The sequence below is a fragment of the Arthrobacter sp. 147(2020) genome, from assembly GCF_013116715.1.
Lineage (GTDB): Bacteria > Actinomycetota > Actinomycetes > Actinomycetales > Micrococcaceae > Arthrobacter_D.
Map to the genome: position 1 here is coordinate 113,883 of NZ_JABFOM010000007.1, position 45,887 is coordinate 159,769.

General features: G+C 61.5%; 51 protein-coding genes and 1 pseudogene. 28 read left to right on the forward strand and 24 right to left on the reverse strand.

Translation table 11 applies throughout. The features are described from left to right. Positions 1-56 precede the first annotated feature (56 nt). Entirely contained in the window at positions 57-260 is a 204-nt protein-coding gene (locus tag HMI58_RS07430; protein WP_171618695.1) for a hypothetical protein, read from the reverse strand. A gap of 82 nt (positions 261-342) precedes the next feature. Here HMI58_RS07430 and HMI58_RS07435 point away from each other — a divergent pair, with 82 nt between their 5' ends. From HMI58_RS07435 to HMI58_RS07465, 7 genes are all read left to right on the forward strand, one after another. Continuing rightward, a complete protein-coding gene (locus HMI58_RS07435; protein WP_171618696.1) occupies positions 343-768 on the forward strand; it encodes a hypothetical protein in 426 nt (141 codons plus the stop codon). Continuing rightward, on the forward strand, positions 761-1,141 hold the full coding sequence (locus HMI58_RS07440; protein WP_171618697.1) for a hypothetical protein: 381 nt from the start codon (positions 761-763) through the stop codon (positions 1,139-1,141). The genes HMI58_RS07435 and HMI58_RS07440 overlap by 8 nt, the downstream gene beginning before the upstream one ends. 69 nt (positions 1,142-1,210) lie before the next feature. Continuing rightward, positions 1,211-2,137, forward strand: coding sequence for a hypothetical protein (locus tag HMI58_RS07445; RefSeq protein WP_171618698.1), 927 nt, complete (start codon positions 1,211-1,213; stop codon positions 2,135-2,137). Continuing rightward, the gene (locus HMI58_RS07450; RefSeq protein ID WP_171618699.1) at positions 2,134-2,436 is read left to right on the forward strand and encodes a hypothetical protein; all 303 of its coding nucleotides are present in this window, start codon (positions 2,134-2,136) and stop codon (positions 2,434-2,436) included. Before HMI58_RS07445 ends, HMI58_RS07450 begins: the two co-directional genes overlap by 4 nt. A gap of 198 nt (positions 2,437-2,634) precedes the next feature. Continuing rightward, complete coding sequence (locus tag HMI58_RS07455; protein WP_171618700.1) at positions 2,635-3,219, forward strand: hypothetical protein; 585 nt, start codon at positions 2,635-2,637, stop codon at positions 3,217-3,219. A gap of 391 nt (positions 3,220-3,610) precedes the next feature. Further along, positions 3,611-4,129: a hypothetical protein gene (locus tag HMI58_RS07460; protein WP_171618701.1), complete on the forward strand. Its 519-nt coding sequence runs from the start codon at positions 3,611-3,613 to the stop codon at positions 4,127-4,129. Between the two features lie 91 nt (positions 4,130-4,220). Then, complete coding sequence (locus tag HMI58_RS07465) at positions 4,221-4,511, forward strand: hypothetical protein (RefSeq protein WP_171618702.1); 291 nt, start codon at positions 4,221-4,223, stop codon at positions 4,509-4,511. Between the two features lie 273 nt (positions 4,512-4,784). On the opposite strand, the gene HMI58_RS07470 is transcribed toward HMI58_RS07465, so the two are convergent. Further along, on the reverse strand, positions 4,785-5,243 hold the full coding sequence (locus tag HMI58_RS07470; RefSeq protein ID WP_171618703.1) for a helix-turn-helix domain-containing protein: 459 nt from the start codon (positions 5,241-5,243) through the stop codon (positions 4,785-4,787). 613 nt (positions 5,244-5,856) lie between these two features. Here HMI58_RS07470 and HMI58_RS07480 point away from each other — a divergent pair. Beyond that, on the forward strand, positions 5,857-6,069 hold the full coding sequence (locus HMI58_RS07480; RefSeq protein WP_205207990.1) for a helix-turn-helix domain-containing protein: 213 nt from the start codon (positions 5,857-5,859) through the stop codon (positions 6,067-6,069). 152 nt (positions 6,070-6,221) lie between these two features. Here the strand turns inward: HMI58_RS07480 and HMI58_RS07485 are convergent, their stop codons facing one another. From HMI58_RS07485 to HMI58_RS07505, 5 genes are all read right to left on the reverse strand, one after another. Then, positions 6,222-6,473, reverse strand: coding sequence for a hypothetical protein (locus HMI58_RS07485; RefSeq protein WP_171618705.1), 252 nt, complete (start codon positions 6,471-6,473; stop codon positions 6,222-6,224). A gap of 432 nt (positions 6,474-6,905) precedes the next feature. After that, positions 6,906-7,109 carry an AsnC family protein gene (locus tag HMI58_RS07490; RefSeq protein WP_225667978.1) on the reverse strand — a complete coding sequence of 68 codons (204 nt, stop codon included), beginning with the start codon at positions 7,107-7,109 and terminating at the stop codon, positions 6,906-6,908. A gap of 200 nt (positions 7,110-7,309) precedes the next feature. Then, on the reverse strand, positions 7,310-10,321 hold the full coding sequence (locus HMI58_RS07495) for a bifunctional [glutamine synthetase] adenylyltransferase/[glutamine synthetase]-adenylyl-L-tyrosine phosphorylase (RefSeq protein WP_171618707.1): 3,012 nt from the start codon (positions 10,319-10,321) through the stop codon (positions 7,310-7,312). A 13-nt stretch (positions 10,322-10,334) separates the two neighbouring features. Then, positions 10,335-11,675, reverse strand: a complete 1,341-nt coding sequence (glnA, locus tag HMI58_RS07500; RefSeq protein WP_171585368.1) for a type I glutamate--ammonia ligase — start codon at positions 11,673-11,675, stop codon at positions 10,335-10,337. Positions 11,676-11,799: 124 nt separating this feature from the next. Further along, entirely contained in the window at positions 11,800-13,410 is a 1,611-nt protein-coding gene (locus tag HMI58_RS07505) for an SLC13 family permease (protein WP_171618708.1), read from the reverse strand. A 109-nt stretch (positions 13,411-13,519) separates the two neighbouring features. On the opposite strand from HMI58_RS07505, the gene panB reads away from it, so the two are divergent. Beyond that, complete coding sequence (gene panB / locus HMI58_RS07510; RefSeq protein WP_171618709.1) at positions 13,520-14,404, forward strand: 3-methyl-2-oxobutanoate hydroxymethyltransferase; 885 nt, start codon at positions 13,520-13,522, stop codon at positions 14,402-14,404. A 1-nt stretch (position 14,405) separates the two neighbouring features. On the opposite strand, the gene HMI58_RS07515 is transcribed toward panB, so the two are convergent. Further along, positions 14,406-14,570: an SPOR domain-containing protein gene (locus tag HMI58_RS07515; RefSeq protein WP_019481305.1), complete on the reverse strand. Its 165-nt coding sequence runs from the start codon at positions 14,568-14,570 to the stop codon at positions 14,406-14,408. 60 nt (positions 14,571-14,630) lie between these two features. Here HMI58_RS07515 and map point away from each other — a divergent pair, with 60 nt between their 5' ends. The 3 genes from map (at position 14,631) to HMI58_RS07530 (ending at position 17,172) form a co-directional block, all read left to right on the forward strand. Continuing rightward, complete coding sequence (gene map / locus HMI58_RS07520; protein WP_171585371.1) at positions 14,631-15,509, forward strand: type I methionyl aminopeptidase; 879 nt, start codon at positions 14,631-14,633, stop codon at positions 15,507-15,509. A gap of 62 nt (positions 15,510-15,571) precedes the next feature. Further along, positions 15,572-16,411 carry a polyphosphate--glucose phosphotransferase gene (locus HMI58_RS07525; RefSeq protein WP_171585372.1) on the forward strand — a complete coding sequence of 280 codons (840 nt, stop codon included), beginning with the start codon at positions 15,572-15,574 and terminating at the stop codon, positions 16,409-16,411. Positions 16,412-16,416: 5 nt separating this feature from the next. Continuing rightward, a complete protein-coding gene (locus HMI58_RS07530; protein ID WP_171585373.1) occupies positions 16,417-17,172 on the forward strand; it encodes an SDR family oxidoreductase in 756 nt (251 codons plus the stop codon). A gap of 99 nt (positions 17,173-17,271) precedes the next feature. Here HMI58_RS07530 and nrdR read toward each other — a convergent pair whose 3' ends face one another. The 6 genes from nrdR to HMI58_RS07560 form a co-directional block, all read right to left on the reverse strand. Beyond that, positions 17,272-17,769, reverse strand: coding sequence for a transcriptional regulator NrdR (gene nrdR / locus HMI58_RS07535; protein WP_171585374.1), 498 nt, complete (start codon positions 17,767-17,769; stop codon positions 17,272-17,274). 111 nt (positions 17,770-17,880) lie between these two features. Further along, positions 17,881-19,242, reverse strand: a complete 1,362-nt coding sequence (gene hisD / locus HMI58_RS07540) for a histidinol dehydrogenase (RefSeq protein ID WP_318779167.1) — start codon at positions 19,240-19,242, stop codon at positions 17,881-17,883. Positions 19,243-19,436: 194 nt separating this feature from the next. Next, complete coding sequence (locus tag HMI58_RS07545) at positions 19,437-19,760, reverse strand: hypothetical protein (RefSeq protein WP_171618710.1); 324 nt, start codon at positions 19,758-19,760, stop codon at positions 19,437-19,439. A 42-nt stretch (positions 19,761-19,802) separates the two neighbouring features. Next, complete coding sequence (locus HMI58_RS07550; protein ID WP_171618711.1) at positions 19,803-20,192, reverse strand: hypothetical protein; 390 nt, start codon at positions 20,190-20,192, stop codon at positions 19,803-19,805. Then, positions 20,185-20,766 (reverse strand): Asp23/Gls24 family envelope stress response protein, encoded by a 582-nt coding sequence (locus HMI58_RS07555; protein ID WP_171618712.1) that lies wholly within the window; start codon positions 20,764-20,766, stop codon positions 20,185-20,187. The genes HMI58_RS07550 and HMI58_RS07555 overlap by 8 nt, the downstream gene beginning before the upstream one ends. Continuing rightward, a complete protein-coding gene (locus tag HMI58_RS07560) occupies positions 20,757-21,476 on the reverse strand; it encodes an RNA polymerase sigma factor (RefSeq protein WP_205207991.1) in 720 nt (239 codons plus the stop codon). Before HMI58_RS07560 ends, HMI58_RS07555 begins: the two co-directional genes overlap by 10 nt. A gap of 329 nt (positions 21,477-21,805) precedes the next feature. Between HMI58_RS07560 and HMI58_RS07565 the strand changes: the two genes are divergently transcribed. The 5 genes from HMI58_RS07565 (at position 21,806) to HMI58_RS07585 (ending at position 24,331) form a co-directional block, all read left to right on the forward strand. Further along, positions 21,806-22,321 (forward strand): Asp23/Gls24 family envelope stress response protein, encoded by a 516-nt coding sequence (locus HMI58_RS07565; protein WP_171585378.1) that lies wholly within the window; start codon positions 21,806-21,808, stop codon positions 22,319-22,321. A gap of 143 nt (positions 22,322-22,464) precedes the next feature. Beyond that, positions 22,465-22,647, forward strand: a complete 183-nt coding sequence (locus HMI58_RS07570; protein ID WP_171618713.1) for a hypothetical protein — start codon at positions 22,465-22,467, stop codon at positions 22,645-22,647. After that, complete coding sequence (locus HMI58_RS07575) at positions 22,644-23,054, forward strand: Asp23/Gls24 family envelope stress response protein (RefSeq protein WP_171618714.1); 411 nt, start codon at positions 22,644-22,646, stop codon at positions 23,052-23,054. Before HMI58_RS07570 ends, HMI58_RS07575 begins: the two co-directional genes overlap by 4 nt. After that, the gene (locus tag HMI58_RS07580; protein ID WP_171618715.1) at positions 23,051-23,614 is read left to right on the forward strand and encodes a DUF6286 domain-containing protein; all 564 of its coding nucleotides are present in this window, start codon (positions 23,051-23,053) and stop codon (positions 23,612-23,614) included. Before HMI58_RS07575 ends, HMI58_RS07580 begins: the two co-directional genes overlap by 4 nt. Positions 23,615-23,710: 96 nt before the next feature. Then, entirely contained in the window at positions 23,711-24,331 is a 621-nt protein-coding gene (locus tag HMI58_RS07585) for a hypothetical protein (protein ID WP_171618716.1), read from the forward strand. A gap of 255 nt (positions 24,332-24,586) precedes the next feature. Here HMI58_RS07585 and HMI58_RS07590 read toward each other — a convergent pair whose 3' ends face one another. Next, positions 24,587-25,687 (reverse strand): D-TA family PLP-dependent enzyme, encoded by a 1,101-nt coding sequence (locus tag HMI58_RS07590; protein ID WP_171618717.1) that lies wholly within the window; start codon positions 25,685-25,687, stop codon positions 24,587-24,589. 223 nt (positions 25,688-25,910) lie between these two features. On the opposite strand from HMI58_RS07590, the gene HMI58_RS07595 reads away from it, so the two are divergent. Continuing rightward, positions 25,911-26,573, forward strand: a complete 663-nt coding sequence (locus HMI58_RS07595) for a dihydrofolate reductase family protein (RefSeq protein WP_171618718.1) — start codon at positions 25,911-25,913, stop codon at positions 26,571-26,573. A gap of 248 nt (positions 26,574-26,821) precedes the next feature. On the opposite strand, the gene HMI58_RS07600 is transcribed toward HMI58_RS07595, so the two are convergent. Further along, complete coding sequence (locus tag HMI58_RS07600) at positions 26,822-27,076, reverse strand: hypothetical protein (protein WP_171618719.1); 255 nt, start codon at positions 27,074-27,076, stop codon at positions 26,822-26,824. Positions 27,077-27,562: 486 nt separating this feature from the next. Here HMI58_RS07600 and HMI58_RS07605 point away from each other — a divergent pair, with 486 nt between their 5' ends. The 6 genes from HMI58_RS07605 to HMI58_RS07630 all read left to right on the forward strand — a co-directional run bounded on the left by HMI58_RS07605 (position 27,563) and on the right by HMI58_RS07630 (position 32,678). Beyond that, positions 27,563-27,925: a DUF1801 domain-containing protein gene (locus tag HMI58_RS07605; RefSeq protein WP_171618720.1), complete on the forward strand. Its 363-nt coding sequence runs from the start codon at positions 27,563-27,565 to the stop codon at positions 27,923-27,925. A gap of 625 nt (positions 27,926-28,550) precedes the next feature. Further along, the gene (locus HMI58_RS07610; protein WP_171618721.1) at positions 28,551-29,192 is read left to right on the forward strand and encodes a hypothetical protein; all 642 of its coding nucleotides are present in this window, start codon (positions 28,551-28,553) and stop codon (positions 29,190-29,192) included. Further along, complete coding sequence (locus tag HMI58_RS07615) at positions 29,189-29,542, forward strand: GntR family transcriptional regulator (protein ID WP_171618723.1); 354 nt, start codon at positions 29,189-29,191, stop codon at positions 29,540-29,542. Before HMI58_RS07610 ends, HMI58_RS07615 begins: the two co-directional genes overlap by 4 nt. Before the next feature lie 1,347 nt (positions 29,543-30,889). Next, positions 30,890-31,741 (forward strand): polyphosphate kinase 2, encoded by an 852-nt coding sequence (gene ppk2, locus HMI58_RS07620; protein WP_171618725.1) that lies wholly within the window; start codon positions 30,890-30,892, stop codon positions 31,739-31,741. A 21-nt stretch (positions 31,742-31,762) separates the two neighbouring features. Continuing rightward, entirely contained in the window at positions 31,763-32,242 is a 480-nt protein-coding gene (locus tag HMI58_RS07625) for a hypothetical protein (protein WP_171618727.1), read from the forward strand. Between the two features lie 136 nt (positions 32,243-32,378). Continuing rightward, positions 32,379-32,678 (forward strand): hypothetical protein, encoded by a 300-nt coding sequence (locus tag HMI58_RS07630; RefSeq protein ID WP_171618729.1) that lies wholly within the window; start codon positions 32,379-32,381, stop codon positions 32,676-32,678. 306 nt (positions 32,679-32,984) lie between these two features. On the opposite strand, the gene HMI58_RS07635 is transcribed toward HMI58_RS07630, so the two are convergent. The 3 genes and pseudogenes from HMI58_RS07635 to HMI58_RS07645 all read right to left on the reverse strand — a co-directional run bounded on the left by HMI58_RS07635 (position 32,985) and on the right by HMI58_RS07645 (position 35,362). Then, positions 32,985-33,584 (reverse strand): hypothetical protein, encoded by a 600-nt coding sequence (locus HMI58_RS07635; protein WP_171618731.1) that lies wholly within the window; start codon positions 33,582-33,584, stop codon positions 32,985-32,987. A 375-nt stretch (positions 33,585-33,959) separates the two neighbouring features. Then, positions 33,960-34,943 (reverse strand): annotated as a pseudogene (locus tag HMI58_RS07640) (ISL3-like element ISPfr2 family transposase); the annotation flags it as partial. A 107-nt stretch (positions 34,944-35,050) separates the two neighbouring features. Further along, positions 35,051-35,362 (reverse strand): antibiotic biosynthesis monooxygenase, encoded by a 312-nt coding sequence (locus tag HMI58_RS07645; protein ID WP_006247389.1) that lies wholly within the window; start codon positions 35,360-35,362, stop codon positions 35,051-35,053. A 107-nt stretch (positions 35,363-35,469) separates the two neighbouring features. Here HMI58_RS07645 and HMI58_RS07650 point away from each other — a divergent pair, with 107 nt between their 5' ends. Continuing rightward, the gene (locus tag HMI58_RS07650) at positions 35,470-36,411 is read left to right on the forward strand and encodes a helix-turn-helix domain-containing protein (protein ID WP_006247388.1); all 942 of its coding nucleotides are present in this window, start codon (positions 35,470-35,472) and stop codon (positions 36,409-36,411) included. Between the two features lie 640 nt (positions 36,412-37,051). On the opposite strand, the gene HMI58_RS07655 is transcribed toward HMI58_RS07650, so the two are convergent. The 3 genes from HMI58_RS07655 to HMI58_RS07665 form a co-directional block, all read right to left on the reverse strand. Then, on the reverse strand, positions 37,052-37,480 hold the full coding sequence (locus tag HMI58_RS07655; RefSeq protein WP_171618733.1) for a hypothetical protein: 429 nt from the start codon (positions 37,478-37,480) through the stop codon (positions 37,052-37,054). Between the two features lie 942 nt (positions 37,481-38,422). Further along, positions 38,423-38,881, reverse strand: coding sequence for a hypothetical protein (locus HMI58_RS07660; RefSeq protein WP_171618735.1), 459 nt, complete (start codon positions 38,879-38,881; stop codon positions 38,423-38,425). Positions 38,882-39,229: 348 nt separating this feature from the next. Beyond that, a complete protein-coding gene (locus HMI58_RS07665; RefSeq protein ID WP_171618737.1) occupies positions 39,230-39,391 on the reverse strand; it encodes a hypothetical protein in 162 nt (53 codons plus the stop codon). A 1,395-nt stretch (positions 39,392-40,786) separates the two neighbouring features. Between HMI58_RS07665 and HMI58_RS07670 the strand changes: the two genes are divergently transcribed. Genes HMI58_RS07670 through HMI58_RS07680 form a run of 3 tightly spaced genes read left to right on the forward strand, consistent with a single transcriptional unit; the run spans position 40,787 to position 44,585 of the window. Further along, positions 40,787-42,475 (forward strand): Mu transposase C-terminal domain-containing protein, encoded by a 1,689-nt coding sequence (locus tag HMI58_RS07670; protein WP_139030513.1) that lies wholly within the window; start codon positions 40,787-40,789, stop codon positions 42,473-42,475. Positions 42,476-42,477: 2 nt separating this feature from the next. Then, on the forward strand, positions 42,478-43,386 hold the full coding sequence (locus tag HMI58_RS07675) for a TniB family NTP-binding protein (RefSeq protein ID WP_171618739.1): 909 nt from the start codon (positions 42,478-42,480) through the stop codon (positions 43,384-43,386). Continuing rightward, positions 43,383-44,585 (forward strand): TniQ family protein, encoded by a 1,203-nt coding sequence (locus tag HMI58_RS07680; RefSeq protein ID WP_139030515.1) that lies wholly within the window; start codon positions 43,383-43,385, stop codon positions 44,583-44,585. Before HMI58_RS07675 ends, HMI58_RS07680 begins: the two co-directional genes overlap by 4 nt. 153 nt (positions 44,586-44,738) lie before the next feature. Here HMI58_RS07680 and HMI58_RS07685 read toward each other — a convergent pair whose 3' ends face one another. Both HMI58_RS07685 and HMI58_RS07690 read right to left on the reverse strand, forming a co-directional pair. Further along, entirely contained in the window at positions 44,739-45,338 is a 600-nt protein-coding gene (locus HMI58_RS07685) for a cadmium resistance transporter (RefSeq protein WP_024476698.1), read from the reverse strand. Beyond that, entirely contained in the window at positions 45,335-45,694 is a 360-nt protein-coding gene (locus HMI58_RS07690) for a metalloregulator ArsR/SmtB family transcription factor (protein WP_024476697.1), read from the reverse strand. Before HMI58_RS07690 ends, HMI58_RS07685 begins: the two co-directional genes overlap by 4 nt. Positions 45,695-45,887: the final 193 nt, after the last annotated feature.

Genomic DNA, 45,887 nt, shown 5'->3' on the forward strand with positions numbered 1-45,887 from the left:
GAACCAAAGTTGCAGTGGTTTGCGGCGCACTTCACCGGAGTGCGCCCTGACCTGGCTTACGCCTGCATCTCGTCTTCGCTAGCTCGCTGCACGATTGGCGGGATAGTCTCTTCTCCACTTTGTGCGTCAACGTTGCGCAAAGCTTGCCCAAACTCGTCAGCAATTTCATCCAGGCCGCGTCCGCTGCCCTCCGGCACGTGACGCGCTTTTTGCTGAACATACTCGCTGATCAATTCCAAAATCTGACGCTCTCTATTCATCGACCAACCATACCCGCATAAATGGGTGGTCACCGGTTTGCGCCAAATAACCACCACCCACCCACGACCGCAAGGAGGGCCTATGCGCCTGAAACCATACGGCCCGCGAGGGGTGGCGATGCTGTTCCTCGCAGCGCTGGCCCTGACGCGAGCCTTCGCTTACCTGCAGCCGAGCTCGCCGGCGTTCACCCCCTCGATCCTCACGGAGTGGATTGTCCCGATCTGGGTGTGGGGAATTCTGTGGCTCGGCACGGCCATCCACCTCTCGGTCACCGCCTGCAGGATGAACCACGCCCTGGCTCTGGCGGCCATCCAATCGATGTCCCTGCTGTGGGCGATCGTCTACATCATCGCCGCCTGGAACCGGGCGACAGTCGATGGCCTGTTCATGGCGTCAGGGACCATCATCACCGCGGTGGTCTATATCTGCTTCGCCGGACTCATCTACTACCTCTCCAAAATGGTGAACCTCTCCCGCAAAGACTTCGAGGTGAGAGCCCATGGATAACTGGGGAACAATCATCACCGGGATCCTCGCGCTGATCGGGGTCGCCCTCGGCACATGGGCCACCTACAAGCGGGGCAAGCAATCCGACAAGGTCACTGCAACCGTGTCGAGGGAAGCGAACGCGATCACATGGTCGGGTCAGCTCCTTGAACGCTTGGAGAACGTCGAGAACGAGGTCAAGAACCTCAGGGCCGACTTGAACAAAGTGACCCGAATTTCGACCACGGCGATCAACTTCATCGAACGCGTTCTCTTGTGGGCGATAGACGGATGCAACGGACCAATGCCCCTCATCCCCAAATCTCTGATCGAGCACCTCGACGCGGACCTCGTGGATGAGCACGTGAGGCAGCAAGCCAACCCAAAAGCCTGAGAGGTCCCAGCAGGCAAGTCCCAGCCCCGCATTGTCGGGGCTTTTCTTATGCCCACTGAAAGGCACGACATGTCCTCTGGATACCTACTAGTCGATACCCCGAACCGGGTGACGCCACAGGGTGGGCTCCCCCGCCGCGCTGGCGGGAAGCTCTCCGGCACGATCATTGTCCACACCTCCGAAGGGCCATGGACGAACGGGGTGGACGCGCTAACCAGCTTCCTCCTCACCCGTAGCGACTACGGCTCATACCACCGTGCGTGCGACTGGGCCGACATCGCCGTGTACTTCCCCTGGGAGTGGGAGGCGTGGCAAGACTCAGAGACCAACGTCTGGGCTGTCGGAATCGCAGCGGCCTGCCGTGCCGCTGACTGGCGGATCATGCCAGCCGACATCCGCGAAGGCTACTACCGCAACATGGCAGTGATGGCCGCCGACTTCGTGAAGTACATGGATGAGCAGTACGGCATCACCGTCCCCCTTAAGCGCATCACCGGGGCACAAGCACGGGCACGAGTCCCCGGATTCGCTGCACACGGAGATAGTGGCATCCACCGCACCGATCCCGGAGCCGACTTCGACTGGGCCTACTTCTTCAAATGCACCGCCCAGCTACTCAACGCAGTATCACCCGAAACACCCGTAGTGAAACCCAAACCGAAAGAGTGGGACGAAATGGCAACGAAAACAGAAGTAGAAGCCGCAGCAAAGAGTGGCGCACTGGCCGCACTCGACCAGGCAGCAATCCCCCTTTATGGGCGGTTCAAGGGTAAGACGAGCGTCAACCGCACCCTCGGCTGGGCCGCTGAGCATGCAGAGCGGAATCACGCCAACAGCGCCGCAACCCACGCCAAGCTCGACGCACTGCTGGAACTGGTGGCAGCTGACCGGAACGCCTCCAAAGAAGAGATCGCGGAGATGTTGGACAACTCCATCCAGGCAACCCTCGGAGACTACCGCCTGAACCTCGAACGGGTAGAAGGTGAGCCAGCATGAGCAACACCCAGACAGAGCATCCGTGGCGGGCAACAGCTCGAACCATTTTTGCCGCGGTAGTTGCCGGCGCAGCACTCGGCCCCGCGATCTTCGAAGCCGTCGCGATGGGCAACCCTGAAGGCGGTACAGGGTACGCGGCACTCGCACTGGCGATCTGCGGTGGTATCACCCGTGTCATGGCACTCCCGGGGGTGAATGACTTCATCGAGCGTTTCCTGCCATTCCTGGCGGCCACTCCGAAGCCCTTGGAGATCCCTGACGGCGACGGTAAGTACCGCCTCGAACAACCCGACACCTAACCCATGGTCGCCACCGCGGCAGGGTCCCAGCAGGGAAAAAGGCTGCCATGACCGCCATGGGAGCCTGGCCCCACTAACGTTCAACAAATCGAGCCCTTTTTTTAAACGTCCTCACGACGTGTGAAGCAAACCTACATGACGAGCCCCCGCTGTCCTACGGATGGCGGGGGCCATTTGCGTTTTGCGTATACTTCGCCAATGCAACCAAACGCCAAACGCGTCATGATCGAATGTCCCGAGCACGGCCCTCAATCGGTTACCGGCGTGGTTGAAGGTGAGGGTATCGCCTCTGTCGAAATTACAGGTGGGAGCTGGCCTTGCCCTAAGTGCAGAAGAATTGTGCCGATCATTGATGGAAAGTACACCTTCTTCGCGACTGGCACCAGAGCGGACCTACGCTTGACTCCCCAGCAGATTATGCGGATCGACACTGCAATTGAGTGGGCGCTCAAGGCATCAGAGAAGCCCGGTGCTGACCACGAGAAGATTGAGCGAAAGATTCGCAAAACTCTTCAGAAAGAAGCACCGGGTATCACATCAATGGTGGATAAGGCGCTCGGCGCTAAGGGAGCAGGGCTTGCGGCATGGATCGCCATAATGCTTGCGGTAATCGGTATGTTCCAAGATGCCAGCCGGGCGGAAATAACTCCGGAGCTGATCGAGAAGATTATTGAAGAAGTAGCCGGCGACCAAGAATCATCTGATATGAGGCCCAAAGAGTCCCCAGAAATGCCCACGACCCCACAATCGCGAGAAGAACCTGAATCACGTCTGAGGACGTAGCCATGATGCCGAGGAGGCATACAGCCGACGTCACTGACCAGAGTGTCAAAAGGTTCACTGTCTCAGATTAACACCCACACTCCAGCTATGTGCGGGTCGGAATGTGATTTTTGCCCGTCACCTTTCGGGAGTATTTTGTCGTTGCCTAGGAGTACTCTATGCAACGCATTTGACCGGGTGCATACTTATCCGCGAGGGGGTAGCCGTCTGAATGTGAGCCTGTCCCTTCTGGGTCCGGTGCGCGTCCACCGGTCCACTGGGCGGGGCCGGGAAAGTCCCCCATCGACTCGGCTCCGTCCAGCTAACTCGGAGTTACCCACGGGCAACAACGCCAATCACCGGCCATCCTGACTCTCGAGGTTATCAGGCCCCGATACGGCAAGATGGGCTAATGGAATTATCAGAAAAGATAGCCTTGGTTGCTGTCGGTGTAGCAATCTTGGCCGTCATAGTTTCCACATGGGTGCAACGTGCGGAGGCATCAAAGCAGCGACAGGCTATGGCGTTGGCGGACTTGTCCCGTGCTGCCTATAACCAACTTCGCCATAGCTACCAGGACCGCGCAAAGTTTAGGGACCACAACTCGGAAACCACAATTGCGACTAACGCGTGGGTCGTTGAGCTTCCCAGCTGGAACAAGGGCTTCAAACGGGAATTGAAGACTTGGCGGTGGAAGCTGGGAGACGAGTGTCACGATTTAAGCCGTCGGGAGTGGGACAGCGACGAGGAGAAGGATGCCAGAATCGAGAGAGTGAAGCAGATGAACGACGAGTTCGTCAGACTAATCAACCAGTGGCTGAATCAGAACACCAGATTTCTGTTCGCAACATGGTGGGGTAAGTCGGATATAACCCAACAGCTCGAGAACAAACGTCACGAGTACTGGCCGGGATCTCCAACGCTCAATTAGTAATTGCCCCATGTGCGCACCCGAGCGCCCGATAACGACTCAATAGCTTGCAGAAGCCATTTCGTCATTGCCCGGAAGTAGCCTTCTGGTCATGGTGCACGGATTCCACGGAGACGCTTGGGGTATGGCCCCCGGCGCCCGGAACTGGCGGCCTCCCCTACAGGTCGAAGCCCCCGATCCGGCCGACTTTCGGACCTCGGATAAATCCATACCCCTATGGGCTGACCTCACCGACCCAGACGGATCCACCCGGACGGTCAAAGCCTTCGCCCTCGGGTGGACAGGCGCCGCCGTCCGCATCCAATGGGTGGAGCACAGCCTCGCCCGGTACGCCTGGGTGGCCGCCGGCCAAGTTCGGCGGAGAATATTAAGTGGACGGTAAGCTAACACTTCATGAGCCGATCTCTTTCAACTGAAGAACTCGCCCAACGTTGGGGCCGGCGACACGCCTGGATTACCGGCGATGCCCGCCGAGGCGGAATCCCTGGAGCATGGAAACTCGGTCACCTGTGGCGGTTTTCTCTTCCAGAAATTGAAGCATTCGAAGTAGGGCAGCAAACGCCGAGCATCTTCGCTCTCAGTAAAGGTGCAGCGGCACGGCGACGGTAGGCGCCGATCTTCGCAAGCTTCGGATAAGGAATCTGCCGGTATATTTTCAGGATGGGTCGGTCGCGAAGTGGTCTAATCCTTCGGCTTCTCCTGCGGCGGCGGCGCGAAGCCTGAGGTGGTCGCGGATGGCCTCCACATCCTCCTGCGTGAGGGTGATCCTATTTCGCTCTAGTCGTGTGCAGATCTCAGTTTCGCGGCACAAACGGCGGAGAGTGGTGGCCTTCAATCCCAATTCTGGTGCGACATCTTCGGGTGTGCGAAACACTTTTCCGGCCACCGAAGTCTCTCTGGACGTCCCGATAGTTGTACCGCCGCGATGCCCTATTTCGAGTGTTTTAGGAAGTTTCAGCAACCAGTCTTCCAGGTCATGGTGAAGGATGATCCGCTCTTCGCAAACGTAGCGTGCTGTTAGGATCCCGTCACTCACTTGCTGGTCGATAGTGCGGACACTGCAACCACACGCCTGTGCGGCTTCCTCCAAGGTATAAGCGAGCTTAGATGCCATGGCTGAAATATTAGGACGGAAACGTACAAGAGGCGACGAGGTGGTTGGAGTTCTGACACAGACCAGTAATGCTCAGGCACAGCGGGCCTACCGGTCCTGTGGCGACTCACTGGGCAGAGAGTCGAACCAAGCTTTGAGTTCATCCGCCCCAATGACTGGTCTGCTGGTTGGGTATCTGGCCACGAGATTTCCGGCCTTGATATGCGCTCGGATTACGTTGTGACTCACCCCGTAAGCCGCTGCAGCTTCGGGGATCGTGTAGGCGAGTTTCGATGTCATATCGACAACCCTAAAGCGACCCGAAGCGGTGCAGGCAGGGGTAGGCTCACTGAACATGACTTCACCTTCAGCCAACCTCACCGCAGCAGACATCGCCGAGAGATTGAATGTGGACGTGGACACAGTCCGGCGTATGTGCCGGTCAGGTAAGTGGCCATCAACTAGGATCGGCAGACTTTACCGCTTCACGGAAGATCAGTACCTCAGCATCATCGCCCCTCCGCCAGTGCCAGAGCCAGCATCGCAAAGACAGCGCACAGAGCAACGCAAGAACATAGGCCGGCTGTTCCGCAACCTATAACCGTCCGGCGTCCTCGGCTTTAGGATCGACGGTATGAGCGAAGAATTGATGCGCGAGCGAAGCGACAAGATTGCGTACAACATCCAAGAAGCGGCGGCCGCGGTCGGCTGCAGCACTGATACCCTCCGAGCCCACATCAAAGCTGGCTACCTCATCGCCCGTTACCCGACATCGCGCCCGGTCATTGTTCGCGAGGAGCTGATCGCTTGGCTGAACTCCCTGCCGTCTGAGCCCAAAGACGGCTAGGGCGCCGTCGACCCCCGCTGTTCTGGCTAACTACCCGTGGGACGCGCAACACTCTGAATCAAACTGAACCAGTCCAGACAAGATAAAAACAACAGCCCACCTTTTCAGATCGAGTCTGTAACTTCCTGCATTTGTCCGGTTGAGTTTGCGACTTACCTAGACCCCGTGGATTCGGAAAGGTACGGGTCGACAATCTTGCCGTCCATGATGTTCACTCGCTGCTCAAGGAGACCGACAGCCTTTATCAACTGACGATTCTGGTTCATAAGGATATCGACGAACCCTTGCAAATCTTTCTCGGGGGACGAACTGTACGCCGTATTCATCTCGTCGATGTTCTTCGCAGCTTCGAACGCAATCGGCGTCATATCCTTCGTAATCATGCCTTCATAAATAGTTGACATGGGTGTCGCTCCTGTCGGTCGTCGTTGGGCCCAGATGTAGGACGTTACGCGCCAAGCCTAGCTCGCGTTGTCGGCTGATTCATGGAGCTAAGCATCGAGTCGCACGGCTTGGTCAACCCAGGTACCACGGCGACTGCTTGTAGCCCTGTCCGGTGACGTTGCAACGTGTGCCAGGTGAGCGTGCCACCTCTGGATCCGAATTGGGAAACTGGGCGTCAGTCCGCAGAAAGTCCGCAAGAGGACCAAAACAGGGCTGTTCTCTACAATCATGGACAACACCAAAAACCCCTAGAACAAGCGGATCACAGCACCCTTCAACACCATGCAGTTACCCCTGTCGAGTTCGAGCTCTACTACGGCGTCTAGTCTCTAGATGTGAGGAGGCCCGCACGGTGTTCCGTGCGGGCCTCCTTTTTGCCCAGAACCCGGGTTCTACCGTTTGCCGTACCTCTTGTGGACTGCCTGCCGGGTCACGCCGAGGGCCTGCGCGATAGCCTCCCAGGACAGACCCGCCTGACGGGCCTGACGCACCGCTGTGGTCTCCGCGCGGCCAAGTTCCTTGCGTAGCTCGTTGACAGCCTGCAACCGGTTGACCGGTCCGCCGTCGTCGTCGAGCGATCCAACGAGTGTTTTCATGCGCTCCACCTCCATGACGTCAACTTTAGTTGACGAATGGGGTGGTGGGCAAGGAACACGGGGCATGCATTGGCTCAGAGTGGTTCAACTATCCCAACGAACCCTAACCATCAATGGGATTGTCTAGACAGTCCCATTGATCGGGGCCGATGGGTGGGGAACTACGACGCCAGCGCACCAGGACCGGTGCGAAACCGGACTCAGTACCCGTAGAAGGCGCGCTCGAAGATGGACCGGGCACGGCGGGTCAGCCGCAGGTAGTCCTCCTCCATCCGGGCGCCCATTCCGGGGCCGTAGCCGCACCAGCGGGCCACCGCCTCCAGATCCCGGCGCGACGATGGCAACAGGTCCGATGCCTTGCCGCTCCAGATCACGTTCGCCGCCCGCACCCGGCTCGACAGGCACCAGCTTTGCCGCAGGGTGGCCACGTCCGCTGCGGGGAGCAGCTCGGCAGCCTCGATGGCGTCCATCGCCGTGAGGGTGGAGGTGGTCTTGAGGGCGTCGTTCCCTTGGGCGTGCTGTAACTGGAGCAGCTGCACCAGCCATTCGACGTCGCTCAGCCCTCCCCTGCCCAGTTTGAGGTGGCGAGACGGATCGGCTCCGCGGGGAAGCCGCTCCGATTCCATCCGTGCCTTCAGCCGGCGGATCTCCCGCAGGCTCTGGCTCGAGATGGTTTCCGGATACCGGATCGGGTTGATCAGTTCGGTGAATGCTGCGGCCAGGTCGTCGCTCCCGGCGACAGGCAACGCACGCAGCAGTGCCTGCGATTCCCAGACCAGCGACCAGCGCCGGTAATACTCGCGGAACGACTCCAGCGACCGCACCATGGGGCCCTGCTTGCCCTCGGGCCGCAGGTCGGCGTCGATCTCCAGCACTCGCTCCGCCTGGATGGCCGGGGTGCAGGGCTGCTGCAGCAGCGCGGACAGCTGGCTGACAATCCGTTCGGCCTGGCCCTGCGCGGCTGCCTCGTTGGCGCCGGGATGGGCCCGGTGCACGTACATCACGTCAGCGTCCGAACCGTAGGTGATCTCCCGTCCGCCCTGCCGTCCCATCGCGACGACGACGACGTCGGTCAGCGGGGCTTCGTTAGCGAACACCGCGCCCTCGGCCACGTGCAGTGCGCCGAGGATGGCTGCCCGGTCAGTGGCGGACAGCGCCGCACCCACCTCGGCCTGATCCAGCAGACCGGAGCTATCGGCAATCGCGATCCGCAACAGTTCCCGACGGCGGATCAACCGGATCAGCCGCATCGCCTCCCGTGGCTCCGGATGACGTGACATCTTCGACTGGATCTCGCCCCACTGGGCCTCGAACTCGACCGGGATGAGATCCTTGTCATTGCCCAGCCACTTGGTCGACTCGGGTGAGACCTCCAGCAGGTCAGCGATAAAGCGGCTGCTGGAGAGGATATGACAGAGCCGCTCGGCGGCTGCCTTCGAGTCGCGGAGCATGCCCAGATACCAGTGGGTCTGCCCGAGTCCCTCACTGAGTCGCCGGAAACCGAGCAGGCCGGCGTCGGGATCCACGCCGTCAGCCAGCCAGCCGAGTAGCACCGGCAGCAGTTGCCGCTGCAGGGCAGAGCGCCGGCTGATCCCGGAGGTAAGCGCCTCGATATGCCGCATAGCCACCTTCGGGTCCAGGTAACCCAGGGCGGCGAGGCGGGCCCGGGCCGCCTCCGGCGTGAGCTTGACCTCGTCAACACTGAGATTCGCGGCGGTGTTGAGCAGCGGACGGTAGAAGATGCTCTCGTGCAGTCCACGCACCAGCCGCTTGGTCTGCTGCCATTGCTCCAGCAGGACGGCGGCAGCGGGCCGGGTGGTGACCTGCGCACCCTGGGAGGACATGGCGAGGGCACGGCGTGAGGCGTCGTCCTCGGGCATCAGGTGGGTGCGGCGCATGTTGACCAGCTGGATCCGGTGCTCCAGAACGCGCAGGTACCGGTAGGACTCGTCGAATGCCTTCGCGTCGGAGCGGCCAATATAGCCTGCATCGCTCAGTGCGGCGATCGCCGATGTGGTGTCACGGATCCTGATCGACTCGTCCGCCTTGCCGTGCACCAGTTGGAGGAGCTGGACGGTGAATTCGACGTCGCGCAGGCCACCCGGGCCAAGCTTCAGCTGGCGTTCCGCCTCGTGGGAGGGAATGTTGTCGGTGACCCGGCGGCGCATCGCCTGAACCGAGTCGACAAACCCCTCACGCTCCGACGAGTTCCAGACGAGGGGTGCCACGGACTCCTCATACCGGCGACCCAGATCAGCGTCGCCAGCGATGGTGCGCGCCTTCAACAGTGCCTGGAACTCCCAGCTCTGGGCCCACCGCGCGTAATAGGACAGATGGGAGTCGAGGGTCCTGACGAGTGGACCGTCGCGGCCCTCGGGACGCAAATTGGCGTCCACCTCCCAGAGGCCCGGTTCGATACCACTGGACGTGATGGCTCGGGAAATTCCGGTGGCGAGCGACGTCCCGATCTTCACCGCCAGGTCCTCGGCGAGATCCGGTGCGTCGATCACGTAGATGACGTCGACGTCGGAAATGTAGTTCAGCTCGCCGGCGCCGCACTTGCCCATCCCCATCACCGCGAGACGGACCGACGCTATATCGGTAACCGAGAAGCTGCTCGCCAGTTCGGCACGGGAGACGGCCAGCGCTGCCTCGACCGCCGCCGCCGCCAGGTCGGCGAGTTCCTGGCCGACGGTTGGCAGGTAGTCGACTGGCGACGCCGAACACAGGTCGCGTACGGCAAGCTCCACCAGGTGGCGGCGGTAGCGGGTGCGTAGCAGGGCGTAGGCTTCCTTCCCGCCGTCCCCCGCCACAGGCGTGCCCGACGACGGGTCGGCGCCGACCGCCTCCAGCAGGGAAGACCGGAGGTGCTCAGCGGAAACCCCGCCGGGGGCCCTGCTGGGGCTGACCTTGATGGTGTCGAGGTGCTCGGGCCGGCGCATCAGGAACTCGGCCAGGGCCTCCGACGCCCCGAGCAGGCGGAACAGCGGTTCGCTGCTGGCGCCGCCGTCGGCCACCACTGACGCCAACCCGGGTTCGACCGCCAGGAGGCGGACCAGGGACTGCAGGGCAAGATCGGGGTTGGCCGAGCGCGCCAGTCCATCAAACAGGGCCCGCTCCGGGATGTCCTTCAGCTCAGGTGCATCCAGGAACCGGGTGCTTTTCTCCAGATCAGTGAAGCCCCTGCTGATGAGTTGGCGGTTCAGGCTCATGGTGGGCGCCAGCTTAGAGAATCCCGAGGTTGCGACGCAGTTCGTAGGGCGTGACCTGGATACGGTAGTCGTGCCATTCGGCGCGCTTGTTCCGCAGGAAGTTCTCGTAGACCTGCTCGCCGAGAATCCCGGCGACCAGCTCCGAATCTTCCATCACCCGGATGGCGTCATGGAGGCTCGCGGGCAGCGGGTCATGGCCCATGGCGCGGCGCTCGGTGGCCGTCAGGCTCCACACGTCGTCCTCGGCGCCCGGCGGCAGCTCGTAGCCTTCCTCGATACCCTTGAGCCCGGCGCCGAGCAGCACTGAGTAGGCGAGGTAGGGGTTGCTGGCCGAGTCGATGCCACGGTACTCGATGCGGGCCGACTGGCCCTTGTTCGGCTTGTAGAGGGGGACGCGGACCAGTGCCGACCGGTTGTTGTGGCCCCAGGACAGGTAGCTGGGTGCTTCTCCCCCACCCCAGAGGCGCTTGTAGGAGTTGACGAACTGGTTGGTGACCGCAGTGAACTCGGGGGCGTGCTTGAGGATCCCGGCGATGAACTGGCGCGCCGTCTTGGACAGCTGGAACTCGGCGCCGGCCTCGTAGAACGCGTTGGCGTCACCCTCAAAGAGGGAAAAGTGGGTGTGCATGCCGGAGCCGGGGTGGTCGGAGAACGGCTTGGGCATGAAGGTGGCGTAGCTGTTCTGGGTGAGCGCCACCTCTTTGATGATGGTCCTGAAGGTCATGATGTTGTCAGCGGTCTGCAGCGCGTCGGCGTAGCGCAGATCGATCTCGTTCTGACCAGGTCCGGCCTCGTGGTGGCTGAACTCCACCGAGATTCCCACCGATTCCAGCATGGCGACGGCGGTGCGCCGGAAGTCCTGCGCCACGCCGCCCGGCACGTGGTCGAAGTAGCCCGCCTGGTCCACCGGGACAGGCTGCCCGTCCGGTCCCAGCTCGTCGGACTTGAGCAGATAGAACTCGATCTCCGGGTGCGTGTAGCAGGTGAACCCCATGTCGGCGGCTTTCGCCAGGGTCCGCTTCAGCACCCCGCGGGGGTCAGCCGTGGAGGGCATCCCGTCAGGTGTGAGGATATCGCAGAACATCCTCGACGTCGGTTCCTTCTCACCGCGCCAGGGCAGGATCTGGAAGGTGGACGGGTCGGGCTGCGCCAGCATGTCCGATTCGAACACGCGCGCCAGGCCCTCGATGGAGGAACCGTCAAAGCCCAGCCCCTCCTCGAAGGCGCCTTCCACCTCCGCCGGGGCAAGTGCCACCGACTTCAGTGAACCGACGACGTCGGTGAACCACAGGCGCACAAACCGCACATCGCGTTCCTCGATGGTACGGAGTACAAATTCCTGCTGGCGGTCCATTGCTACCCTCTTTCATGCAGTTGATTGGTGCCCGCGCATCATGACGAGTTCGGGCCACCAGTTCACTCTACTGGGCGGGGTCACTAACGGCAGGATTGCTGCAATTATGCCGGGAGGGCTGGCGCTACAGCACCAGCCCCAGGGCGAAAGGACCAATCATGACCGTGAAGATCGTAATGAGGATGACGCCCACAATATTAAGGACAATACCGCCGCGCACCATCTCGGAGATCTTGACGTTCCCGGTCGCGTAGACAATCGCGTTGGGAGGAGTACCGACCGGGAGCATGAACGCGCAGGTGGCCGCCAGGGCAGCAGGGATCAGCAGCGTCTGCGGGTCAATCCCGATGCCGATGGCAACACCGCCCAGGATCGGGATGAAGGTTGCCGCTGTCGCCGTGTTGCTGGTGATTTCGGTCAGCAACAGCACGATCGTCACCACAGCCGCCAGCAGCAGAACGATCGGCAGGGCGCCGAGTCCACTGACCTGCTCGCCGAACCAGGCATCGAGCCCGGTCCGTGCAACAGCTCCGGCGAGAGAGAGACCGCCGCCGAACAACAGCAGGACGCCCCAGGGCAGACCCTCTTCGGCGTCTTTCCAGACCAGGGTCATGTTGCCCTGCTTGTCGGCGGGGATCATGAACAATGCGATGCCTGCGGCGATAGCGATCGCCGTGTCATCGAGGGTTCCCAGCCACGGCATGGCCGACTCGATGGCTCCGATGTTCGACAGCAGTCCGGGGAAAATCCAGAGGAAAGCGGCGCTGGCGAAGACGGCGAGGACGGTCTTCTCGCCCTGGCTCATGGTGCCCAGCTTGCTGATCTCAGAGTCGATCAGTTCCTTGCCGCCCGGGATCTCCTTCAGGGAGAACTTGAAAATGACGCGGGTGATAAGCAGCCAGGCGATCCCGATGAAGACGATGACAATCGGGACACCGAGCATCATCCACTGGACGAATCCAACGTCCTCACCAAGTTCGGTGCTGATGTATCCGGCAACGATCGCGTTGGGAGGGCTTCCAAGAAGGGTACCCAGACCACCGATGGTGGCTGCCCAGGCGATCGAAAGGATGAGGGCCACACCGAAGATGCGGACCTCCTTGTCACTGACGACGTCGCTGATGGACTTACCGGCGTCCAGGTCCTTGGCGGTCTGGCCGGTCGGCGTCTTGGACCCGTGGCTGTTCTCGACGACGAGGGTCAGGATACTGAGCGCGATCGGGAGCATCATCAGGGTGGTCGCCGTATTGGAGACCCACATCGAGAGGAAAGCAGTGGAGATCATCAGGCCGAGGATGATCCGGCGTGGATGGGTGCCGACGCGTCGCAGGGTCAGCAACGCGATCCGGCGGTGCAGGTTCCATTTCTGCATCGCGATGGCGATGAGGAAGCCGCCCAGGAACAGGAACACGATCGGGTTGGCGTAGGGTGCCGTGGACTCTGCCACCGTCGCTCCGGAGAGCATCGGCAACAGGACGATCGGCAGCAGCGACGTTACTGACAGCGGAAGAGCCTCAGTCATCCACCAGACGGCCATCAGGCCGGCGATGGCCGCAACGGCGCGGGCCTCGTTGGGAAGATCTGAACCCCCCAGGGCGAAGTAAATCACCAGGGCAATGACAACCCCGAGACCCCGTACCATCCAGAGGCGACCTGCCGACCGGGTCGGCTCGCCCCCGTCGGTTGCGGCGCCCGCCGTCGCTTCGCTCGTAGTTGATTCCGCCTGATGACTCATAAGTGCAGCTCCCTCACGCCGTCGTGTTGTCCATCACAACCTAACATCGTTTCGCCAGCGGATCCTGCCGGCCTACAGGCGAGCAGGGGGTCTGAAGTAGGCTCGGGGTATGACTTCAGCAGAGATTCCAGCACCCTACGGCACGGGCGCCCGGGACGCCGACGCCGGTGCGCCAGCCGCTGACGCCACGCCCCGGACACCCGCCCGAATCCGTACCCATCACCTGCAGCAGGCCAAGGCCGAGGGGCGGCGCTTCGCCATGCTCACCGCCTACGACCAGTACGCCGCAGAGATCTTTGACGATGCCGGCATCGAGGTTCTCCTCGTCGGCGATTCGGCCGCCAACAACGTCCTCGGCTACAAGACCACGCTGCCGATCACCGTGGACGAAATGATTATCTTCTCCCGCGCCGTCACGAACGGCGCGCACCGCGCGCTCGTGGTGTGCGACCTGCCGTTCGGGAGCTATGAGGTCTCCCCCGCCCAGGCCGTCGAGTCGTCGGTCCGCCTGATGAAGGAGGGCGGGGTGCACGCGGTGAAGATGGAGGGCGGACGGCACTACGCTGACACCGTCCGGGCCCTATCCGCTGCCGGAATCCCGGTGATGGCCCACATCGGCTTCACCCCACAGAGCGAGCACGCCCTGGGCGGGTACCGGGTCCAGGGCCGCGGTGACGCCGCCCAGGAACTCATTGACGACGCCGTTGCCCTCGCCGATGCCGGGGCGTTCTGTGTCCTGATGGAGATGGTCCCCGCAGAGGTGGCCGCCGCCGTCGACCGGGCCGTCGGCGTACCCACCATCGGGATCGGCGCCGGTAATGCCACCACCGGGCAGGTACTGGTCTGGCAGGACATGGCAGGGGTCCGCACCGGGCGTCAGCCGAAATTCGTCAAGCAGTTCGCTGATGTGCGGTCAGTCCTGGCGCAGGCCGCAACCACATACGGCGAGGAAGTCCGTAACGGTACCTTCCCCGGACCGGAACACAGCTTCTGAGTTACTGCTCGTCCTCGGCGTCCCACGCCTGGTTGCGCTGCGCCACCTTTTCCAGGGCGCGCTCGGCCTCCGCCCGGGTGGGGTAGGGCCCGATCAGTTTCCGCCAGTCTGACTGTGCGTCCTCTTCGATCTCGTGGGTCTGTACGTTGTACCAGAACTCGGCCATGGGTGTCCTCCTCGATCGTGACTTTCGGCGGGACGCCGTACCGCCTATAAGATCAAGAGTATGCCTCAGCAATCCGTCAGCGCACCCGTTGGAACGCTCGTTCCGGGGACCGTCAGCCCTCAGCTGCCGGTTCCGGCCAGCATTCCCCGCCCCGAGTATGTCGGCCGCAGCGGACCGGCCCCCTTCACGGGGTCCGAGGTCAAGACTCCAGAAACCATCGAAAAGATCCGCCGGGCCAGCCGTCTGGCCGCCCAGGCCATCGTCGAGGTGGGACGCCACATTGAGCCAGGCGTCACCACCGACCAGCTGGACCGGGTGGGCCACCAGTTCCTCGTGGAGAACGGCGCGTACCCCTCCACCCTGGGCTACCGCGGGTTCCCGAAGTCCATCTGTTCCTCGCTGAACGAGGTGATCTGCCACGGCATCCCCGACACCACGGTGGTCAACGACGGCGACATCATCAACATCGACATCACCGCGTACCTGGACGGGGTCCACGGGGATACCAACCACACCTTCCTGGTGGGCGACGTCGACGACGAGTCGCGCCTCCTGGTGGAGCGCACGAAGGAATCCCTGAACCGGGCCATCAAGGCGGTAGCCCCAGGCCGGGAGATCAACGTCATTGGGCGGGCCATCGAGTCTTACGCCCGACGGTTCGGATACGGGGTGGTGCGCGACTTCACCGGGCACGGCGTCGGTGAGGCGTTCCACACCGGCCTCATCATCCCCCACTACGACGCCGCGCCGGCCTACAACCGGATCATCGAACCGGGGATGACGTTCACCATCGAGCCGATGCTCACCCTTGGAACCATCGAGTGGGACATGTGGCCGGATGAATGGACCGTGGTCACCAAGGATCGCCGGCGCACCGCACAGTTTGAGCACACCCTGCTGGTGACCGACAGCGGCGCCGAAGTTCTGACAGTCCCTTAGCCATCGGGTTCCGGCGGCACCCTGCTGCGTCGGCAACCCATGACCTACCCCTGGAGATAAACGTGGGCAAAAGTACCGAGAAGAAGCAGGGTAAGCACCTGCCCAACACCGTCATCGGGATCGACATCGGTGGGACCGGCATCAAGGGCGGCATTGTTGACCTGGTGGCCGGGGAGATTGTGGGTGAGCGATACCGTGTCCCCACCCCACAGCCGTCCACCCCGGAGGCGGTCGCCGAGGTAGTTGCGCAGATCGTCGCGGAACTCTCCACCCGGCCCAACGCACCGGCGGCGGACGTCCCGATCGGTGTCACCTTCCCGGCGATCATCCAGCACGGCATCGCCCGGTCGGCGGCCAACGTTGACCAGAGCTGGGTGAACACCGACGTCGACGGCCTGTTCAGCAAGGTCCTGGGTCGCGACGTTCACGTCATAAACGACGCCGACGCCGCCGGCCTCGCCGAAGTGCGGTACGGCGCAGGCAAGGGAGTCGACGGCACGGTCCTGGTCATCACCCTGGGCACCGGGATCGGCTCCGCGTTCATCTTCGATGGGAAGCTGGTGCCCAACGCTGAACTCGGCCACCTTGAGATTGACGGGTACGACGCCGAGACACGGGCTTCTGCGGTTGCCCGCGAACGCGACGGCATCGATTGGGACGAGTACGCCGTCCGTCTTCAGCGGTACTTCTCCCACGTCGAATTCCTGTTCTCGCCGGAACTGTTCATCGTGGGCGGCGGCATTTCCAAGCGCAGCCAGGAATACCTGCCCGGGCTCAACCTGCGCACCCGCATCATTCCGGCGCAGCTGAAGAACCAGGCCGGCATAGTGGGCGCCGCCCTGCAGGCTGCCCTGCATTTCAAACGTCTCGCGAAGCTGGCAGCGGCCGTCCCCGAGGCCTGATCCCCATGTCTGATCACCGTGGCGTGATCCTGGTGACCGGTGCCAGCCGGGGAATCGGGGCCGCGATCGCGCGGCGCTGCGCCCAAGACGGATACGCGGTTGCCGTGAACTATGCGTCGGACAGTGAAGGCGCGCGACAGACGGTTGCCGCCATTGTTGACGCAGGCGGGACCGCTGAGGCCATCGACGCGGACGTGAGCCTCGCGTCCGACGTCGTCAGGCTGTTCGACCGCGCCGCCGAGCTGGGAATGCTTGCCGCCGTCGTCAATAACGCGGGTATCACCGGCAACCTGATCGGCCCCCTGGCCGAGGTGCCGTCCGAGATCCTCCAGCGGGTGGCCGACGTCAACGTGGTGGGTCCCCTGCTGGTCTGCGGTGAGGCGGTCCGCCGGCTGTCGACCCGGCTCGGCGGCACCGGAGGGCAGATCATCAACATCTCCTCCACGGCGGTGAAGGCGGGCTCCCCCGGCACCTGGGTGCACTATGCGGCGACCAAGGGTGCTGTGGATGTACTGACCGTCGGCCTGGCGTCCGAGGTGGGGCCGGAGGGCGTTCGGGTGAACTGTGTAGCACCGGGGAGTACCCATACCGGCCTGCACGCGGCCGCCGGGATGCCGGACCGCACCGCCAGGCTGAGCCCTGGCATTCCTCTGGGGCGGGCTGCCGAGCCGGAGGAGGTGGCCGCCGCTGTCTCCTGGCTGCTCTCCCCCGAGGCGTCCTACATCACCGGGGCGATCCTGCCGGTGAGCGGCGGGCGCTGACCTGACGTACCAAGCGCAGGACGCCCGGGTCTCTGGGTGAGGAAGTGGTGCCGGTGGCGGCGTCGGCTTCCCCTCCGCAGCCACCACCGGAGCTCTGTGTTACTGCGCGGTCAGCGGCCTCTGGGTGCCGGTGGGGCCCGAGGGGCCCTCGCTGGCCTCGCGGCGCAGTTTCGCGATGGCTGACTCGAAGTCCTCGAGTGAGTCGAATCCCTGGTACACACTGGCAAACCGAAGGTAGGCTACCTGGTCAAGCTTCTGCAGCGGACCGAGGATGGCCAGCCCTACCTCATGGGCGTCGATTTCTGCTGCGCCGCTGGCCCGGATGGATTCCTCGACCTCCTGCGCCAGGAGTGCCAGGTCGTCTTCGGTGACCGGCCTGCCCTGACAGGCTTTTCGGGCACCGTTAATGACCTTGCTGCGGCTGAAAGGTTCACCGACTCCTGAGCGTTTGATTACGCTCAGGCTGGTGGTCTCGACGGTGGTGAACCGCCGGCCACACTCCGGGCACTGGCGGCGGCGCCTGATGGCTGAACCGTCGTCGGCCAACCGGCTGTCGACCACCCGCGAATCGGCGTTACGGCAAAAGGGACAAAACATGCCGCGCCTTTCAATCGGTGATGATCGGTAGCGGGGCCACCGTGTGGAACACCACCATTCTAGAACTAGATATGGGAAAACTACAACAGTGTCATTACTACATGTAGTGGTTTAGGTGAACCGAATGGAGACGGCATCGCCGTGGGCGGGGAGGTCCTCGGCGCCAGCGAGGCTGGTGATGTGCTGGCTGACTTCCGCCAGAGCCGCCCTGTCGTAATTGATCACCTGGACCGCTTTGAGGAAGGTGGTCACATTGAGCCCGGAAGCGAACGTCGCGGTCCCCCCGGTCGGCAGGACGTGGTTGGACCCGGCGCAGTAGTCGCCCAAGCTGACCGGGCTGTACTCGCCCACGAAGACAGCTCCGGCGTTCCGGATCCGCGCTGCGACCGCTGCAGCATCAGCCGTCTGGATTTCCAGGTGTTCGGCCGCATAAGCGTCGCAGACGGCGATCCCGTGTTCGACGTCGTCGACCAGAATGGTGCCGGACTGTCGGCCAGCCAGCGCCTCCCGTACCCGATCGGCATGTTTGGTGGTCGCGATCTGCGCGGCCAGTTGGACGCGGACCCGGGACGCGAGTTCTTCGGAATCGGTGATCAGCACCGACGCGGCCTGCGGATCGTGTTCGGCCTGGCTGATGAGGTCGGCGGCGATCAACCGGGGATCGGCGTCGGCGTCGGCCAGGACGGCAATCTCGGTGGTGCCAGCCTCAGCGTCAATACCGACAGTCCCCTTCAGGAGACGTTTGGCGGTCGCCACAAAAATGTTGCCCGGACCGGTAACCACATCAACGCGTTCCAAGGCGTCCTCTGCGGTGTCACCGTCCACCCCATAGGCGAACGCGGCCACGGCCTGAGCTCCGCCGATCGCGTACACCTCGGCGATGCCGAGCATCTCCGCGGCAGCGAGGATCACCGGGTGCGGGAGCCCACCGAACTCCTTCTGGGGCGGAGAAGCGATAGCGATCGACTGCACTCCTGCAGCCTGCGCAGGCACCACATTCATCACCACCGAGGACGGGTAGACGGCCAAACCGCCCGGAACATAAAGGCCCACGCGGCGGACAGCTACCCACTTGTGAGTCACGACGGCGCCTGGCGAGATCTCCACCTCGACGTCGCCCGGGACCTGCGCGGCAGCGAAACGGCGAGCGCGGTCGATGGATTCGGCGAGCGCCAGCCGGACGTCCGGGTCAAGGTCGGCGAGGGCACGGGTCAGCGCCTCCCGGGGAACCCGCGGGGTGGTCTGCTCAACGCCGTCGAACTTCAACGCCAACTCCCGCAGCGCGGCCAGGCCACGCTCCCGGACATCGGCGAGAATCGCAGCGACGGGGCCTTCCACCCCGGAGCCACCCACCTCAGGGCGTGGCATTACCTCGCTGAGGGCCGCGCCGGTGAGGGCACTGCCACGCAGATCGATGGTCCGGAAGTCGGTAAAGGAGCCAGTCGGAGACTGTTGAGCGAGCGAATTGTTCACGCTTCGAGTCTACCGGGCGGTGCCAGCGGAGACCCCAACGAACCATGGATGTGCTTCAGGCCATGCGCTCCCGCCATGGGTCAGGGAGCCGCTGGCTCGCTTGTCTCGGTGTCCCACCCGCTGGCGCTGTAGTCCACCAGGGGGCGGACCTCGATGCTTCCATAGAGCGGCATGCTCCGTGCGATGGCCACAGCCTAGGCGAGATCCGGCACGTCGACGAGATAAAAGCCGCTGATGTGCAGCGTGCCAGCGGTGGGGTCGGGCTGCTCTCGAGGAGCGGGGCCGGCAAGAGTCGGTGCGACCATGACTGCCGAGCGCGCTGGCTCAAGTTCCCCGCTGTCGAGGTAGGCACCGCTTTCGCGCACCCGAGCCTCGAAATCCATCCACGCCTGATAATCGGCGTCGCCGCCGAATCCCTCGGCGTAGTCCTGCCCTTCGGGCACGTCCTGGGTCCACAACAGCAGCAGGTATTTCACTCTACGGAGCCGAGGGGCAGGAATCGGCTCAACCTCCCTCATCGCATTAGACCACAGCCTGCATGACCTCGGAAGTACTACTACCTACTGGCCCTCGATCGCGAGGATCGTAATATCGATCTCTCCAGGGGTCAGTCCACTGTCCTGGATTCTCCAGGCGATCAGGGCTTGAAGCTGCTCGGCAAGGCCCAGGGCCCGGTGCTCGACATCCGTCGCAATATCGGCGCTGACGTGGACACGGTCATCGGCGACTGAGAGAACCAGTCCATCCCGGGTGACGGTCGACGGTGCGCTGGCAGCGGCGCGGGATCCCGACTGGGTGGGAGCCACTAGGCCCACCTTGAACTTCCGGATCATACTTTTCACGGTTGGCTCAAGGCGAAGGAGGCCCGGCTGCTCCATCAACTCTGAGGTGAGTGAGTCGGCAAGCGCATCGAGGTCTGCGACCTGGGCCACTAGAGGCTGATTAGACATCGTAAAGATCCTCCACAACAATATCGATCTGTTTCATGATGATTGACGTTTGGGCTTCGACCACTGTCCCCACTCGCTCGCGTACCAGCGCCAGCGTTTCCGGGATCTTGACGGTCGAGGACAGCGCAACCGTTAGGGCGATGCTTACTTCCGTCGGGGTGGGACTGTCCAAGACTGGCCCCCGATTGTCGGCTTCGATCTCGCAGCGACGGGCACGGACGCCAGGCAGGGTCGACGCGGCGAACCGAATCAGTGCCACCAGGGCCTGCTCACTGATCTCGATTGCTCCGAGTGAGGTTCTCTTCAGCGGCGTCTTCTTACCCCGACGGATTTCGGCCCGCGCGACGAGCATGATCGCTTCCTTGACCCGGCTTCCAGGCTGCAGTTCCGGGTCTATTTTGTCCCGTTCCCTCATGGACTCTGTGACGGCCGCCAGGTGATACAGCGAGTTTCTTGCGCTCTGACAGTCAGCGCACGATTGTTCATGTGCGGTCGGGGGGTCATCGATGGATGCCCAGAACTCGTCGAGTTCACGGCCGCATCCCAGGCGGGAATGGTCATTGTTCATCGCCATGGTTCCATCCCTTCTGCTAAGAATCGTTTCGCCCGGGCTATCCGTCCCCGGACTGTGCTTTCAGGCAGTTGAACGATCGCTGCAATGTCGCGGTAGGAAAACTCGTGAACTTCTTTCAGTAGCCAACACGCCCGCGGTCCCGGGGGTACTGTCTGGAGCAGATCGGACAACGCCCGCATCTGCGCCTGGTTCTCATATTCGCTGGCAGGATCCGCCAGTGGACCCTTACCGATACTAGTCCTGGACTCAGCAGACTCCTGGCCGCTGTCGTTTTCGTCGTGCGGTTGTTCGGGCCTCCGCTTGCGGGTACGGAGCAGGTCGAGGCACTTGTTGGTCGCAGTTCGATACAGCCAGGGGATGAATGCCTGGGGAACTTTCAGGTCGGGCAGCGCCCGCCAGGCACTGATGAAGGTTTCCTGAACCAGGTCTTCAGCCTCTGACCGGTCGTTGAGCATCCGCAGGCATAGCCGGTACAGCCCACCCTGGTACTCGGAAATGAGCCATTCAAAAGCCTCAACATCCCCGTCCTGCGCACGATTGATGATCGTGACTTCATCGATCTCATCCAGGGGCATCCACACCGGAGCATCGGGGTCGCCGTCCTGCTGGAACCCGCCCTGAGAATCACCCATCCCCGGGAACGATTCGTCCCCGGCATCCTGCCCGGGCTGAGGGGGTTGCTCCCGTCCGGGAGCTTTCGTCTCATCCATCTTCACTCTTCCTCGACCACACTATCCATCAACCTCGTCCGAGATTCCATCCTGCCCGGGGCGAGAACCCGTCGAGATAGACACCAGCATAAGGTAAGCAGCCTGCTGGTCCGGGCACTGGGTTCTGCCCCTGCAGGAAGCACCTTCCGTCGCCACTGGTCTATCTTCTTTCCTGCTGTGTGGGGTCCAACTCGATGAAGACGACGCGTGATTCCTTGGCTGATCGCTGAATAAAGAAAGTTTCAAATCTCGCGTGAGGAATCACGAGTTGCTGCGTCTTACCTATGTAAACCACGAATGATTTGCGCCTTTGAGGAGATTAGATTCACATGTCAGACGAACAGAATTCACGTCGCACCGCCGTTGTCCCAGCGACTGGCGAGGAGCAGCAGCGCCGGGCGGACCAGAAGTCGAAGGACGCCGACAGGAAAGAGAACGTTGGGCCTCTCCAGACCGACATGGGCAACACCACCATCACCGAAACCGTGGTTCAGAAGATTGCTGGCATCGCTACCCGCGAAGTACCGGGCGTCTACGCGATGGGCAGCGCTGGCCGCCGGGCGTTCAGCAATTTGACCGAACGCATCCCCGGCTCACAGACCAACGTCAGCGGCGGCGTCAGCGTTGAAAAGGGCGAACGGCAGGCCGCGATTGACCTGACCATCGTCGTCGAGCACGACGCTTCGATTGTCGAGATCAGCCAGATGATCCGGCGGAATGTCATCTCATCGGTCGAGGACGCTACCGGACTGGAAGTGATCGAGGTCAACATCAACGTTGCTGATGTTCACCTCCCCGAGGATGACCAGGACCAGGACAACTCGAACCACAAAGACCTCCAGTAGGTCCCACAGACGCTGACCGGCGCACCCCCTAGCGTCGGTCAGCTGAGAAGGTGCTGCGCGGAACATCCCCCTCATCGGATCCGCGCAGCATCTTCCCACCACCTTCATCGCACGGCTCCATCGCATCAGAAAAGGCAACCACCATGAACACGACAGCCCTTGGCCTCCTCGCAGGTCTCTTCCTGGGACTCGCAGCAGCATTCGGAGGATTCTCTGAATTCCTGATTGTCGCCGCTTTCGGTGCCCTTGGCCTACTAGTAGCCAGGGTGATCGACGGAAAGCTTGACCTCGGCGCACTCACCGGCCGATCGAGCTCCCGCAAATGACCGCAACCCAGCACCAACGCGGGATAGCGGACGGTGAACACCGAAACTCCGACGCCCGCGGAACGCTGACCATCTCGGAGAAAGCCATCGAGAAGATCGCGGGGCAGGCCGCAGCTGAGGTTCCGGGTATCCACGGAACGTCCGGCGGATTCCTGGGTCTTGGATCCCACAGTGACGAAGATGCCCGGCCGAGGGTGAAAGTGCAGCTCAGCGGCCGTGTTGCTGCCCTGCACATTAGTGCAGGCGTTAAATACCCGGCACCCCTGCGGGTCACAACTGATCGTCTTCGCCGGGCGGTCAAGGACAAAGTGAACGCCTCCTGCGGAATCGAAGTCCGTCAGATTGATATCGAAATCCAGACACTTGTCAGCGCCGCCACAACCCAGGGAAGAAGAGACCTGCTATGAGTAAGAAACCCGTCTCCCAGTCGTTGCGGCGGAGATCCAGCAGGGCGCTCCCCGCTACGGTTGCGGCGCTGGTGCTCCTTGCCGCCGCAGTGGTCGCAGTCTGGGGATCCGTTGGCTATCTGACCACCGGTAGGTGGCCGGCATTCCTGTCAGGACCCAGCGATCTGGCAGCCTCCCTTACCTGGAACGCTCCCCTTATCTGGGTGGCATCAGGGGTGGCTCTTGTCCTCGGGGTGGTCCTGCTCCTCGCGTCCCTCCTTCCCGGCAAGCACACGGCCATCCGGATTGGGGGCACCCAGGACAACAATGACCTGTCTGAATCAGTGATCAGTCGTCAGGGCCTGGCCAGATTGACCGGCGCTCTCGTGGATCAGACGGACGGCATCAGATCGAGTTCCGTTGGGGCGACGGCCCGGGTGGTGAAGGTCGATGCAAAAAGCACCCTTCATGATACGGGGAGTTCGTCGACTGAGCTGAAGGCGATGCTGACGCAGGAGTTTCAGTCAATGGGTCTCACCCCGGTTCCCCGGGTCCGCGTTAACGTCCGACCCTCCGCCTAACCACCGACCAGCACTATCCCATTCGGAGACCGATTAATCGGACTCCGGCACCTCGTGCTCAGTCACGGTGCCGCACTACAGAGACAAGGAACCAATATGAGGGAAACAGCCGGCAAGCTCAACAGGACCTGGTTGGCCATCATTGCACTGCTGATGATTCTCGCGGGGATGGTGGGGATACTGCTTTCGAGTGGCCTCGCCGGTTCGCTTGCAGAGTCCTTAGGGCTCGGAATTTCACCGGTTGACCCCAACGGGCAGGTCTTTCCCGTTGCGCCGGGCGAGGCACTGAACACGCCCCTGGCGGCCATCATTGTCGCGGTAGGAGCTGTACTGGTAGGTCTTTTGGCCTTGGCGTGGCTCAGCGCGCAGGTGCCCAAGCGCCATCAGGGAGACACCTTCCGGCTCCACGGGAAGCAAGGATCGGATGGTTACACCCTGTGCGAACCCAGGGTGCTCGCCTCAGCCATTGAATCTGAGACCGAAGCGCTTCTGGGCGTTGCCTCGGCGTCTGCGATCCTTCGGGGCAGTGCCAACGAACCGGAGCTGAACCTCGATATCAAGATGGATGACCGGGCGAAAGTACAGGATGTGATCGAGAGCGTCCACCGTCAGATTGCGCCGAATCTGGAAACCGCTCTCGAGGTTCCGTTGCGAAAGGTAGCAATCCTTTTGAACGTCACCCGTCGTCCATCGAGCGATAAAACTGCAGTGATCTGACAAATACCAAAAGGGGTATGACAGGCCGTTGGACCGGATTGTTGTGCCCAAACTTCACAGTCTGACTGAAGGGTGATGTATCAATATGAGGAACAAACTACTGACCGTCCTGCTTACTGCCATTGCTGGCTGGATCAAGGGTCGGTCCTCCCGCCCCACCAAATCCAGTCGATCAAAAAGACGGTAACACCAAACCCGCTGGTCTCGGGCGAAAGCTCGGGCCAGCGTGTTGGGCGGGCGTCCCCCGGACAATGGCTAGTTGTTCTTGCCGCGGGCGTCGACGCGCCATCGGGCAATAACTGCGTCACCACTGACAACAGTGGCCTCATCGACAAGGTTCATGGTCAGGCACACGTGGTTTGGGATCACCCGGAGGCGTGCCCCCAGGGCTGGGAGCTCACTGCCATCTGGCCAGATCACAGTGGCATGATGCTCTGATAACGCGCTGATGCGGGCTTCAGGGTAATCCATGAGACGCCCAAACCCGCTCGCCCAGGCCGGACGGTCGCTGCCAATGATCTTGCTTCCGGCATCCAGAACACAGCGGCGGGGCGTTGAACCCGCACCCTGATGGCGGCTCACAACGGTCGCCGCGATAGTCAGCGCGATCTCGTCGAGGGTGCAACGCCCAAGTTCCAACTGCTGAGCATCGCCGAAAACATAGACACCCGGCCGAACCTCGTTCGCCGATGACTGCACGGCGAGAGCTGCCGTGGGGGTGGATCCTCCACTGATTCGGGAAATATCGAACCCTGCACTGCGAAGAAGGCTGGCCGCCTCCTCAAGAGCGAAATGTTCCTGCTCTGCTGCTTTTACCGGCATTCCCGGAGCGTAGCTGTGACCGGGGAAGGTGAAGACCCCTGACACCCGGAGACCTGCAGCAGCAGCCGACTCGGCCACCTCAACAGCGTGCGATGGGCTGACACCGCTGCGATGGTGACCACTGTCGATTTCCACCAGGACCTCTATCCTGTCAGTTGCGTCCGAAAGCGCCGCGCCCATTGCCTGTGCGGCCTCCACCGAATCGGTGCCGACGGCGACACGGGCCAGGGATCCGAGTTCCGCGAGTCTGCGAGCATGATGCGGTGTGACCCACAGGGGGTAGGCGATAAAGACGTCCCTGGCGCCATGCTGCACGAAGACCTCAGCCTCCCCAATGGTCGCCACCGTCAGTCCGACCGCTCCTGCCGCTAGCTGCCGCGAGGCGATCTCCGGCATCTTGTGTGTTTTCACATGTGGTCGTAGATCGATTCCCTTGGCCCGCACTGCGGTCGCCATTCGGTCGATGTTTCGCTCCAGGATGTCCCGGTCAATCAGGACCTCAGGGGTCTCAATGCCAGCTGGCACAGCACTCATTGTTCCTCTTCCGTTGTTCCTTTTTCTGGGACCCGGTTCATTCGGTCTCGATCGTAGCGGTCCCTGGGTCGTGCACCCACTGATGCAGTCTCCTCCGTACCGATTCGACCTGCTTGCGGCATTTCGGCGGACTGCGCTAACCTCGGCGCAACAATTCCCGCGTGCCGGTCGGGCTGACCGCAGTCCCGGTTTAGCGCCGACCGCCTTCGGACCAGGAGCAACCATGTCACTCGTTCGCGTCCATAATTTCTCCATTTCACTCGATGGATTCGGCACCGGGGACGGACAGCAGCTCGACGCTCCGTTCGGACACGCTGGAACGCGCTTGCTTGAGTGGGCTTTCCCTACCCGCACCTTTCAGGGGCTGGGCTTCCACGGTAAGGAGGAGGGGTCTAACGGGATCGACGAAGCTTTCGCCAGCAACTGGGCCTCGGGAATTGGCGTGGAGGTGATGGGCCGCAACAAGTTCGCGCCGCTGCGCGGCCCTTGGACCGACGAGGAGTGGAAGGGATGGTGGGGTGACGACCCGCCATTCCACACCCCGGTGATCGTACTCACCCATCACCCGCGCCCCGAGCTGACCATGAACGGCGGCACCACTTTCCACTTCATGGACGCCGAACCCGCCGAAGTGTTGGAACGGGCGCGAGCCCTCGCGGGTGATCAGGACGTGCGCATTGGTGGCGGGGTGTCCACTGTCCGTCAGTTCCTTAAAGCGGACCTGATCGATCACATGCACCTCGTTGTGGTCCCGATTGTGCTTGGCCGTGGCGAGCGACTGTGGGACGGCCTGGAAGGCGTCGAAGAGCGCTTCAGTATCGAAGCCGCTCCCTCCCCCAGCGGGGTGACTCATCTGACCTTTAATCGACGGGAGCGTGCCGAATAAATGCACTAGGACGATAACCCTCGTGCCGAGCTACTGCTAGCCTCGTAGACACACGGCCAGATATATAGGCAAATGATGGGGGTATCGGATGATGTATGCGGGGATAATCGGAATTCTCTACATCCTGGTAGTGGCAATAATCGCAATCCTGGCGATCTATGCCTTGGTGCTGGTGATAATCTTTCTCCGTCTTCGTATCGACGAAATCAGGGCCGGGCGGAGCGCCGGGCCAATCAATTGATTGGCCCTTAAAGCTTCTGCAATCGGTCCTGCAAGACCATAAAGGTGAACCAGGTTTCGACGTCGCGACACGTGTCCGGGATATCGATCTCATTCGACGGCAGATCTCCTCCTCCAAGCATCAGTGTCGCGCCGGCGGGGTAGGCTATCCCGTCGAACGTCAGTTGGCCATTTGCCCAAACCGGTTCAGACTCGGCACGAAACAGTGGCAGCACCTCTTGCCCACCCGGGAGGCGAATCAGGAGGCACCCGTCCTCTTCCACTAGTTCTCCTGTCGTTGCGCCCGCGGGTCCAGACGCCTCCGGGGAGCTGAATGTGATGACAGTTGCCTGCCCGGGCCCGGTCTCCCCCGCAGGGACTCCCGTTGCCGATGTTTCATCGGGGGCCGCGGGAATCGTCGTCGGATTCGCTACCGCTCCGGTCTGCGGATTCGATGGTGTCGGTGCGGCTTTCGTTTCCAGATGCGAAGCTAGCGTCGGCAAGGTAGGTGTCGATTCTGGTGGCAACGCCTCATTCGCCTCCACGCCACACCCTGATAGGGCCACCAGCCCGATCAGTGCTCCAGCCAGCCCCGCTGGACGCCGATATCGGCATCAATGTAATGCAATTTACAAGATTCCCCCCACCTTGATCATCTATTCGCAATTTTCAAAGGGTACGCCTGCTTCTTCGGCTGGCTGAAGGAACCATTGATTGTTATCCAGTCGTTAGAGATGTCCGTGGATAGGAGGCTGCGCTATGCTCGCGTTATGGCTGAAAAAGCGAAAAGCATCGAAGAATATCTCAATGCGCTCGACCCTGAATACCGGACTGAACTCGAACGGATCCGCACCCTGGTGCAGCAGCTCGTACCGGGTACCGAAGAGGCAATCAGCTACGGCATGCCGACGCTCAAGTACAAGAATCGGGCGCTGGTATATTTCACAGCGTCCAAGAAACACATGAGCTTCTACCCGTCCTCATGGGCAATCGACGAGTTGAGGGACCAGCTCCAGCACTACAAGACCACCGAACACGCAATCCAGTTCACTCTCGACAAGACGCTGTCCAGCCAACTGATCGAAGACCTCGTTCGAGTACATGTACGGGATATCGACGCCAACAGGCAGTAGGTCGTTACGCCGGGGCTAGACACGCGAGAGCGGCCGCCTGTGAACGCCTCTTCTCGGCGCCTTCCGCCCCCTTATGTTTCTATGGATCATGACAAGCATCCAGATAGTCAAGGCCGCAGATCTAGCGCTCAGTGATGTCGTTGACCTCTATCGGGCAGTGGATTGGCTTGCGTACGCAAACGATCCGGAGTAAGAGCGTTCGTACGGTTCGATTGATTATCCGAGGTCGTAAAACGGCCAGTCACACTCCAATCCCGGCAGCGCTCCCCTCCCCCAATCCTCGGCAAAAGTGTATCAATTAGGTGATACACGATGTATCGTTTGGCTAACACAAGCTGGAGGGGTTAGTGAGATGATCTGGATGTATTATCTATTGCTCGGTCCCGTGGCGGCCGGTCTTGTTATCGCCGTGGTCTGGTGGCTACTCCGGGGACGGCACACTCCTCTGTCTCGCGACAGCGTGGGTAGTTCCGCGGTGGCAGCCGGACTTATCCTTTTGCTGGGTGGGATCGCGGCTCTCCTCGCATCCGGGGTTTTTCTATTTCGTCTCAACTTGCCAAATGGGTACTGGGAGTGGCATCGGGACTACCGATTCACCATCCCACTTTTGCTGGGGATTCTCGGCATGGCAGTCCTCGCGTTTCCCATGCAGAGGCGAGGCGTACCAGGCTCTGCAGACCTCACGCCACGGACTCCCCTCAGTTTCACCAGCAAGTTCTGGCTCCTCAACCCTGCCGTGGTTGTCGTCTTCATTCTCACCCTGACTGTCGCCGCCGGTTCAGCCTCCGAGGCCGACACGACCGCACGATACAACATGTACTTTGTGGACATGGGCGAGGGAGGAAGCGCGGGCACCACTATCTATGGGTGGTTCTACTCCCTCCCCTGTCTGATCCTCCTGGCAGTCATGGTTGTTCTGGCTTCCATCAACCTGTTCCTGATCGCTCGCCCGGCCCTGGACCACGACCGGGATCGGGATGTGCGTGGTCGGACAGTCCGCTCGCGCACAGTCCTGATGGTCGGATCAGGAGCGCTACTCTGGCATCTCGGCGACATCCTTGCTTCGCTCGCTGGAACTGCATCACTACGAGGAAGCTTCGGCACTTCGGAGGGGACCGTGGGAGTCTGGACCACGTTCGCTGCGCTGGAGCCCGCTCTTACCGTTGCGTCGCTCATGGCCGTCGCTCTCGGATTCGCTTCCTGGTTTGCGGGCGCCCTATCAGTGATCCCTGTGCGGCAGCGGGAACCGGCGACAGCAAGTTCATGATCATCTCTCTTTCGGGTTCCGCGCCTCCCACCGAGCAAATCCGGGATCAGATCCGTGGGCTGATTTCCTCGGGGCGACTCGCTGCTGACGAACGGCTTCCTTCGGTCCGTCAACTCGCGAAAGACCTCGGTGTCGCTCCCGGCACGGTTGCAAAGGCGTACAAAGCGCTTGAGGCTGAGGACTACGTCACCACGCGCACCGGAGGGGGAACCCGCGTAAACCGACGAGCCGCGACAGTACCTCGCCCCGTTTTAGAAGCCGCCCGCCAACTCGCTCAAACCAGCACGCGCTCCGGCACTGACGTGGAGGACGCCATCCGCATCCTTCGCGCCGTCTGGCCCAGCTCATAAAGTGTTAGGACAAAGGTGGATACGCTGCTCCGAGCGAGGACATTTGGTTGGTCATTCCAATGACATTGGTTCACAAACCCATTCCTCTTGATCTGTGATGCGGGCCCACTGTTGGCGCGGGGGTTCTGATTCGCGTGCGACGTCGGTCAGCCAGAGAGTGACGTCTGGATCCCATCCGGCGAGAACCGTCGACGTGTTGGCATCTACCTCCAGTGCGCGGCCAGCACCGCTGAGATAGGCCAGGACGGTTAGGTGCACAGCGTCCCAATGCTCGGCGACTCGCTCCCAATCCGGGATCACCCAACGGCCAGCACGGCCGGTAGTTCGAAACCAATCATGACGCCGCGAGGCAGTCACCTCCAGCGGGTACTCGCGGCAAAGGAAAACCCAATCGGCTTCTGTGAGTACCTCGTATGTCCGGCCAACCCCACGAACGGGGATTACCGTGGCGTGCTCCCACCCGAATGAATCCTCCACGAGATCGAGTCCAAGCGGTATCCGTCCAACGGAACGGATCGTCCCGTGCGGAACAACCCACCAATTCCCCGACCAGGACGCATGAGGATCGGCGGGACGTTCCCTCGCAGCGCCAACTTCGTCTGCACGGGTCTCGCGACTCCACTTTGACAGGGCCTGCCGTGGCTCCCGGGGCAGCGGAGCGGGATCTTCTTCAGATCGCCAATCGATAGCCCACTGCTCGACCTGCCGTGGTTCCATCCACCACAGGGTTGCCTCCATACCGGCGACATAGTGAGCCACCGGTTGCAGGGCCTCTACTACTTCCGGAAGGCTTGCGAGCACGTCTTCGCCGTCGGGCTCCTGCCAATATCTTGCGGTATCTACCGCACGCGCTAATGCCTTTTCAACCGCACGGACGCCGGTGTGCCGGAGATCGAGGGTCGCCAGAGCCCCCACCAGATCGCCCGGCGAAGGGATAGGCAAAGACTCGCCAGCATCCCCGGCGGTCCCTGTAATTAGAACCCTTGACCGACCCGCACCCGGATCAAGAGAGTGCCCCAACCAGTACACGCAAGCCTGGATCTGAGTGTCCGATTCCATGGCCAGCTCCAGGCACAGACGGCGCCCTCGCGGACCGAGCAGCAATTCTTCAGGGTCGACGGTCATGTGCTCACCCTACTTTCGGGATTCCGAACTGGCCGGACACTCGATCATGTGTCCGGCAAATGTTCCGTTAGGTGTGAACGGTCAGGGTTCGTTCGATCAAGATGGAGATCTGTCACCGATGGAACTTACGGTCGAGTTCATCATTATGAGGATCAAGCAGAAAGGGTCGTGCCTACGCAAGACCCCTCCCTGAATGATCCGGCCTGGGGCAGAATATGAGGGGTGGTCAAGAAAACGCCTCATGAGGCCAACTCCCAGGTCCTATCCAAGAAAGACTACGAAAAAGAACTGCTGCGGTTGCAGGAGGAGCTGGTGGCTCTGCAGGAGTGGGTGCGCGCAACTGGCACGCGGCTGGTGGTCATTTTCGAAGGACGCGACACGGCAGGCAAGGGCGGGACAATCCAACGCATTAGCAGTGCGCTCAACCCGCGCTTCTGCCGGGTTGTTGCACTCCCTGCGCCGACAGAGCGCGAGAAATCCCAGTGGTACTTTCAGCGCTACATTGCCCACCTGCCAGCGGCCGGCGAGATGGTGCTGTTCGACAGGTCTTGGTACAACAGGGCTGGGGTGGAGAAAGTGATGGGCTACTGCAGTGATGAACAATATGCGCACTTCGTCGACACGGCACCCATGCTCGAGGAATCGCTGATCTCCGATGGGATCGTCCTGGTGAAGTACTGGCTGAGCCTCTCCGACTCCGAGCAACGCCGTCGATTCCAGCGCCGCATCGACAACCCCGCGAAGCGTTGGAAGTTAAGTCCTATGGACCTTGAGGCGCAAGCCCGCTGGGTTGACTACGCCGAGGCAAAAGACAAGATGTTCGAGTTCAGTGACACTGAACAAAGCCCGTGGTGGGTGGTGGATGCAGATAACAAGAAGGAGGCCCGGCTCAACCTGATCGCCCATTTGCTATCGGTTTTGCCGTACGAGCGGCCAATGTTGCCGGACATCGAGTTGCCCGAGCGCCAGAACCGGATCTACGAGAGACCACCCTTGGACCACCAGCGTTTCGTTCCGCAGCGCTACAAGATCAAGACATCGAAGAATGCGCCGAAGGGCAAGACCCAAGATTGAGCAACCTACTAGGGTGTTGGCATGAACAAGATTACGGATGCTCCCCAAGACCTTGTCGTGGCGACCTGTGACACCATCGACATCCGGTTTGCGGGTGTAGGGTTCGAGAACGCGCCCAACAGCGTCGGCCGCGGAGCCGGCGCGCCGAGTATTCGGTTCGACCTGAGTGGTGTTCGCGGACAGAAAACGATGACCCGGGACAACCAGTTCCAGCGGGATCTGGAGCAGTGGGCAGTCCGAAGGAAGGCTGAGGGGCCAGATAGCGACGTACCGCCTTCCAAGATGCCAGGGGTCATCGTGTTCGAGCGGATTACCACCCGGATTACTGACGACGTCGGCACCGTGTACAGGCGTGCGGGAGGCCGTGTGGCTGGCGGAGGGACCGAATGGGAAGCAACATGGTTCTTCCAGCCTGCTCCACCACCGGGTGCCAGGACCCTCCGCTTTGAGTTCAGCGTCGACGGCGAATCAACGGGAAAGCACTGCGAGGTAAGTCTCTAGCTCGTTCTTGGGATCTATTCAGAGGAGTACCTGACTGAATGGCAAAGCCTGTCGGCCAATGTGCGTTGCGGGGTTCGCCGGGGAGGGACACACTTAAGTTGGCCGCAATGGTGCGGCCCTGCCGAAAGGGAATCCGATGAAACGCCCTGTCCTCATCGCCGCGGCAACCGCGGCGTTCGTACTCGTCCCGTCGACGGCGTCCTTCGCCGCCCCTGCGTCCGTGACGGGATGTCCCGCCAGCAACCAGGTCCTGGTTGTCGCTGACCTTCTCGCAATGGGCTATCGAATCCCCGGGGTGATTGACTCCGAGGGAAATGCAAATGGTCTTGTCTGCGGCAAGCCACTCAACCCGGTGGTTCAGGAGATCCAATGTCCAGCAGTCGATTGCCCTGTCCCCATCATCTACTCTTTCCGTGACGACAACCTGACCCGCTAGCAACCGGAGTAGGAAGTATGAACTCTTCGGGGCAGCAACGTACAGCGATCGTGTACCTGCTGCTGGTTGTTGGCGTGCTCGTTGTACCGCCGTGGATACCTGCTCTGGGAAACCGGAGTGTGGGAATGGGTCGTCCTTGCTATACAAACCGTCGTCGTGGTGTCGATGGTCGTTTTACTGGTTCGTGGTGTCAGGAAGCAGAAGGACGACTATTGGCGAGAACGAAGTCGAGAGCGGATGTAGCCCGAATCGGGACTTAGTATTGTGGAGCCGACGTCGTCTGCCGCGACACCCTTTACATTCCTCCTACCCTGCGTCAGAGATGACTTCCTCTGTAACCTTTACGCTCACGGGTAGGCCCTGAAGCTGGGAGTGAGTCACAAGCGCCAGCTCCACATAGGACGCGACATCTCGTCCACCGACGGAGAGCACGACTATCTCGCCTATCACTGGATCGAAGTAGACTCCATGAATATTTGGTGAGATTTCCGCCCAAAGCGTCGCTTCAATCGCCTTCACGAGATCTCGCTCGGAATGCTGGGAACCGTACTCGATGCTCACACGAGACCACATAGCATCGCCGGATAGAGTATCCAGACCAGTCAAAGGTTGCTCGCCTGTCACCCTCACGACACCTCCAAACTCGGGCTCATGTCTAAGGAATGACCCGGCTAGCCTCGGTCCAGCAACAGCGCTGATCCGGCCAAGAAGTGCGCCTAGATTTTCCTGGCTATTCAATTGGCCAGAGGCCTCGTCCTGCGAAACTTCATACTCCTTCGCATATTCACGAGCATCAACATCCATTGCGTCGATTAGGTCGAGTGAATCGCTAGGAGGAGTTCGTTCCGTCTCCTGCGCCTGGCCCGGCACCGCGAAGTTCACCGTGAAAAGAAGGAAAAGCGCCATGGTGGACGATAGGCCAACACGTCCGCTTGAGTTCATGGGTACCCCAGTAGTGGGCGGTCACTCGATGGGCAAAGGCTACTTATCGGAGCAAACCCTGTACAGAGGCCCCTCTTTCTGGACTCAACTCAACAGCGGGAATCGCGACAGAATCAATTTGCGGAACGTTGTGCCATCAGATTGGCTATTGAAAGGTTCCACCCGGCCAAACGCGATAGGACGAAAGGTCCGGGCACTAAGCTACCCCTATGAAGGAGCCCGGCAAGATCGGAGCGTTGACCTCAAGGCAGGCGATGCTGTCAGCTGTGCTCTTTGCATCGGTGGGCGTGAGCATATTCGTCTTGCGTTCTGTGGTGCTGAGTGAACCGTCGATGGTGAGGTCGCCTCGACCTCGACGTGAGCGTCATCAACGAACAGCGCGCGTAGCCTGTCGCTCTGCTTGTCGATGAGCAGGTCCGCGCCGGTGTGCAGCGTGCGCCGCGACTTGTAGAGCGGATCGTCCCTGAACCCACGGTGCCCGTGGATCGCGAGTTGGACCCGGCGCCGGCACCTGTCGAGGGCGTCACCGGCCAGGCGCACGACGTGGAAGGGATCCATCACCGTGACCGCGTCCGGGATCTCCTCCGCAGCGGCGGTCTTGAACCCGGTGAAGCCGTCCATCGCGACCACCTCGACCGCGTCACGGAAGGCGTCGTCGCGGTCGGCGAGCCAGGTCTTGAACGCCGCCTTCGACCGGCCCTCGACCATGTCCAGCAGCCTTGCTGGGCCGGCGCCATCGCGGACCGGGGTGAGGTCGATGATCACGGTGACGTACTTGTCGCCACGCCTGGTGTGGCGCCAGACGTGCTCATCGACGCCAATGACCTTCACGCCCTCGAACCGCGTGGGGTCGTTGATCAGCAGCCGCTTGCCTTCGGCCAGGACCGCGTTGTTGGCGGTGTCCCACGCGACCCCGAGTCCCTCGGCGACACGGGCGACGGTGAGGTGTGCGACCACGATCCCTTCCAGCGCCCACCGCAGCCCGGTGCGCGAGAGCTTCGCGCGTGGCTCCGCCGCGGCGCTGGTGTCTTGGCGCCACACGTGTCCGCAGTCGGCACAGCGGTAGCGGCGCACTACAACTTCCAGCACGGTCGGTCGCCAGCCCAGCGGCTCGTGGGCCAACCGCCGGATCACGGTGTCACGAGCGGCGCCTTCGCTGCCGCACCGTCGGCACCACTGATCTGGTTCCACCACGCGGCACGCGAAGACCGCACGATCCGGTTCAAGTCGTTGCCCGATCACGCTCAGACCGAGGCCGTCGAGTCGAGCGAAGGCGGTCAGGTCAGGGCGGCCGAAGCCCGCCGGCGGGGTAGCGTCGGACACGTCGAGGTCTTTCGGATGGATGGCGTAGGAACCTCCATCGTCGGGAGACCTCGACGTCTATCTGCGGACTGACTCGGCGGGGCGCGATCGTCTCGTGCGTTGGCGGACTACGGGAGCTTGGACGCGAGGACGTCGGCCGCCAGGATCTCGGGTGCTGCGCCGAGGAGGTGCTGGTTGGCCATCAGGGCTGCGACGATGGCGCCGTTGGCGTGGGCGTCGCGAGCGGCCTCGTCGGGGAATGCATCGAAGATCCAGAAGGTGTCGGCATGGGTCCTAGCCGCGAACCAGACAATCGTTCCTACTTCTTCGTTGGCGAGTGCGACAGCGCCGGCGAGCAGATCGGCGAGCGCGTCGTGCTGTCCATCGGCCGCGACGATCTTGGCGACGAAGGCATACGGAAGTGATGCGGGTGTGGACATGAGGGGTTCTCCTTGAAGTCGGGGTTCTTCGTGGGGCGAGTTCAGCATATGACGAGCGAGGGCCGATGGGGAGTGGCGTATACGGCAGTATTGCTATTATACACGCCATGCGTATCGGACTGATCGCGATCGACGGCTGCTTCGGTTCGGCGGTCGCGTCGGTCATCGACATCGTGCGGGTGGCCGACGGAGCCCGCGGCGATGTCGACCCGCGGATCGACCCGATCGAACTCGCCATCCTCGGACCGAAACGGCGAGTGACCACGACGGCATCGATGACCCTGTCGGTGGACCACCCGCTGTCGGAGTCCGGAGAGTTCGACGTGGTCGTCGTCCCTGCGCTTGGAACCCTCACGGCCGCCGCGACCCACGACGCCCTCCAGAGCCGAGATGCTCGTTCGGTCATCGCCTCACTCGGGCGCCTCGACGACGCGACCACCCGGATCGCCGCGGCGTGCACCGGCGTGTTCGCCGTCGCCGAGACCGGACGGATGCATCATCGGCGGGCGACGACCAGCTGGTTCCTGGGGCCGGAGTTCCTGAAGCGCTATCCGACCGTCGCCCTCGATCTCGACACCATGGTCGTGGTCGACGGGAACCTCGTCACCGCCGGCGCCGCCTTCGCCCACATCGACCTCGCGCTCTCACTCGTGCGATCGATCAGCCCCGACCTGGCCCAACATGTCGCCAAGCTCCTCATCATCGACGAGCGCCCGTCGCAGGCGGCTTTCGTCGCCTACGAACATCTCCGGCACGAGGACCCGATCGTCGTCGAGTTCGAACGCTTCGTGCGCGCCCGCCTGGACGAACCGTTCAACGTCGCCTTCGTCGCGCAGTCGCTCGGCACCAGCCGGCGCACCCTCGAACGACGAGTCCGTGCGGCGCTCAACCTCACTCCGCTCGGCTTCGTCCAACGGCTTCGCATCGAACGAGCTCGGCACCTCTCAGCAACCACGGACCTCACCTCCGCCGAGATCGCGCTACGGGTCGGCTACGCGAACGCCGAGACTCTGCGCTCCCTCCTGCGCAGGGAGCGACGCCGTTCCTGACCTATCGCCATGCCTGTAGCTTGTGTCCTAGCGCTCGGTTGGAGCCACCTCTCAGCACGTCGCGTCGACGCTCCTGCGTCGCCCCTGGACGACCCACTCGACACGCCCGAAGCACAGGCCATGTGACGTGCCCCGGCTTCCCGGACGGTCGGGGTTGGGTGGCTGTGATGTCGCTGCGTTCTCGTCGAGAGGGTCAGCAGACCCGATCAGGGTCGATTGGGATGAGCCGCGAAGGCGGTTAGGTCAGGGCGGCCGAAGCCGGCCGGCGGGGTAGCGTCGGACACGTCGAGGTCTCTCGGATGGATGGCGTAGGAACCTCCATCGTCGGGAGACCTCGACGTCTATCTGCGGACCGACGCGCCCGGCCGACCTACACCCTCATCTGGGAAGAGCCAACAAACCCAGGGCGGTTCACCTGTGTCTGTGACTGTTAGTTAGGAATGGCGGATAATCCCAGCTTCAGTTGGCGGTCATGTCGTCCTACTAGATGTCGCCAAGCTCGCTTCATTCCTTCGCCCCGGACTCGCGCTCACACCCACGGATGTAACCTTCGCGCCCTCAGGCCGATCCTTGAGCGCCCGATTCTTCCGCAGGCCGTCGCGAGCTGACGGTCCGGCTCAGGGGGCGACTTCCTGCCCATTTACGAGCTAGTCCACGCAGAACCCTCAAGCTCGTCATCATCCTCCTCCGAGCCAAGCCGGAATCGATAGGTGGAGCCCACGAGGGCTACCGCGATGAACAGAGGTGCTACTACTGCTACGACGGGTATGCCAACCAGCGAAGTGCCGGTCACATCCCCTCGCGTCGAATCGTAAAAGGCGAAGATCAACGACAGGGACATGGTTCCTACGACAAGGCCCCTGTTGAGCATGAGGGCAAAGGATCGACTCAAGACAATAACCGTCACTGCCAAGCCGGCGTACTCCCATGCCTGACCGTAGGAATACCAGCGACCGTCACGCGCAGTGTCCCCGAGCCACGCGAACCACAGGAACAACGACAGATAGGTGGGGATCCACAGCATCACAACCGCTGCAGCCTGCGCTGCCAGCCGCTGCGGAACATTCAACCGATCCCACCTCTCAACCACAATGGCTCACTCCGTTCGTCACTAAGTTGCTCGGTCGTCCTGGCAGATGGCTCATGTTGCCCACTATCGGTTGTGGCCCAACTTCATTCTTGCCTAGCGTCCCAGATGATCCGACGACCCGTAGGGGGTCCCTCACCGCACCACGTTCAACATCTTGGGGCGACTGGCAGGTCTAGGTAGCCGGATTTGCATCGGTCGAATAGGGACGTCCCTGGTCGTACCTTGTTCCGACTTCCCAGCTAAAGCAAATTGCCCCGTTCTCGTATGAGTTCTGCAGCTCCGTGGCAAGTGCCCACGCTTCTTCCTGCGTCTCGAACACGCCGAGAACGGTATTGTCAGGAGTTTGGTCCTGACAGACAATCCAAACTGTTTGGCCCATGCTGCAAGCCTAACGACCCAGGCATCCCTTATGTCCATCGGCTTACGCGACTTCCATAGGCAGGATGTAGTTAGCCTTCTCGAGGTTCCCATCCTTCGTCTACACACGACATGAAAAGTTTTGTGGCCGCATGCACAATTTCGGGGGTACCTGCTGAGTCCAAGGCTTCATCAAGGGATTGAGTGGCAGCGAGGACCGGACCTTCGGTACCTTCGTTAATACGCTTCTTCAGCGATGCATGCAGTTGATCACGTTCTTCGACTCTTTTACCCCGGTCGGACCACAATCCGTACGCCTCGCAGACCTCAAGATCGGATGAGGGCATCGCTGGTGCTCCACAAGCACCCATCAAGAACACGACACTGACCACGAAGATCGTGCTCCTATGCTTGCCCATGGATAGAAGATACAGCGGCAACAACACCGAGCCTAGTTAGATCAGAACCCTTTGAGAAGAACATGTCGCGCTGAGGGATCCCCCACCGCGACACCTGGCCCTGCAAAACTATGCGCGGAGCTGCATCTTGCATAAGTTGCGCGTACTAGGTTGGGTTGGGCTCGAGATCGAAGGGGTGTTCCGTGCCTTCAGGGAAGGAGATAACTCCTCCGAAAGGGGTGAGGGTGAACCATTCACCCTCTTGATCCGAAGCGAAGATGATCACGCGGTCAATCGTTTCGAGCGGGTCACCGTCCGGGTATACGACTCCTTCTTCCGTACACGGGTCTGGCATGGATGAGATACGGATGTCGTTATTTCCGACGCTTCCCTTCAGCACTTCGTCAACCGAGACCTGATAGGCATGTGCCTGAACACCGAAAATGGCAGTTTCTCCGTCCCTCTCCGCATTTGAAACAACTACCACTACAGTCGCCGCTTCGTAGTGTTCCTGCGGATCTTCAGAAATCGCCCAGGAAGGACACGCAATACTCACCGCTTGGTGGCATCCTCCTAGGGCACCAACCAATAAGACGACTCCAGCAAGCGGATTAAACCTTCTCATCCGTCGACACTAAGCGAAAGGACACGAACCAGAACGGCAACCAGGCAACTGCAACGACATTGAAACAGGCGGACCACCTCTAATACACGTCCAATGGAAGTAGGTACATCTTCATTGACCATCCCCTACCGCAATTTACTCGAGACCGACTAACCCCGATCGCCTCTATGAGGGTTCGATAACGCGTCAGTCTGGCATCCCGAGGTTAGTTCACGATACCGGCGCCGATTCGACAGGAGCCTATTTCGAAGGCCAGAGCATTGAAGCTATAGATGTTGCCTGCAAGAGTTTTGCAAGGTAGGAAACTTCGCGGCTACTCGGAGCTACGCCGGCTTCTTTTCCTCTCTATCACGAGCAGACTGATAGCCGCGGGAAAGATGAACAGTGCAGCCAGCTCGGCATGAAGTCCACAACGAACACATCGACCAAGATCAGCGCAAGGCCGATGATCAAGGTAGGAAGTAAGAAGGCTGCTCGGAGCTTCATATCGATTCCGCTGGGCTCAGTCATTACGTGCACACTCCTTGTGTAGTTGAACCATTATCAGCGCCCCTCACGGTACAAGATAGAGCCGACCGCCTTCGCCGACCCGTATGCCGATACCCCAACCGCGACAGCCGTTCCCGCATAAATATGCGGAGCGCTGCATCTTGCAGTAACCATTCGTCTGCCGCGTCAAGAATTTCACTTCTACATATGGGCACGTGATGACCAGGTGAGGAGGGTGTGGCACTTATCCCTACACATCTTGGTAGGCCACACTCGAGCCACTCCTTGCTGCTTTGCCTCTAATGCTACTGCTACTGCTACCTAATTATTGAGAACCCGCCTATGCTCGATAATCAGCGGCGCATGAAAACGAAGGAATTCGGGGAACCGGTCCATGAACAAAATTCTGAAGACCCTTGGGGCAGTAGGATTAGCAATTCTTTTATCCTCATGCGTGGCACCGTCACCTGAGCCCTCACCGCAGCCAAGCACCCCCATGGAAAGAGGGGTCATTAGAGTAACCCCCTTGCTCGAATCAGGTGAGCGGATAGTAGACCGCTACCAAGACGGCAACTACGGTTGTAACTTAGTCAGAGAATACATAAGTGGTCCAGATCCCTATGTGCAAGACGATGCGCCCTCCGTTGATCCTGGAGGCTCCACATCTCTACCCTTCCCGCCCGGTGTGTTCAAAGTGTCGATCTACTGTGCTTCAAACGACGACCCGAATCTACCCGAGTACGAAGGGCACTCTCAGGACATTCAGGTGACATCAGACCAAGAGAGCCCAGTTGAAGTGATCATGAACGAAAGGCCAGGAGCTCAACCAACAGAGGTCCAATGAAATGCCGGCTCCAATAGGTCACCTTCTGAGCCACGATGGTTCGCAAAATCCGTCAGATGCGATCAGGGATGGTCTAGCGGCGGCATCAAATAGCATATTTCTATGCGGCTTCCTGAAAAGTACGTTTCCTATCACTGGGCTCGTGAAACTCCACGGTTCATTCGAATTGCTGTGGCGGTGGTGGACTACAAATGGTCAGCTAGGCCAAGTCAGTCTCCCCGCACCTTCGAAATGAAAGCGCCAACGATAAGCAGAGGTGGGTTGCAGCTCCGCAGACTTGGGAGAAACACGGTTGGTATCGCCCTATGGAAATTGGTGAACTCCCGCCCGATTAACCGCCTAACTGAGGGGTAAAGATTCGACCGGTAGCCGCCCGTAAGCCGGTCCCTCACCGAAACCGGGCTCGCTAGCCAGGACTTCCCCTGAGATGTCATTTTCCATACTCGCGTGCACAGCGGGCAGCCTGTTTTCGCGGTTGTGCAGGCGGGTGTTGAGCACTGGTTTTTCCGTACTCCTCTGCACTAGGGTCGTTTTTGCTTACTACTCCTCTGCACGCCGAGGGAGGTGTCGGAGTGGATGCGGAATCGGCGCCGATTCGTGAGCCGGGAACGTTGACGATGCCGGATGTTCTCTGGGATCGGACGAAGTCGGTTTCGGCCGTGATCGGGCCCTTGGCTGCGCGCACGGTTGTTGGCAGGGCAGCGGTTGATGCTGCGGCCGCGGCGTTGGGCGTATCGCGGCGCCAGGTGTACGTGCTGATCAGACGCCATCGCGGTGGTTCTGGTTTGTTGACGGATTTGGCTCCTAGCCGTTCCTCCGGAGGGAAAGGGACTGTACGGCTGTCAGAGGAGGTCGAAGACCTCGTCCGGGTGATGGTGCGGAAGCAGTTCCTGACGCGGCAGAGGCGGACTTTGGCGGTGGTGTATCGGGATATTGCTGCGGCCTGCCGCGCACGGCAGCTTCCTGTCCCGGCCCGTAACACGGTGGAACGGCGAATCCGGGCGTTGAATCCGGTTGAGGTAGGCCGGCGCAGGGGAGGGCCCGATGCGGTGCGGCCGCTGCAGTCTGCTGGGGACGAGGTGCCGGTCGTCGGCACGATTTTGGAGCGGGTGCAGATCGACCACACGGTCATCGACGTGGTCGTTGTTGACGAGCGGGAGCGGCGACCGATTGGTCGTCCGTATTTGACTGTTGCGATCGATGTTTACAGTCGGTGCATCATAGGCATGGTTGTGACTCTGGAGGCGCCCTCCGCGGTGTCGGTCGGGCTGTGCCTGGCGCATGCCGGGACTGACAAAAGACCATGGCTTGAAGGTCTGGGTATTGATGCGGGGTGGCCCATGAGCGGGAAGCCGAGACTGCTTTACCTAGATAATGCCAGCGAATTCAAGAGCGAGGCGCTCCGGCGAGGATGCGATCAGCACGGTATCGAGCTGGCCTACCGTCCGCTGGGCCGGCCTCATTATGGCGGGATCGTGGAACGCCTGATCGGCACTGCCATGAAGCAGATTCACGAACTTCCCGGGACCACCTTTTCCAACCCCAGCGAACGGGGCCGTTATGACTCGGACCGAGAGGCGGCGTTGACCCTGCGTGAGCTGGAGAAATGGATGGCCCTTGCCGTCACCAGCTACCACGGCACCATGCACAGCATGCTGGGGCAGACGCCGGCTGGACGGTGGGCAGAAGGGGCGGCGGTGACGGGGCGGCCGCCGGTTGCCACGAACCCGACAGCGTTCCTTGTCGATTTCCTTCCCGTCGTGCGGCGTACCCTGACGAGGACGGGTTTCGTCATCGACCATGTCCACTATTTCTCGAATGCGCTGAAACCGTGGATCAGCCGGCGCGAAACGCTTGGGCCGTTCCTCATCCGCCGGGATCCCAGGGACATCAGCAGAATCTGGGTGTTGGAACCGGAGGGGGCTCACTATGTGGAGGTTCCTTACCGGACGATGGCTAACCCGTCTGTGAGCCTGTGGGAGCACCGGCACGCCTTGGCGCGGCTACACGAGCGCGGCGTAGCGCAAGTGGATGAGGCGGCGTTGTTCCGCACGATCGGGCAAATGCGGGAGATCGCAAGAACTGCCTCGAAGACTACCAAGCGCATGCGCCGCGACGCCGAGCGCCGCAATGCAGTGACGCCGCGTCGGGCCGGGACACCGGCCCCATTACTCCCGCCGGAAGCCACTGCTGAGCAGGCATCGGACACGGTCGCGGATGCGGCCCGGGTGCCGCTTTTCGATCAGATCGAGCAGTGGTGACCATGCCCGAGTACGAGGCACCGGAGTTGTCCCACCTGCACCCGGGTGTGCGGGACGCGGCACGGTTGCCTGCGAACGAGCGGGTTGAATTGATTCGCGCCGACCGGTGGATCGGCTACCCGCGCGCGGTGGAAGCGGTGACCCGCCTGGAGTCCCTGCTGTCCTGGCCGGACAAACAGCGGATGCCGAACCTGTTGCTGATCGGGCCGACGAACAACGGCAAGTCGATGATCGTGGAAAAGTTTCGCCGGGGGCACCCGGCCGTGGCCGAGCCAGAGCGGGAAAGCATTCCGGTGTTGTGCGTGCAGATGCCGTCTGAGCCTTCCGTGCTGCGCTTCTACATCGCGCTCCTGGCGGCGCTTGGGGCGCCTCTTCAACCACGGCGGAGCCTGGCTGACGTGGAGCAGATCTCGCTGAAACTGCTGCGCTTAACGGGCGTGCGCATGCTCGTCATCGACGAGCTGCACAATGTCCTCGCCGGACAGGGCAACAGCCGCCGGGAGTTCCTCAATCTCCTGCGATTCCTGGGCAACGAGCTGCGCATCCCGATCGTCGGCGTTGGCACCCGGGAGGCATATCTTGCGGTTCGTTCCGATGATCAGCTGGAGAACCGGTTTGAACCCATCGTCCTTCCCTTGTGGAACACCGGGGCGGACACCCTGTCGTTGTTGGCCAGCTTCGCGGCCGCCCTGCCCCTGCAGCGCCCCTCGGACATTGCTACCGCCGATATGGCGCAGTACTTGCTCGCCCGAAGTGAGGGAACCATTGGCGAACTCGCCCGGCTCTTGACGACCGCGGCGATCGCCGCGGTGGAAAGCGGTGAAGAGCGCATCAATCGCCGCACCCTGGTCATGGCCGACTATGCAGGACCCACGGAACGGCGCCGCTTGTTCGAACGCGAACTGATGTGAGACCCCCGGAGCGCTGGCCCCTGCATCCGGCACCTGCAGCAACGGAGTCGTTATCCTCCTGGCTGCGGCGGACAGCCGCCAGCTACGGCATGTACTCCCACCAGCTGCTCGAACACGGACTCGGTCACCGGGAACTCAACGACGCTGAGCTGGATCTGAACCCGCCACCGCACCTGCTCGACGAACTCGCCAAACGCGCGGGCCTCGACCAGCGCCGCGTAAGCGCCATGACCATGGCTGCCTGGGTGCCATGGCTCTTCGACTCCCTCACCCCTGTACCCGACACCTACGAAACTTACGTGCACCAGTTCTCGCTGCTCCTGCCACCCGGGCGCCGCATTGTTTATGCTCCTCGAAACTGGGTTCCCTGGCTCTCAACAAGCGGGATCAGACTGGGATGCCGCGAATGCCTGGAGTCCGGCCCGACGATACTGCTCTTCTGGCAACTGCCGCTCATGGCCAGCTGCCCGGCACATCGGCGCAGGTTGGAGACATACGAAGGACACCCCGCGGACTACATCAGGTGGGCAACTCCCGCCGATGACCAGCGGGAACTTCCGGAATCGCTAATCGTCCTGGACCGCCGCACCTGGCAGGCAATAACTACAGGGTTCGTGGACCTTCCCGGGCGCTCGGTGCACGCCGGGGTATGGTTTCGGCTGCTGCGGACCCTGCTGGATGAACTCACCACGGCCCAGGGACGATACGGCCGGCAGCTGGAGGACGTGCGGCGGGTCTGGGACCACTGCGGCCACCCGTTCCGAGCCGGCCTGCACTCATGGCAACCGTTCGAGACCCTCCACTGGACCCGACAGCAGCAACTGCTCGAAGCCGCTGCCGCCGCGATGGAAATGATCGAAGACGGCTCTTTGACAGCCCTCGGTACCTCCGGGCACCTTCTGCGTCCCGAACCGAAGGCACCGATCAGCGATGGAACCCCGCCGGGATCACTGACAGGCGCCGCCGGTGCACAGAAGCAGCCGACACTGGACGAGCTCTGGAACCAGGTGACCACAACCCTGGACACGTGCATCGCAGCAGCCAAAACGGATCCCGTGGTCGCGAAGCACCTCTTCGACTTCGCACGCTGCGGGTGCCGCAGTGAAGAATCCCTCCGCGGTCTTCGGGACACCTTCGCCGAGCTTCAGATACCCCTCGACTTTCTGTCACAAACAGAAGGAGGTAGACCCTTTGCCTGACGTAGAATAAGTAACGGATTAAGTGACATCTTTCCAGTTCGCATCGGTGTGACTGTTAACTAAGAATGGCGGTTATTCGCAGCTTCGTTTGGCGGTTCGAGCTGAACCATGACGAGGGGCGAACATGCGGCATGGGTGTCTGACCTGCTCTTGTTAGAGTCCAAAGGCTCCGCCGCTGACGAGGATGACGACACCGAGACCAATCAGGACGATCGGGAAGAGGATGTGTTCCCAGCGTTCTAGAATTTCGGCGATCGACGGCCTGGTGGCGACGAACTTTGCCAGCATGACGAGGACCGCGACGAGCGCGAGGAAGACAGCACAATAGGCGACGACGGCGGCAGGTCCTACGCTGAGAAAGACCGGCACGTAGACGCCGATATTGTCCCCACCGTTGGCGAAGGTGACCGCAGCGACAGTCCACATGGTCACGTTCTTGCCGGAAACCTTCGCCTCGTCGTCATCGTCATTATCCCCGCGCCAAGCTTGCCATGCGGCCCATAGCCCCAGGAATAGGGGTATGAGTCCGAAGTAGGGGATGACCTGCGGGGGCAGGAATGCCCCTGCCCCCAACGACACGAGCACGGCCGCACCCAAGATGGCTGCGAAGCCCAGATACTGGCCTGCGAGGATCCGGGCTGTTGTCCCCCGTTGCCCGGCACCGCGGGCGAAGAACAATGACAGCACGATGATGTCGTCGATATTGGTGGCGACAAACAGGCCAATCGCCTGCAGAACCGAGGACAGCATCATGCGTCCGCTGCTGCGTTGCAGCACCCGGGAACTGAACAGGCAGGATCAATACAGGGGGCGCTCTCATCCACGGCGAGAGTGACATCGACCAGCGCGGTGAGCGCGGAGGCAAGATGAGGGTCAGCGATGTCGTACCGTGTCTGGCGGCCCTCAAGCGCAGCAGAGACGATCCCACATTCCCTGAGGCAAGTGAGGTGGTTAGACACATTCGAACGCGTCAGGCCCAAGTCGGCAGCAAGGGCAGTGGGATAGCTCGGTGCGTCCAACAGCATCATGAGGATCCGAGAGCGGGTCGGATCGGCCATGGCACGGCCGAGTCGGTTCATCACGTCCAAGCGTGAGGCAGTAGTCAGCATCTACTGAACTATACATCAGCGGCTGACCTTTCGTGAGCGACTTGTTACGCGGTAGGCCAGCAGTTCTAGTGTTACTTTGCCGTCATGAACAGTGCCGCAATTGTTCGTATTCGCTACAAGCAGTCCAGTCAACGACAATGTCGTTTTCAGTAGCTGTCTGCACGGGCGCCCGCGGAATTCCGGGGTAGTGCAG

Bases quoted from the DNA above. Each gene is read 5' to 3' on its own strand.
- HMI58_RS07575 (WP_171618714.1), top strand. From the start codon at position 22,644: ATGACCGCAACCCAGCACCAACGCGGGATAGCGGACGGTGAACACCGA.
- HMI58_RS07660 (WP_171618735.1), bottom strand. From the start codon at position 38,881: ATGAGAAGGTTTAATCCGCTTGCTGGAGTCGTCTTATTGGTTGGTGCC.
- HMI58_RS07630 (WP_171618729.1), top strand. From the start codon at position 32,379: ATGAAACGCCCTGTCCTCATCGCCGCGGCAACCGCGGCGTTCGTACTC.
- HMI58_RS07610 (WP_171618721.1), top strand. From the start codon at position 28,551: ATGGCAGTCCTCGCGTTTCCCATGCAGAGGCGAGGCGTACCAGGCTCT.
- HMI58_RS07625 (WP_171618727.1), top strand. From the start codon at position 31,763: ATGAACAAGATTACGGATGCTCCCCAAGACCTTGTCGTGGCGACCTGT.
- HMI58_RS07555 (WP_171618712.1), bottom strand. From the start codon at position 20,766: ATGGCGATGAACAATGACCATTCCCGCCTGGGATGCGGCCGTGAACTC.
- HMI58_RS07665 (WP_171618737.1), bottom strand. From the start codon at position 39,391: ATGACTGAGCCCAGCGGAATCGATATGAAGCTCCGAGCAGCCTTCTTA.
- glnA (WP_171585368.1), bottom strand. From the start codon at position 11,675: ATGGACCGCCAGCAGGAATTTGTACTCCGTACCATCGAGGAACGCGAT.
- HMI58_RS07590 (WP_171618717.1), bottom strand. From the start codon at position 25,687: ATGAGTGCTGTGCCAGCTGGCATTGAGACCCCTGAGGTCCTGATTGAC.
- HMI58_RS07470 (WP_171618703.1), bottom strand. From the start codon at position 5,243: ATGGCATCTAAGCTCGCTTATACCTTGGAGGAAGCCGCACAGGCGTGT.
- HMI58_RS07560 (WP_205207991.1), bottom strand. From the start codon at position 21,476: ATGGATGAGACGAAAGCTCCCGGACGGGAGCAACCCCCTCAGCCCGGG.
- HMI58_RS07505 (WP_171618708.1), bottom strand. From the start codon at position 13,410: ATGAGTCATCAGGCGGAATCAACTACGAGCGAAGCGACGGCGGGCGCC.
- map (WP_171585371.1), top strand. From the start codon at position 14,631: ATGCCTCAGCAATCCGTCAGCGCACCCGTTGGAACGCTCGTTCCGGGG.
- HMI58_RS07650 (WP_006247388.1), top strand. From the start codon at position 35,470: ATGCGTATCGGACTGATCGCGATCGACGGCTGCTTCGGTTCGGCGGTC.
- HMI58_RS07455 (WP_171618700.1), top strand. From the start codon at position 2,635: ATGCAACCAAACGCCAAACGCGTCATGATCGAATGTCCCGAGCACGGC.
- HMI58_RS07460 (WP_171618701.1), top strand. From the start codon at position 3,611: ATGGAATTATCAGAAAAGATAGCCTTGGTTGCTGTCGGTGTAGCAATC.
- HMI58_RS07490 (WP_225667978.1), bottom strand. From the start codon at position 7,109: ATGAAAACACTCGTTGGATCGCTCGACGACGACGGCGGACCGGTCAAC.
- HMI58_RS07435 (WP_171618696.1), top strand. From the start codon at position 343: ATGCGCCTGAAACCATACGGCCCGCGAGGGGTGGCGATGCTGTTCCTC.
- HMI58_RS07570 (WP_171618713.1), top strand. From the start codon at position 22,465: ATGAACACGACAGCCCTTGGCCTCCTCGCAGGTCTCTTCCTGGGACTC.
- panB (WP_171618709.1), top strand. From the start codon at position 13,520: ATGACTTCAGCAGAGATTCCAGCACCCTACGGCACGGGCGCCCGGGAC.
- HMI58_RS07635 (WP_171618731.1), bottom strand. From the start codon at position 33,584: ATGGCGCTTTTCCTTCTTTTCACGGTGAACTTCGCGGTGCCGGGCCAG.
- HMI58_RS07465 (WP_171618702.1), top strand. From the start codon at position 4,221: ATGGTGCACGGATTCCACGGAGACGCTTGGGGTATGGCCCCCGGCGCC.
- HMI58_RS07545 (WP_171618710.1), bottom strand. From the start codon at position 19,760: ATGAGGGAGGTTGAGCCGATTCCTGCCCCTCGGCTCCGTAGAGTGAAA.
- HMI58_RS07675 (WP_171618739.1), top strand. From the start codon at position 42,478: ATGCCCGAGTACGAGGCACCGGAGTTGTCCCACCTGCACCCGGGTGTG.
- HMI58_RS07685 (WP_024476698.1), bottom strand. From the start codon at position 45,338: ATGATGCTGTCCTCGGTTCTGCAGGCGATTGGCCTGTTTGTCGCCACC.
- HMI58_RS07645 (WP_006247389.1), bottom strand. From the start codon at position 35,362: ATGTCCACACCCGCATCACTTCCGTATGCCTTCGTCGCCAAGATCGTC.
- HMI58_RS07550 (WP_171618711.1), bottom strand. From the start codon at position 20,192: ATGTCTAATCAGCCTCTAGTGGCCCAGGTCGCAGACCTCGATGCGCTT.
- HMI58_RS07595 (WP_171618718.1), top strand. From the start codon at position 25,911: ATGTCACTCGTTCGCGTCCATAATTTCTCCATTTCACTCGATGGATTC.
- HMI58_RS07515 (WP_019481305.1), bottom strand. From the start codon at position 14,570: ATGGCCGAGTTCTGGTACAACGTACAGACCCACGAGATCGAAGAGGAC.
- HMI58_RS07615 (WP_171618723.1), top strand. From the start codon at position 29,189: ATGATCATCTCTCTTTCGGGTTCCGCGCCTCCCACCGAGCAAATCCGG.
- HMI58_RS07495 (WP_171618707.1), bottom strand. From the start codon at position 10,321: ATGAGCCTGAACCGCCAACTCATCAGCAGGGGCTTCACTGATCTGGAG.
- HMI58_RS07480 (WP_205207990.1), top strand. From the start codon at position 5,857: ATGAGCGAAGAATTGATGCGCGAGCGAAGCGACAAGATTGCGTACAAC.
- HMI58_RS07690 (WP_024476697.1), bottom strand. From the start codon at position 45,694: ATGCTGACTACTGCCTCACGCTTGGACGTGATGAACCGACTCGGCCGT.
- HMI58_RS07445 (WP_171618698.1), top strand. From the start codon at position 1,211: ATGTCCTCTGGATACCTACTAGTCGATACCCCGAACCGGGTGACGCCA.
- HMI58_RS07430 (WP_171618695.1), bottom strand. From the start codon at position 260: ATGAATAGAGAGCGTCAGATTTTGGAATTGATCAGCGAGTATGTTCAG.
- nrdR (WP_171585374.1), bottom strand. From the start codon at position 17,769: ATGTTTTGTCCCTTTTGCCGTAACGCCGATTCGCGGGTGGTCGACAGC.
- HMI58_RS07580 (WP_171618715.1), top strand. From the start codon at position 23,051: ATGAGTAAGAAACCCGTCTCCCAGTCGTTGCGGCGGAGATCCAGCAGG.
- HMI58_RS07565 (WP_171585378.1), top strand. From the start codon at position 21,806: ATGTCAGACGAACAGAATTCACGTCGCACCGCCGTTGTCCCAGCGACT.
- HMI58_RS07485 (WP_171618705.1), bottom strand. From the start codon at position 6,473: ATGTCAACTATTTATGAAGGCATGATTACGAAGGATATGACGCCGATT.
- HMI58_RS07450 (WP_171618699.1), top strand. From the start codon at position 2,134: ATGAGCAACACCCAGACAGAGCATCCGTGGCGGGCAACAGCTCGAACC.
- HMI58_RS07585 (WP_171618716.1), top strand. From the start codon at position 23,711: ATGAGGGAAACAGCCGGCAAGCTCAACAGGACCTGGTTGGCCATCATT.
- HMI58_RS07605 (WP_171618720.1), top strand. From the start codon at position 27,563: ATGGCTGAAAAAGCGAAAAGCATCGAAGAATATCTCAATGCGCTCGAC.
- HMI58_RS07530 (WP_171585373.1), top strand. From the start codon at position 16,417: ATGTCTGATCACCGTGGCGTGATCCTGGTGACCGGTGCCAGCCGGGGA.
- HMI58_RS07440 (WP_171618697.1), top strand. From the start codon at position 761: ATGGATAACTGGGGAACAATCATCACCGGGATCCTCGCGCTGATCGGG.